Below are 56,218 nucleotides of genomic sequence, written 5' to 3'. Positions count from 1 at the left end.
TATTTCCTTTTCGTCATTACTGTTCAATGCTTGATCCCTCCATTTCATATATTCACTTACATATTATATAATTATGTCTATATATATTAGTGGTGTGTCCTTATCACTTCAAAAGCCATCTTTTCTATGGTTTTGTATCACTATAATATCTGGTTAATTATGCATCACATTCTTATAATTATGCTGCGCATGATGATAATATAATATGAAATACCTTCTCTTACTTATATCGAATATGAAGGGGCACTATACACTACTAGTACCAAGACAGTTGACATAGATGGGAACATAAATGCAACGTGGGTCAATGACACTGCAACAACTTTGACTTCCCAAACGTCATCAGGTAATTCTGGTGAGGGCACTGGTTCAGCAACAATCGTGGATCAGGATGAAATTGATTCTGAGGTTACAGAACCAGAATAACTTGTGTCTGAAATAGAATCACCTGAATCAGGGCAAACTGGGGAATCAGTTGATGAAAAACCAGCTTCTGTTGAAGGGGAAGACGCTCCTGCAGAAGAGCAAGATAAAGGTACGCCCGGATTCGGATCAATTCTTGCAATTTCGGGATTGTTAGTTGCAGTCTACTTGTCTGAAAGAAGAAATTAATTTAAAAAAGGGGAGCTTACTTCCCTTGTTTTTTCATAAAGCTTGACATCTGGTAAATAAACCTTGATAATTGGGTATAAAATAATTTCCAGAACGTTTCTGGAAATGCTCTCACAGAACCTCTGCGAAACATTTCCAGTCCGACTTTCTTCCTGTGCCATATGTTTAATAGGTCATTGATATCCTATCTCTCTATCATACAGCTGATAATTCGTACTTTTCTGAAGGTATACCCACTATGGTAGAATTAATCTCGGAGTTTACGGGAATATTTGTTTCTTCATACATATCAGGTATATTCTTCAAACCATACAGGCTTTGCCTTGCATCTTTGAAGTAAAACCTCTCTTGTAGAAAATCTTCATCTTTCAACCGACCCAATGCATATCTGATAGTACGTGGTGGAAGATAACTTTGTTCCGCAATCTCTTTCTGTGTCAGAAGACCGCCGTATTCCAGTACTTTGAAGACAAGTTTTGCTGAAGGGGGCAGCCCTTCGATCGCCTTCCTCAAATATTTATCGTTTGGCTCTTCGATGTTTCTCTTTATCTGTACGCTATCCTTGTAGTTTTCAACAAAATCGATCCCTCATTATTATTTCTCCTTTGTATAGTTACTTATATTAATATCTCAGATTTGAGATGTTGCAACGGTTCACTATCGTGAAGTCACAATTGTGAGTTCGTTTCTTTATTATATAAATATATTGGCAAAATACACCAAATCGCTTTATTTCGTTGATCCTGCATTGCTGCATGGATGGAGAATCTGGTTTATTTGCCTGTATCTTAGTTCTTATATCTTTACAGGTAGGGCTATTGTTGTTTAAATACTAATAGAAAAGGTAGGAATATGGCTGAAAATTAATATAATTTGATCTCAGGGGGGAGATTTGTTCCCTTACTTTTGTAAAAACTAAAGGTATACTATTCGGGGGTATGTCCTGGGTCTGTTTGCAGGTATTTTCCTTGATATGCAGGGTTACCAGACCAATCCTATCGGGCAATGGCTGGTCAGAACTTTGTCAGGTGAAGGTGAAAGCATACTGGAAGGTATCTATTCAATTCGCCAACGCTTTCTTGGTGGTGCGAGTACAATGGCGGAAGCATACGGGTAGGCAAGCTATTTGGGTTAGCAGTCCCCTGGATGATCGATCTCGTCAGCCGTCTTGCAGGTGTTTACGTATATGGTGTTGAGGGCTTCTATATTCCTTACTTCTATGTGCTTAGTGACCAGGTGGGTGCAAATATTTCCGGGATGTTTTTTTGAGGAAAAAGGAAGGCACCTGGGTTGGAGCTTTTAATAGATATATGCATCACCCGGTCATGGTTGCAAGTCTGGCAATAATTGTGATCGTGCCTTTTGGTCTTTTACTCTTGCGCATATATGGATTCAGCCCAACGACCCAAACTTTTACTGCCTTTGAGATCATTGTGGCAAATCTATGCTGGATCCCACTGGTAGTGGGATGGTACGTGCAGAAAAAAAGAGAGATCAGAGGATATTTCATGGCAAAAGATGATATAAATAGTGCTGTCGAGAGGTACATTTCCTCCGGCAGATCTGAAATGGATGTTGAACGGAAAGAACATTATTTCAAGATGGCTCTGCAAATACAACCTAAGAATATCCGTGCATTGAACAATATGGGCCTGTTGTTGCAACAGAAAGGTGAGTTTCGGGAAGCTATCAAATATTATGAGATTATTATAAGTCTGGGTGTGGTGGCAAAACCTTCCCCCCTATATTACAATATTGCAGTATGCCTTAAGCTACTTGGTAATCTGGAAGGCGCAAAGACATACATCAACAGGGCACTTGCAAAAAAGCCGGATGAAGAGATTTTTCTGGAATTAAAGGAGGAAATACTCGACCTTCTAAAGGGCACTCCTTCGGCAGTCCTGCCGCATGCTACTCCTAAAGCTTCGGATGTAGCTGATCCTTATGGGGAATGGGACCCGCCGGCGATAGCGACATTAGCAAGCCAATTATATTATTCCGGGTGGAACGACTACAAATATCATCGTGGGCTGGGTGAGACCGATCTTAATGAAAAGATCGTTCGTGACAAGCTTGCAAACCGTATCTATTGTTGTCAAACCTGTAAGTTCAATTCCGGGGGAACATGTCGCAAAAAAGGTAAAGTCGGCAAAAAAGTTCTTCTTGATTCGATTTGTAAACAGTTTTTCCCACGAAAGACAGATTGAGCCATTATGAGAGCGATGGATCATCTATTTTATACAATTTATACTCATTTTTCAAATAACCGGGCGATTTATAGAAACACTTATGTATTATACTGCCTATTTTTAATTTGTTGTTAGGAGAGATACTTGAGTCCTACTTTTTGAACCACAAAAAGACACATATTTTGTACCACCAACCACCCCTTTTGCTCAAATATCTCTCCTATTCTTTTATCCCAAAAACTAAATATGATATCCGAGATATCTTTTATTATATTTATATAATTGATATTTTTTCCTTTTTTGTGGTGCTTAAAAATGCATGAAATTCTAAGACCAAGATTGGGGTATTATTGCCTCTTTTTTATGCTGGTAGTGTTTGCCAGTGTGCTAGTTGCCCCGGTCTCAGCAGAGGCTGTTGTAAGTATATCTCCTCCTGATCAGTTGATTTCAATCGGTTCTAACGTAACTGTGATCATATATGTTGATCCTGATGTTCCAGTTTCCGGTGCCCAATTTGACCTTGATTTTGACGGTGATATCCTTTCTGTGATCTCTATCTCGGAAGGTGACATTTTCACAAATGGTGTTTCTACACTGTTCTCTGGGGGTACAATCGATAATTTGGAAGGGAATATTATGAACGTATATGGTGCCCTTTTTGGTAAAAATGAGGTGATTAAGTCTGGGACATTTGCTACAATAGTCTTTGAGACGAAATCATCAGGTTCTTCCTCTTTGCAATTGAGCAATGTAGTTGTCAGCAATTCTATTGGTGCTGCGGTTCCAATAGCAGTCATAAATGGTATAGTTTCAATAAATGGTGACTCTGTTACGGAAGTTGGAGAAATTGTTGATACTGCTGGTGGGGGTGGAGGTAGCAGTGGTAGTGGTGCCACAGGGGAAGAATACGAGAACATCGAACTTAAAGAGATCACTGAAAGAAACGTTATCCTGGGGCAGGTTATCTCATTTGGTTTTGATGATCCTGGAAACCCGATTGTATCTGTTAATTTTACCGGTCTGAAAAATTCGGGTGATATTTCGACAACTATTGAAGTGTTGAAAGACACTTCTGCTTTGGTGGACGTTGGTCCAAATGGGCTTGTTTACAAGAATCTAAATATTTGGGTTGGTAAGGCTGGTTTTGCAACACCTGGAAACATAGATTCTCCTACGATTTATTTTAGGGTAAATAACTCTTGGATGGATATGTATGGTGTTGATAGTTCGGCTATCAGATTGAATCATTACTCCGAAAATAGCTGGTCAGGTCTTGAAACAAAAGTGATGTATGAAGATGTGGAATATGTCTATTTCGAATCAAAAACGTCTGGTTTTTCACCGTTTACAATTACTGCGGAAGCTGTTGCACTGGGGCCAGATAGTGCCGTTCTTTCTGATGGAACGATGATTTTGTCTGAGGCTGAGATTTCTGAAATTGAGGCCGGTTCAAATAGGCCATCAACTACTCTGGACGATATATCTGATGAGAGGGAACTTGCTCAGAACACATTGGCAATAACTATTCTTTCTATATTTGTTATAGCAATAGGGCGTAGCAGGATCAATTGAAATTAGTGATCCTGTTCCATATCCTTTAAATTCTTCCCGGGAGGAGTATTCCTATCAAACAGAAAAATCCTGTTAGTGCATACATTGCATAGGTTGCCTGTTTTTCTGTAAGGTTATAATAGTATGGAAGCACCCATTTTAATGTATATGGATTTGGCACCTCAAGTATTCCATCTCCGCGGTCACAACCGAATTTTGCTACTGGGAATTTTCGAACTCTCCAATAAACGTAGAGCAGGAAGTTCACGGTATGGGGAATAAACATTATGAACCCACTTATGATGAATCCTTGTATCACTATGAATGCACCGATTGTTGCTCCTATTGTTAGTGAGCCTACATTACCCCAGAATATATGTGATGGGTACCTGTCATAAAGGAAATATCCAAGCAATGCTCCTGTAATGGCAATTATTGTATAAATATTCTCAACATCGCCCAGTAGTATGGATTTTATTATGAGGGATGAGAGAACTATTGCAGAAAGCCCGGATGCAAGTCCATTGTATCCCGAGTGCATATTCACAAGGTTCGATGCCACAAGCACATATGTTGGAACAATGAACTGCAAATAAAGTATTCCAAGCTCGATGTGTCCGAAACTTGGAAGTACAAGTGCTGTATGTGTCGCATATTGGATAAGTGGGTAGGAGCAATAATACATCAAGAACAGCTTAGATACCCTTCCGATATCTATCATATCATCGAGTATTCCAAATATTCCAAAGAGGGAAATGACAATGAGGACTACATAATTTGTAGTCGAGTACTTGAAGAACAGAGATGTGAACGAGATCGCAAGAAGGGCCATTAGCAAAATAACAATGCCGCCTCTTTCTGGAATTTTGACAATTCCCTTTTTGTAGTAATCTCTTCCAAGCAGTCCGCTTTCTGTAAATTTCTTGATGAAATATGGCATTGAGATAGTAACAAGGATTAGTGGCAACAATAAATTGCTTATAACTGCCAAATTTTGTATTGTTGAAAGAGATGTAAAATTAATCATTTTTGTACCTGTTATTTTTATTTACCCGGAATGTTAGTATTAATTATAATATTCGATCGTTTAAATATTGGTATTACTTCCCTTATATTACCTCTCTATTTATATATTTTTGTGGTATGGATGTAATCGATAACGGTAAAAATTCATTTATTGACAAGCATCTTTATATTATTTGCTTTTAAATGTATAGAAAATGGCCGATACACAGAAAGTAGTATTTCGTATTTTAGTTGCATTTTCCCTACTATATGCTGGTTTTATATTCTATCTTTCAGCACAGTCTAGTATTGAGTTACCTTCATCTTCTTCAATTCCTTTTTATGATCTACTTTTAGATAGTGTGAAAAACAGCAATATTCCTTATCTGGTGGATATTGCACATTATTCCATTGATAATTTCGATAAAGTCGCACATATGGTACTTTATTTTGGATTGGGGATCCTTCTCCATGTCACATTCCGTCATTCCGATAATCTAAAGCTCAAAAAATATGCACCTATTTTTGCGATCCTTATCGGGATAACTTATGGAATTACGGATGAGATACATCAAATGTATGTTCCGGGCAGAGCTTCAAGCTTTAATGACCTTGTAGCAGATGGGATAGGTATAGCTCTGGCTCAGATCGTTTTCTGGGTAGTTATCCTTAAAAGTGTTTTTTTCAGAAAAAAAGGAAAAAAGACACAATGAGATAATATATTTCTTCATTTGATCTTGACGAGCTTATTCGTATTATATGACTCTATGGCAGCGAGGGCAACATTCAATGCATGTTTGCCTTCAATACCCGATACAATAGGTCTTTTACCTGTTCTGGTGCATTCAATGAAATGCTCAAGTTCTTTTGCCAGGGGTTCACCTTTTTCGACCTTTGCATCCCTTACCCAGTTTGCATCATGTATTGTCACGGTCTGGTCGATATAATCCAGATATCCGACACCATCCACGCCAATTACTTCCATTTTCCTTACTTTATGCGGGGTCAGCCAGTTAGTGTTAGCAACTCCTGCTCTATTATCTTCAAAACGAAGCATTATGGATGCATGGTCTTCCTGTGAATGCACGTCTTTTCCTGCGATCGCATAGACTTCTGATACGTTGCTTGCATACATGTAGGAGATCGCATCAATGTCATGTACACCAAGATCGAGGATGATGCCCACATCCCGTATTCTCGGATTATACGGTCCTACTCTTCTTGTAGATATGGAAACGATTCTTCCGAGAAGTCCGCTTTCGATTATTTCTTTCATTTTTGAAGTAGCTGGATTGAATCTCTCTATATGACCTACCATCAGTGTAAGGCCTGCTTTCTCCGCTGCTTCTATCATTATGTCAGCATTTTCAAGCGTGTCTGCAATTGGCTTTTCCACAAGTACGTTGGTATTTGAATTTATAGCATCGAGAGTAACTTTTTTATGAAGGGTTGTAGGTACAACGATACTTACGGCATCCAGGCCTTCATCTAAGAGTTTGTTATGATCTGTAAACGCCTTGACTCCATATTGGTCTGCCAGTTCCTGAACTCTTTTTTGGTCAACATCTGAAATGCCTACAAGTTCAACTTCTTCCATTTCACTGTATATCCTGACATGATGTTGTCCCATTGCACCTACGCCAATGACACCTACGCGGATCATGATCATTCAACTCCCTTTATGACTGCATCGATTATCTGTTGAATTTCATCTTCTGAAACTCCTGGATGCACTGGCAGGGAGAGCACTTCTTTTGATGCTTTCTCACATTCTGGAAGTTTGTCTGTATAACCTGCATCTTTGTAGATCGGTTGCATGTGTATGGGTATCGGATAATATACTCCAGTGCCTATTCCTGCCTGCCCTAGCTTTGTTAGCATTTCATCCCTGTTGTTTAGACGGATGGTGTATTGGTGGAACATGTGCTCACATCCCTCTTTCACAACAGGTATGGTAATTCCGTCTGTATTTCTTAGTCCTTTTGAGAGCAAGGATGCATTTCGTTGCCTTAGGGAATTGTATGATGGCAGTTTTTTAAGTTGTGTTAATCCTATGGCAGCTCCGATGTCTGTCATTCTTAGATTATATCCGATCATTTCGTGGAGGTAACGCTGCTGTGATCCATGGGCACGTATCATTTTTGCTTTTTTGGCGACCTCTTCATCGTTGGTAGTCATCATTCCGCCTTCGCTGGTCGTCATGTTCTTGGTTGGGTAGAAGCTGAATGCTCCTGTTCCAAATGAACCGACCTTCTTCCCGCCATAGGCAGCTCCATGTGCCTGGCATGCGTCTTCGATGAGTATCAGGTCATGGTCCTTTGCAATATCGGTAATGGCCTTCATCTCTGCAGGATGTCCGTAGAGGTGGACTGGCATTATTGCCTTTGTGTTATCAGTGATCTTTTCTTCGACAAGCGTGGGATCGATATTGAACGTGTCTGGGACAATGTCCACAAATACAGGTTTTGCGCCGGTGTACATTATCGAGTTTGCGGTGGCAATAAAGCTGAATGAAGTTGTTATTACTTCATCCCCATTTCCTATTCCATGTGCAAGGAGTGCAGCGTGAAGAGCTGCTGTGCCGGAATTGACTGCAACTGCATGTTCCGTTCCGATGTAGCTTGCAAATTCTTCTTCGAATTCTGCAACACGTTTTCCTTCTGCTATCATTCCTGAGCGGAGTACTTTACAAACGGCTTCAATTTCTTCTTCACCGATATCTGGTTTTGCTATTGGGATCATTCTTAACCTCATTGATCTAATTAGATTCTGTTCAACGTTTGCAGTTCTTCGGACAGGTTTTTTATTTCAGCAGGGCAACCGATGGCTAATTTCCATGCCGGTATATTCTTTGTGACCAATGCTCCGCCTGCGACCATCGCTCCTTCTCCTATCTCTACTCCCGGAAGTATAGTGGCATTTGCACCTATGGATGCACCTTTTCTTATTACTGGTCCTTCGGGACAATAATCTTTTCTGATGGGGTATTTATCATTGGCAAGAACGGCACAGGGGCCAATGAATACATTGTCTTCGATTATCACATGTGTTGGTATGTAGACATTTCCTTGTATGCTGACGTTGTTCCCTATTTTCACATTACCATCGATTATTACATTGGTGCCGATAAGTACGTTATCTCCAATTGTGGTGTTCTCACGTATCATACAGTTGTGTCCTGTCCTGAAATTATCACCTGTTCTCACGTTGCTGAAGATCGTTGTGTTTGGTCTGATGAACGAGTTCGCGCCAATTGTACAACCTGTGTATTCTGCTTCTTCAGTTATCATTCTCTTTTCTAGTAGTGTTGTGAGCAAAGAATGTTCTGGGTATCCAAGGATCACGTTCTCAAGAACAACTGAATTGTCACCTATGAAACTTGTTCCATATATCTTTGCAGATGAATGAATATTTGTACTTTTTACCAATGTTACCACCTAATATGATATCCAGTTTTGTTAGATTTATTGTGTATGATCTATGTTAATATAGTATTTTTGTTGTAAATTATATTTATTGGCAGATTATCAATCAAAACCTTATTAAAGCTAAACTGCAATTGCACCCACTATGTTTACGATTCTGACAGGGTCACAGTTCGGTGATGAAGGAAAAGGAAAGATCGTTGATCTGTTATCAAAAGACTACGATCTTGTTGTCAGGTTTCAGGGCGGGGATAATGCAGGCCACACTGTGGTCGTTGGGGATGATGTCTATAAGCTTCATCTGATACCCTCTGGTTTCCTGCTTGATTCAAGGGTTCTGATCGGCCCGGGCACTGTCCTTAATCCAGAGGTTTTGGCAGAAGAGATCGATATGCTTGAAAAGACAGGTGTTGAAGTGTCTTCTGATAAATTGGGTATAGATGCTAAGACGAGCATTATTATGCCTTATCATGTTGAATTGGACAGCCTTCGTGAATCATTACGTAAAGAGAAGATCGGTACTACTAAAAAGGGTATTGGCTTTGCTTATGTTGATAAGATCGCAAGGGATGAGGTCAGGATGTCGGATCTTGTGGATTCTGAAATACTCATGAACAGGCTTACTGAAATGGCTGCATCCAAAGAGGCTGCTATCAGAGAACTTGGTGGCGATCCTTCAATCGTTACTGATAGTGAACTGATGGACAAGTATGTGAAGCTTGGTCAGAGGCTTGCTCCTTATGTCACTGATGTTTCCTATGAGATAAATAAAGCTATCTCTGAAGGCAAGAATGTACTGGCTGAGGGCGCACAGGGTACTTTCCTTGATGTTATTCACGGAACTCAGAAGTTCGTTACTTCTTCCAGCACTATTGCAGGATCTGCATGTGCAAATCTTGGTGTCGGCCCGACAAAGGTAGATGAGGTTCTGGGAATTGTGAAAGCTTACATTACAAGGGTGGGCGAAGGGCCGTTACCTACTGAACTTCATGATGAGGCGGGAGCGCATCTTCATGATGTGGGTCACGAGTTCGGTACCACTACAGGCAGGTCCCGCAGATGCGGATGGTTCGACCTTCCGTTGCTCAAGAAAGCGATAAACCTGAATGGATATACCAGCGTTGCATTGACCAAATTGGATGTGCTTTCAGATCTTGATGTTGTTAAGGTTTGTGTGGCATATGATCTCAATGGGGAAAGGCTGGATTATCCACCGGAAGATACTTCCCTTTTGAGCATGTGTAAACCTATCTATGATGAGCTCGAAGGTTGGTCAGACGATCTTACGGGCGTAAAACGCTACGAGGATATTGCTCGGGCTGCCCATGATTATGTGGAGAAACTGGAAGGGATGATGGGTGTCCCTATCAAATATGTGTCCGTAGGTCCGGGAAGAGAGCAAACTTTCGAAAAATGATATAAATAACGTCAAATAATGGGTTGTAATTCCCAATATTTCATCTTATGGGATGTGGATACGAGTTACTGCCGAAAAACGTATATACTAATCAATAAATTACACCCTATTTCCATCATATATTGTGATAGAGCATAACTTGTGGCAACAAGTTTGCAAATAATCAAAATTACATCAAAATTAAATCGATACATTTCATTCCAAGGAGGATACAATGACTACAGCATATGACGTTCCTGCATCAGATATTATTGCAAAGCTGGCAGAGAACCTAAAAGAGAATGATCAGATCAAGCCACCCGAATGGGCAGCTTTCGTTAAGACCGGTGTTCACAAGGAGCACTCCCCAGTTGACAAAGACTGGTGGTACATCCGCTGTGCAGCCATTATGAGGACCATTTATATGCAGGGCCCTGTTGGCGTTGAGAGACTAAGGTCTGTCTATGGTGGTAAGAAAAATAGAGGTGCAAACCCATCCAGGAAAGCAAAGGGCAGTGGTTCTGTTGTTAGGGAAGCATTCCAGCAACTCGAAACTGCAGGCTTTGTACGCAAGCTGAAAAGCGGTAGAGTTATTGCTCCTGCCGGCCAGTCTTTGCTTGACAATCTCTCCACTGAAGTCAAGAACGAGCTTGTTGAGACCATTCCGGAACTTGCAAAATACTGATATGGTTATTGGGAGTTTGCTCCCATCCATGTCACTCCTAAGTTGCCTGTCAATGACCCAGCGGTTATCTTTGATGTATAATAAATGGATGTGATCTACAGTGGATGATCTTGAAGCTATCAGACAAAAAAGGCTCGCCGAGCTCCAGCAACAGCAATCATCTCCACAGAATGATGCTCAGGCTGCATATCAGCAGGAGCAGGCACAAGCTGAAAGGGACGAGCAGGTTAAGGCAGTTCTTCGGCAGGTCATGACACCTGAGGCACGTGAGAGATTGACTCGATTAAGGCTCTCTCGCAAGGAATTGGTTGAACAGCTTGAATCCCAGCTTGTGATGCTTGCACAAAATGGTCGTCTTCAGACAAAGATAGATGATGAGAAGCTTAAAGTTCTTCTTACACAGATGCAGCCACAGAAACGCCAGACTTCCATAACTCGTATGTGAATATGAAAGCTCATGTACTTTTCAGTGGAGGTAAGGACAGTTCATTGTCGGCTATTCTGCTTGACCCCTTTTTCGATATCGAGCTTGTGACATGCACATTTTCGATACTTCCGGTTGGGAATATTGCAAAAGTAACGGCGGATGAATTGGGCTTCTCCCACAGAGTACTGGAGCTTGATCTAACTATTCTGGAAACTGCATTGAATACCATTATTGAGGACGGTTATCCGAAGAACGCGATCAACTTCATACACAAGAATGTGATCGAGGCACTCGCAAAGGAAGATACTGTGTCAGTGATCGCTGATGGTGTGAGGCGTGATGATCGTGTACCAAGGCTTACAGATCCAGAAATTCGAAGTATTGAGGATCGGTTTGGTGTGAAATATATCTGTCCTCTTCAGGGATATGGTAGAAGTGCGGTCAACATGCTTGTGGAAAAGCATCTGGTGATCGATGAAGGTCAAAGTGACAGTATTGCCAAAGCAGATTATGAAACTGAGTTACGTGAACTGATAAGGCAACAATATGGAAATGAAAAAGTTATCGATATATTTCCGCAACATTTGCAATCAAGAGTTTTAAAGCGTATTTGATATTATGTTCTTTTTTGAACATAAAGATGATATCAGATGGGGAATCTTATTGCCCATAGATTAATGATTTATAGGATAATCGATTTATAGACGCAAATCTTTATGATTGGCGTTACAATTAATCAAATCACAGGTGAGATAAGTGAGCCACAATACAAAAGGACAGAAGATAAGGCTGGCAAAAGCGCATAATCAGAATCAGCGCGTACCAACCTGGGTGATCATCAAGACTAACAGAAAGGTTGTTAGCCACCCAAAGAGAAGGCACTGGAGAAGGAACAGTTTAGACGTGAAATAAGGTGATGACAATGGCAGAAGACGCGGTAAAGGAACAGATCTACACTATTCCACTTCGTGAAGCAAAGCTTGCTCCAAGGTGGAAGCGTACCGGCAGAGCTATGTCTCTTATAAGAAAATATCTTGTAAGGCACATGAAAGCAGATCCTTCACAGATCAAGATAGATGCTACTATCAACCACAGAATCTGGGAACGAGGTTCTCAGAAACCACCATCGTCCATTCGTATTCGAGCTGCAAAGTTCGAAGATGGAGAAGTTCAGGCAGAACTTGCTTGATCTTAAGATGGATCTTATATCGTATAGCATAGGACAATAATGATCAAAACAGTGAACATTTATGATAACCCTGTATTGGGGGTATTTGCCACATGTACGGAAGATGTGGCTATCGTTCCTATCGGTACTGCCGGAAAGGCTATCGACTTGCTTGCAGAACAGCTTGATGTAAAGGTAATCTCTACATTGATAAATGGCAGTATTGTGGTAGGTTCACTTTCCAAAGGCAATTCAAATGGTTTCCTGATATCAAGGGATGCCAATGTCAGTGATCTCAAAGACGTTGAGGTCCCAGTCGAAGTGCTTCCTGATATGCTTACAGCCGTTGGGAATGTGATATTGGCAAATGATACGGCAGCACTTGTACATCCGGAAATGACCGATAGTTCGATAGAAGTAATCTCAAGGGTTCTTGGGGTGGATGTTCACAGAGGCACTATTGCAGGTCTGGGAACTGTTGGAATGGCAGGCGTTGTCACGAACAGAGGTTTACTGGTCCACCCAATGGTGACACCGGATGAACTTTCCGTTCTTGAGGATGTGTTCGCTCTTCCTATCGAATTGGGTACCACTAATTACGGTTCACAGGCAGTAGGCTCAGGTTTGCTTGCCAATTCAAAAGGATATGTTGCAGGTTCCAATACTACGGGTCACGAACTCGGAAGGGTTGAGGACGCACTATTCTTTGCTTGATCATTGGTCTTTAAATTAATTAATATAACAGGTGATTTCATATGCAGAATTATGTTGTCAAAGGCACATTCAAAGCAGGACATTCTTGGGAGAAGTTTACCAAGAACGTCGAGAGCCAAAATGAAAAGAATGCTCGTGATAAGACATTGTCCACTTTTGGTAGTAAACATAGGATCGTTAGGGCATTAATTAAGATCGAGAGTGTCACAGAGGCATGAGATCTATGTCAGAAACGAGTGAACAGGACGCACGAAATCTCGCAGCTCAACATCGTGAGTTACAGCAGAATGCTGAATCAGTTAATCAGCAGCTTGGTATGGTGCAGATGTCTATTGAGGATTGCACACGTGCCATCTTAACTCTGGAGGAGCTTAAGTCCGCTTCCGGTGCTATTAATACGATGATTCCTCTGGGAGCAGGGGCATTGATACATGCGAATATTGCAGATGTCGATAAAATCGTTGTAAGTGTCGGAGCAGGCATCAGTGTGGAGAAAACTCCGACTGAAGCCATTGAAACGCTCACTCAGCGCAAGGAAGAGCTCGGCAAGGTTGTTGAACGCTTGAATGGAACCCTTACTCAGATAGGGCAGCGTCTGGCTTCAATTGAATCAGCAGTTGGAAACAGACCTCCGCAGTGATCTTGTTCATTATGTTCTGATTCCTTTTTTATTTTTATCATTTTTAAGGATGAGTTTTAGTGTTTAATAAGCTCAAGGAAAAACTTGGTAGTTTCAAACAATCGATCGGTAAGACGATTGATGAGAAGGCTGTTGAGTTGAAAGAGCCTGTCGAAGAGATCGTTGAGATCGAACCGGCAGAAAAGCCAGTATCAACTCCAGAGGTTTCGGAAAACGTTTCTTCTTTTGAAGATCAGCTTGACAAAACAGAAGCTTCTCCCTCTTTAAAACAAAAGATCGGTTTTGCTCAAAAGGCTAAAGCCCTTGTTTTTGAAAGAGAGGTCATACTCGATGGAAGTGATATCGAAGATTCTCTTTGGGAGCTTGAAATGGCTTTGCTTGAGAGTGATATTGCTATCAATGTCGCAGAGGCGATAGTCGAGTCTGTAAAAGAAGAACTTGTGGGAAGTCGCAAGAAGCTTGGGAAGAATACTGGTGAGCTTGTGGAGAATGCATTGAGAAGTGCTATCTACAAAGTCATGTCTGCAAACGTTTTTGATCTTGACGACTACATCAGGGATGCGGAAAAGCCGGTCCATATTGTTTTCATAGGCATTAACGGAACTGGAAAGACCACAACCATCTCTAAAATGGCAAAACGCCTGAAAGACATGAAATATTCTGTTGTTATTGCAGCTGGTGACACTTTCAGGGCAGGAGCTATCGATCAAATTGCTATTCATGCAGAGAGGATCGGCGTAAAACTGATCAAGCATCAGGAAGGTGGTGACCCTGCAGCAGTTGTCTATGATGCTGTACAGCATGCAAAGGCACACAATGTGGATGTCGTACTTTCCGATACTGCCGGTAGGATGCACACTAATGTGAATCTCATGGCACAGCTTGAGAAGGTCTGCCGTGTAAGCTCTCCTGATCTCATCATCTTTGTGGATGAGGCAGTTGCAGGTAATGACGCCGTAGAACGTGCTCAGCAATTCAATACTGCTGTTCCAATTCATGGCTCAATTTTAACGAAAACAGATGCTGATTCCAAAGGCGGTGCAGCAATATCCATTGCCTACATAACAGGTAAACCAATTCTGTTCCTTGGGATGGGGCAGGGGTATGACGACCTTAAAAAGTTCGATCCTGAATGGTTCGTAGATCAGTTGTTCGAATAATTAAAGAGGGATCTAACTCCCTCTAAGTTTAATTTATGTTCTTCAGTCCCTTCTACAGACTGACTTGATCTCAGCTGTAAGGTCTTCCAGTCTTTTTTCGACATCATTTCCTGATGCGATAATATCTACAAAAGCAGAACCTACTATAACTCCGTCCGCACCTGCATCTATGATCTTTGCAGCTTGTTCTGCATTGGAAATTCCGAAACCAACAGCCTTCGGGATGTCTGTTCTGACTCTTGAAATTATGTCGGAGGTCGCAGCTGTGACGTCGGACCTTGTTCCTGTAACGCCTGATCTTGAGACAATGTACACAAAGCCGGAAGTCTTAGACAATATCATCTCTATTCTCTCATCCGTAGTGATCGGAGCTACCAAAAATATCAGGTCTACTCCTTCTTGTGAGCAGCAGTTTGCAAGGTCGGCGCTTTCCTCTGCCGGTAGATCCGGGATGATCAATCCGCTAATGCCCGAACTTATACAATCCTTTACAAATTTTTCAATTCCGCGTTTGTATATCAGATTATAATATGTCATACAAACAAGTGGTACCTGCACATCAAGGTTTGCCACAAGTTCAAAATACCTGTCCGGGTTCATTCCTGCTGTAAGTGCTCTTTCTGATGCTGCCTGTATGGTGGGTCCGTCTGCCACCGGATCGGAGAATGGCAATCCCAGCTCAATAATATCTGCACCACCCTTTATCAGCGAATCAACAATTCGTGGGGTCGAATCAATATCGGGATCTCCTGCACAAACATAAGCAAGAAGTGCTGTCTCATTCCTGTTCTTTATTTCATTGAATTTATCAGCTAATCTCATATCACTTCCTCCTTTCGAGCCCAATAACGGTTTCAAGGTCCTTGTCTCCTCTTCCGGATAGATTGATGACCACAAGCTCGCCAAGTTCTCCTGACTCTGCTGCTTCCATAACATGTGCTACTGCATGAGATGATTCAAGTGCAGGGATGATGCCTTCCACACGGCTTAGTTCGTGAAACGCTTCCAATGCCAAGTCATCATTGACAACACGGGGCAGAATTCTTCCAATATCCGCAAGATGGGCAAGTTCCGGACCTACTCCTGAATAATCCAGTCCTGCTGAAATAGAACTTGATTCGAGGATCTGGCCATACTCATCCTGAAGTATGCGGGTACGAGCACCCTGGAGAACGCCATCTTCTCCAACGGAAAGTGATGCCGAATGAAGTGCCGCATCTTTGGTATATTCCATACCTTTTCCGCCTGCTTCTACCGCTATAAGTTTCACATCCTCTTCAATGAACGGGTGGAATATCCCCATGGCATTACTGCCACCACCTGCACAGGCAACTATTGAATCCGGATAACGACCCTCCTTTTTTATTATCTGTTGCTTTACCTCATTTCCGATCACGCTCTGAAAATCTCTTACCATCATTGGATATGGATGTGGTCCAACTACTGAACCTATCAGATAATGTGTATTCTCTACATTTGAGACCCAATCGCGCAGTGCTTCGTTGATAGCATCTTTAAGTGTTCTTGAGCCGGACTCGACCGGATGTACTTCTGTACCCATGATCTCCATTCGATACACGTTCATGCGCTGTCTTTCCATATCCTTGGCGCCCATATATACATGGGTCTCGAATCCCAGATTAGTCCCTGCCATGGCAGTAGCAGTACCATGCTGGCCTGCCCCGGTCTCTGCTACAAGTCTTGACTTTCCCATATACTTTGCAAGCAACGCCTGGCCGATCGTGTTGTTTAGTTTGTGAGCGCCACCATGCACAAGATCTTCCCTTTTTAGATAAATCTTTGTACCGTATTTTTTGCTGAGGTTCCTGGCGTGATAAAGAGGTGTTTCCCGACCTGCAAAATCTTTCAGATAATAATCAAGCTCCTCCATAAATTGTGGATCGTTCCTGTACTTCTCATATCCCTGCTCAAGTTCTTCGAGAGCAGGCATCAGTATCTCGGGGACGAACTGTCCACCGTACTTTCCATATTTTGTATTGCTCATATCATACCTCCCTATTATCATTCTATAGTGTTATCAAGTGCATCGACCAGTTCTTTGGTCTTTCTATAAATATCTTCATCTTTGACAATGGAAGTTCCGATAAGTATCGCATCAGCACCGGCTCTCATCATCCTTCTTGCGTCTTCAGGTGTGTGTACGCCACTCTCACTGATCACAAGGTGCTCTTCACCTGTTCTCCTGTCGTACTTTTTTATTATCGGTATAAGTTCCTCTGTGGTAGCAATATCCACCTCAAGGGTTGTAAGGTCGCGATTATTGATACCTACTATCTTTGCTGAACTATTCTCAAGAACATATGTAAGTTCTTCCTTATTGTGTACTTCCACAAGAGGTTCGAATTCCTTTGATCGTGCATATTCGATGAGTTCTTCCAGTTTCTCGCCGAGAAGTCCTGCTATCAATAATATAAGATCACTTCTTACCTCATCGAACTGCACCTTATCAATAATGAAATCTTTTCTCAGGACGGGTAGTGAAATAGCTTCTCTGACAGCTTTAAGATTATCAATGGAACCTTCAAAGAACTCTGGTTCTGTAAGGACCGATATGGCAATAGCTCCTGCATTTTCCATATCCATGGCAATTTTTCCCGCTTCTTCCGGTGAAATGTCCATTATTTTCATAGACGGGGATGCAGGTTTGACCTCGGCAATGATCGGAACCTTTCCACTATCCTTTTTTGAATGAATAGCTTCGATTATCTTCTCTATCCCCTGTGTATCTCCCTTCAAAATTGGATGATCTTCCGCTTCGTAAAGCGCTTTAACCCGCTTTTCCGTAGAATTGATAATTTCATGTATTGCAGAGTGCATAATAACCACGTATGTACATTAAAGTATATACATGTACATAATATTTATTATATATACATCTTTCGCCATTATGGAAGACGATCAAGCATTGCCTGCATGCTCTTTGTCTTTTTGTAGAATGCAGATGTATAGTTCAAAAAATTAGCGGCTATTAATCCCCTTTCTGTTATGATATATCCGCCGCGTTGTATTTTCTTTGCAAGTCCTTCTAACTGGAATACCGTCTTCATCTTACTTCCAATGCTTCCTCTATCTGCAAATTGGTCTGTGTATTCTCTTATTTCGGCAAATTCCGTTATTTTGCCTTCATTCTTTTTGAGAACTAGTAATATCAGACGATATTGAATATCCCCTGGTCCCTGGTTTATTCCCAATGACTGGTAGAATTCGGCCACCTTTTTCTCATACTCAACATTGATTGTGTCAGACATCGATGTCTTCCTCAAGATCCATGTATTCCGCTTCATCACACGACTCAAAATTATGCTGGTAAATGCCGAGTCTTTCTTGTAATGCTGGGGGTGGGAAATATGAAATGTATGCAAGAACTGTTCCTATAAGGACAAAGATCCTTGCAACAAACTGCAGCATATCAAATGTGGTGATCATGTCCGTTAGCATGAAATCGATGACGAAAGAGATTGATACTAGTAACAGTACAGTACGGTATCGTATTTTTTTCGATATCTTCCGTAGAAGTATTAACAATAGAATTCCAAGTATCATGGCGGTAGGGATGACAAACAGGCCAATCAGATAAATGTTGATCGCAATGTTGCTGTTTATATTGATAATTGATGACCAGTAGGTTACTAATGGTTCTACTACTCTGTTAGTCAAAAGGAACATCAGATATGATGCTCCGAACATTGCGAATATGATGCTTACGTAGCTACTTGCCTGTTTATTTCCTGTTATTACATAGATAATGAAGTATGCCACTGGCACGGAGACAAAAGCAAAAGGAATTGATGCTATGTAATACATCGCTATGTCAACTTGTGCATTATCAAGATAGGCTGCTATCATTCGTAATGCTGTGGGGTAATATGTAAAAGATACAAGCAGCCAGAATGTAATCAATGCATAAAGGGTAGGCTTTGAGTTCTGTTTTTCCAGATTCTCATTTTTTGCAAGTACCCATGCAAAAGTCAAAGAGATCACTGCTATTGCAAAACAAATTGTACTATTTAGTAAGAGCAAGATACTCATTTTTGTTCATCTCGTTCGTTTGATGTCTGAAACTTTCCCTATGGGAAATATTTACATTCCTTTTTCCAATGATGTTTTTCGTTTGGATTTTCCAACCGTGGAGTATTTATATAAAAACTATCATACTAATTATGATGAGTATATGATGGAAATGATATATAATATTATTTGTTTGAAATGTTGAACAATTATCATATTATGTGTTTCATCCATCGTTTCATTGTGGTTAATATGATCTCAAAGTTGAGGTCTGGCAATTCGTGTTACTGAAAAAGGTTCTCGAACACTTTCGCAGTTCACGATTCCCACATTGATCCAAGAGAAACTACTCTATCTACCTAAGATGAATTTATTCCAATTATCTGATAAACTTTAAAAGTAGGAGATGAATGAATGAAAGCAAATAAACATCTGATGATGAATAATGATCGTGCTCAGGCAGGAATCGGCACACTTATTATCTTCATTGCAATGGTATTGGTTGCTGCAGTCGCTGCAGCAGTATTGATCCAGACTTCTGGTGTACTTCAGGAAAGAGCGCAATCAACTGGTAAGCAGGCAGCCCAAGAAGTATCATCTAACTTGTTGATCAAGGGTATTGAAGGTGTGCGTGCCAGCGGCTCAGGTACTACCTCTGAAACAGTTGACCTTCTTAAAGTAAAAGTAGCACTCAATATCGGTAGCTCCGAAATTGATCTTAATCAGGTTGTCATTACAGTTACTGATGGTGATTCTATTAATGATCTTGTCTATGCGGGCAATTCGAAGGCATATGGTGATGCAATGACTAATTTCAGCTCAACTGCAAGCTCTGCTGCAAATATGATTGTTTTAGCCACAGAGAATACTACGGATATGGGTAACAATTCAAGGTTCTTCTTCACAGTCGAACAGATCAGGGATGAGGATGAATCATTCTCACAGGCAGAGCCTATCATGAACCAGGGAGATCTTGTAAACATCTATATCTCCACCGTATCAACCACAGCAAGCGCAGGCAGCCATACAACTCTTGATGAAGTGGCACTTTCCGGTCTTAAGGATTCAGGTATCACTGTTTCCCCAAGGTCCACTGTAAACTTAATCCTTACGCCGGAAGCTGGTTCAACAACATCCGCAGGATTTACCTCACCTTCATTTGGTGTAAGAAAATCAATTGCACTCTGGCCATAAGGTGAATTTATTCACCTTATCCTTTTATTTTTTTTAAACAATTGTTTTATCTTAATCGTTTTGCATTGACATTGATTGTTATTATCATTTTAATGAAGGAGCTATTGTCATATGGTGACGTTGATTGAAAAAGGGTTGTCATGTACATGCATATTTCTTATCTTTCTGGTCTGTACTAGTGGTTGTTTGGGTACGGATTCGCAGGAAGCAATTAATGATACTGTCCTGAATTTTCTCAACTCGTTTAATGAGGGCGAATTTGATACTGCATTTTCTTATTATGTGGGTAATGATTTCAAGGTACCTGTATCTTTAGAAGGGATGTTTAAGAACAGGGATATCCCGGCAGGTTCTATCCAGCAGATAACTTTGAAAGATATAACTGTCGAAGAAGATGTTGCTTATGTGGTCGCTGATTGCACTGTTAGTATTTTTGAAAATGATCAGGTTGTAGGTTCTGTTCAAAAACAGATATATTTCAGGACTCAAAAGTCTGGTAGCCAATGGATTATAACAAAAGTGAATTTTGACACTCCTATCTCTCAATCTGATACAGCTCTTATAAATGTGACTGTATCCCCAACACATCTTGATCCTCTGGTGGAGAACGCACCACTAATCGGGTGTGTGTCTATTTGCATTCTTGTAGCGGGTCTTATCATAAATAAAAACAATAAGTCTGGTGGCAACTCAGGTCCGAGTGTGGATATCTCGAATGCAGTACCTGTTGAAAATAGAACTCTAACTCAGTTCATTAAAATAATGCCGCCTGCCCAGTGTCCATCTGGTCAGAGCGTTGGGGTCGATGTTTGGGTGAAGAACTTCTATCAGCAGCCTTATGAGAATTTTGTAATAATTGCAACTTTCCCTACTGGTGTTAATGTGAAAAAGGCCACTCTTTCGTTTGGTAATATTAATCCCGGTGAATCTGTAAAACGGACATGGAAGGTTACTCCAAATGTTCCTGGGTGGGTCGCGATCGAAGAGCCTACCGTTGTTTTTGAATTTGGTGGAACACGTTACAGTGGGCAGCTTGATCAGGCCTGGTTGAATGTTCAGTAAGGATACGCGTATTCGATTATCGGGTATTTCACCTTTATTTTTTAGTATTGTATTTATTGGATGAGTTTCCTATATAATATATCAATATTAACAAAAGGTGGTAATTGATGACAAAGGTTATACTTGTTCATGCTTCGTGGTGTCATGTCTGTCCTGCTGCAAAGAAACTCTGGCAGAGCTTAAAAGAGGGGCATGATTTTGACTATGATGAAGTTGATTTTGATACTCCTGAGGGTGAAAAACTTGCAGAGGAGTATTCTATAATGTCAGTTCCTACTACTATCATAGATGGGAAAGTGGCATTTGTTGGTGTCCCTAACAAGGAAAAAGCTGTTTCTATGCTTTCTTGATGAGGTATTTTAATGGTATATGATTTAATAATAATTGGTGGGGGGCCTGGTGGTCTTTCCGCCGGAATATATGCTGTGAGATATGGTCTCAATACACTTGTTCTTGAAAAAGGATTTGTTAGCGGGCAGATCTCAACTACGGGTGATGTGGAGAACTATCCGGGCTTCCCATCCATCGGTGGTATGGAGCTTATGGATAAATTTGCTGAACATGCAAAGGCAGCCGGAGTTGTTGTCGAGGATAGGGATGTTCTTGAGGTTCGGTCGGAGGGTGATATGAAAATCGTTCACACTTCAGAAGGTGATATTGAAGCGAGCAGCGTTATTATTGCAACCGGTGCAGAACCTAAGCATCTTGGAATTCCGGGGGAGGAGGAGTTCCGTGGAAAAGGTGTTTCCTATTGTGCTACTTGCGATGGTCCTTTTTTTTCAGGTCGCAATGTGATAGTAGTGGGCGGTGGCGAGTCTGCAATTACGGATGCTCTTATTCTTTCTGATATGGCTGCATCTGTTTGTGTTGTTCATAGGAGGGATGAACTTCGAGCTTCGAAAATACTTCAGGACCGGGCATTTGCCAGATCTAACATTGAGTTCTTATGGGGTACTACTCTTGAGGAAATTGTCGGGGATTCTGTAGTGAGAGAGGCAGTTATACGTGATATTAATGCCGCAGAGGTTTGTAGGGTTCCTATTGATGGTGTCTTTGTATATGTAGGTGTGAAGCCTAGTACCGGATTTGTTGATGTGGATAAAGACAAATATGGTTTCATTATAACGAATGAAAGGATGGAATGTTCCGAAAAAGGCGTTTTTGCAGTTGGTGATTGTCGCAATGCTATTTTGCGACAGGTTGTAACGGCTGCAAGCGATGGTGCAATTGCAGCGTTCGAAGCTTATAATTATGTTTCCAGTCTCGAGCGAAGTGGGAAATAACTCTCGTCATGTTCATTTTATAGTATTTTTTATATCTAATTATCTAAAGGTGGGATTAAATATGATCTGTTTGAAAATATGTAGTGATTCAACATCCGAAGATCTTAAACCAATAGCAGAGGCATTGCATGGTGTGCTTGGAATTCCGATTACTATCCGAAGTAAGAACCTCAGGGGGCTTCGTATGGAACGGGGAGTTGTTATGGATGATAATTATACTGGTCCTGTTCTTGAAGAGGTTATACTGACAAACAAGATCATAAGAAAAATACCGACTGAGGGTGTCTACAAAGGAAAAGCTGTGGTTGTAGCTCCTATCAGAACTTCTGGTGGGGAGGTTGTGGGGGCACTTGGAGTAGTAGACCTTGTCGCCGCACTTGATATTCTGTCTGTGTTCCGCGAATATCCTGATATTGTGGATGAAGTGGAGGAATCAAGGAAACGTCTTTCTTAATTGCGTTGTTGTTTGTACAACCAAAAACTATCTTTAAGATTCGGGGGAATAACAGTCGATGATAGATGATGTAGTTAAACTATTCAGGCAACTGGACAGTAAAGACCTTCGTATACTGATGGGTATCGAAATAGGTATGAAACACTATGAGTGGGTTCCTGTTGAGGAGGTCCGAAAATATACTAGATTTTCATATAGTCAGCTTGAATATAAGCTCCTTCAGCTTTTCAGGTCCAATATGGTCGTGGGTACGAAAACTCCCTACGAAGGCTATCAGATATATTTTGACGGTTATGATGCACTCGCTTTGAACACTTTTGTCAAGAGGGGATCTGTCAGTGCAATTGGCGATGAAGTGGGTGTGGGCAAAGAGTCTGTCGTACATGAGGCTATCAGGGAACCCGAACTTGCTATTGGGGATCCTGCTACTGTCATTATTAAGTTCCACAGGGAAGGTCGTACCAGTTTCAAGAGCGTTAAAAGGGGTCGTGAGCACCTTGCTTACCGTGAGCATTTCTCCTGGATATATGCTGCAAGGCTTTCAGCAAAGCGAGAGTTCGACATCATGGAGCAGCTGTACTCCGAGATATCAATTCCTAAGCCTCTTGATTATAACAGGCATGCTATTGTAATGGCTCCTGCAAAGGGCAGTTTACTTGTCAAAACAAAGCTCACTGAGCCGAATTGGGTACTTGAGGAGATCCTTTCTCAAATGGCCAAGGTCCATTCACTTGGCATCATCCATTCAGACCTTAGTGAGTACAACATCTTCGTAAGTGAGGAAGGTGTTGAGTTCATCGACTGGCCACAGTATGTGACCCTTGATCATCTTAATGCAGAAGATTTGCTAAGGCGTGATGCTTTCAATGTGCTTACTCATTTTAAGCGAAAGTATAATATTGAGAAGGATCTGGATGAGGTCGTTCGAGTTATCAAGGGCGAATGATGCAGAAGTGAGTGGAGCCGGGGTCTTTCCTGACCTTCTCTTTATGTGAGTTCATTTTCTGTCAAAGAATATGTTCTTTCCTTTTATGCTCAGTGGCATCCCGCATGCAATATCAGCATCAAACAATCCGGCTGCCAATGCACCTGCTCCGATGGTGTACATTATCCGGTTGTCGATGCAAAGGTCCTTTGCTTTTGCTGCTGCACTTCCCAGTGCAATTCCGAGATCAATGTACTTAAAGGCACATTTTGGTCCGCTAAAATCGGCTTTGACCAGTGTCTGTCCTATCATTTCCTTGCATGTGGGAAAGCCACATGCTCCACAATTTAACCCGGTTGGTTCTGATGTTTTGAGGCCAATAAGGATGACTGCATCCGCATCCCTTACATTTTGAGAATTTCGGTTGAAGAAACCAAAGCCTTCTCCTTTCTTTTCTGCCATTGCATCCATGGAGTTCGCAAGTATCTTTATGTCAGTTGGTTCCAGAAGTCCGGTAACAATGCTGTCCTTTCCCTTTGCTTTTGGAGCTGTCCTTGCTGCTGCCAATATCATCTTTGCGAACACTTCGATATTCTCTGATTCTGGATTAGTTATCATAAAATTAAATATGGCACTTTTCAAATTAATGCCTTTTGCTTCCAGGCTTACTTATATGTACTAATATTCTAAATTAGAACCTGATGAGCTTATCAGCACTTATTCTTGCAGGTGGGCGTGGCAGGCGTCTTGGAAATGTGGAGAAGTCGCTTCTACGGTGTAGTGACAGCAGGTCTTTACTTGAGCATACAATTGGCATGCTTGAGGATGTCGTAGATGATATCATAGTTTCTGTAAGGGATGAGGGGCAGGCACAGGAGCTTGCAGACTATGCATGTGGGAAATAGATGGTTTTCGATACCTATCAGGACGTAGGTCCACTTGCTGGTATGCTTGAAGGATTTAAAAGAGCGAAAGGCGAATACATCTTTGTAACAGCTTGTGATATGCCTTTCATTGACAAGGAGGTCGTGAAGTTCATGTTCCGTAGTGCAGGAGGGCACGATGCTGCGGTCCCTATACACAATGACGGTTCAATGGAGTCTTTGTGTAGTGTGTATCGCGTTGAACCTATGTTACCTCTAATTGAAAGTTCCATACGGTCGAACAAAAAATTTATACTGGCACCTGTCTTTGAGTTGGATGATGTTTTACAGGTTGACATTGAGTTGCTAAAGGTATTCGATCCTCAGCTTAAGAGCCTTATTAATATTAATACTCTTGAAGATCTGAACCGATTCGATCTTTGCTGATTATTTAGTTTATATTTTCTGTCCATTTTTCATTATATTGCTCATCCTTTTATTTTAGATGTTGTTCAATGGTGTCGTTTTTAAAGCACATTCGTAAAGTTTATATACAAGACTTCCCATAATTATTATTATGATGAGGATTATGGTCTGATTCTCGGATTGCAGTCTATCTGCTTAAAATAGAGGGGATATCATGAGGAATACAGAGAGCTCAAAGAAAGATAAAGATGAATCTGCTACAATGCCTATGAATGAAACTGAAGAAAATGGCTTCTTTTCAAGTTCCGGACAGGCATTTATCCGAATCCCTGTCAAATAATACGGTTTCCTTTTCTCCTTTCTTTTTTTACAAAATTCTCTTATTTTTTGGAAAATGTCATAAAACTTTAAACAAGGATTGCCACTTTCAAAAGTGGCATAATAAAATTAAATGGTGATGTCTTCGCCATTGGCAGGCGCGTAAGCCTCAACACCGATCTCATCTGTAACCCATTGTGCGAACTGCTCGGTGTTTTCACCATGCATCGCAAATACCTTTTCTCCGCCCTTATCGCAGAACTCACTTACCATGGCTTTAAGCTCTTTGTCACCGGAATGTGCAGAGAAATCATATTGCTCGATCTTCATGCGTATGTTCTGGATAATACCATCATTATCGATATTGCCGGTGTCGAGCGCCATTCTTCCATTGGTGCCTTCGACTTGATATCCGGTCAGCATTATCTTGGATTTCGGGTCCGTGTACAGTCGGTTAATATAATGAAGTACAGGCCCTCCATTGAGCATTCCGGCGGTCGTAACGATAACTGTACCGTTAAGTGGTATATTTTCTCTCTTACGCCCCTTGACAATTGTAGCATTATCAAAAGCATGCTTGAGTTTTTCCGGATCCTTCAAATATTCCGGATGATTCATAAGAAGCTTGTAGATCCTTACTCCCATGCCGTCCACATAAGCAGGAATGCCGTTATCGCTTAACATCATTAGGACTTCCTGTGTCCTGCCAATGGCAAAGGCAGGAATAATAACATTGCCGCCAAGGTCGATGGTATCCCTGAGTGAATCGATGAATTCCCTTTCCGTTTCCTTTCTCGTAGGGTGGTCCTCTCCAAAATATGTGCTTTCAGTAATGAGTGCATCTGCTTCTGGCAATTCATCTGCTGATGGGACCAGATATGTCTCTTGAGTACTGATATCGCCAGTATATACAATGCTTTTTCCATCCTTTTCAAGATAGATCGCAGATGAGCCTGGAATATGACCTGCATTGTAGAACTGTGCTGTATATCCATGTGTATGGAACTCCACGCCCGTATCGAAAGTCCTGGTGTTCAAAACCATCTGCTGGATCTCCCGTTCGTCAAATGGTATGGACGTTCCTTCCCTCTCTGCAATCTTCAGAGTGTCTTTTGCAAGCACTTGTGCAAGATCAGCTGTTGGGGGTGTCATGAATAGCTCAGGATCCATATCCATCAGATTAGGAACGGCACCGCAGTGGTCAAGATGTCCATGCGAAATAAGAACAGCTTTAGGGTGTACATAATCCACCGGGTAGAGTGGCTCCTCTCCCGGTTTGAGCCCATAATCTACAAGTATCTCATCATTAACAAGAAGTGCGGAACGTCCGACTTCCCTGCATCCACCTTTGAATCCGAGTTTCAAGTATATCCCCCTCTTTTATAGTTTTATGTAACAAGTTCCTGCCATTTCATTATCTTGCCTGCAGGCAAGCTTGTGGCCTTTGAAAGCTCAATTGCATTCGCTTGCCTTAACTCATCAATAGTATTGATCTCTGCATTCTTAAGTTTTTCTGCAGTGACCTTTCCGATACCGGGAACATCCGTGATCTTATCAGGAATAGGCACCTTTGGCTGCTTGGCCTTTTCTTCTTCCTGAGTTTTCTTCCATTCGATAAAATTGCATTGTGGACATCCTAATTCCCATGGACGTTTTCCCGGATTGATTATCTTCACATGATTAATTCCATGTTCTTCACATGTTTTTTCAGTAACGATGATCTGTCCGCTCTTTGGAAGTGGAAGTGAAAAATTACAATCCGGATATCCATTACAACCGATAAAACGGGATCCTCTTTTCGACCTTCTGACCATGAGCTTCGAACCGCATTCGGAACACTCTCCTATTACTTTATCTTCGCGGAGGCCTGCACGCAGGGATTCTGAGATATTTTCGCTGTTATTGGCAAGCTCTGTAAATACTTCATGCAGCATTGTTCTTGATTCTTTCAGAACATTGTCTTCCTTAACCTTCCCTTCAGCGATACTATCCATATCCTCTTCAAGCTGACTGGTCATGTCATGCTTGGTAATGGTCGGTGCATACTTTTCAAGGGCCTCGATAACTGCAAAAGATGTCTTGGTAGGCTGAAGCGGATTTCCGTGGACGTATGCCCTTGAATATAGCTTACTGATGATCTCATGGCGTGTGGCCTTTGTACCTAAACCAAGGTCTTCCATGAGCTTTATCAGACGTCCCTGTCCATACCTTCCAGGTGGCTGAGTTTCCTTGTCAAGCATTTCCTTGCCGGTCACATCCAGTATATCTCCTTCAGAAAGTGCCGGAAGAAGCCTGTCCTGTGGAGCATTGTATGGGTAATACCATCTCCATCCCTGGTGCACAAGTCTTGCACCATTTGCCTTGAATTCCTCACCAGAGATATCGAACCTTACCTTCATGGTCTCCCATTCGGCCTCATCTGCAAAGGTTGCGAAGAATCTTCTGACCACAAGCTCGTAAAGCTTCCAATCCTGTTCATTAAGTTCACTCTTCTTTGCAAGGGATGCAGGATAGATAGGGGGGTGGTCCGTGGTCTCTTTTTTGCCACGTGTAGGCACAAGTTCATCTTTCGCAAGCAACTTTTGGGCATATTCCCTAAAAGGACCTTTGCTGAATATCTCTATCTGTGCCCTCAGGTCGATGGATGCAGGATAAACGGTATTATCCGTCCTTGGATATGAAATAAAACCATTGGTGTAAAGGGATTCTGCTATCCTCATGGCATTGGATGCTGTAAAACCGATGGAACTTGCAGCACCGATGAATTCTGTGGTATTGAAAGGAGTTGGTACCTTATCCGTCTTCTTCGAGCTATCCACGGATGATACGGATGCCTTATCTCCTATAACTTCCATTACAGCATCAGCTTCTTCCTTTTCCCAGAACTTGGAGTTCTTGTGCTGTACATTGACCAGTGCATCATCGTTATCCTTAAGGGTCGCGTTGACTTCCCAGTATGGCTTCGAGACAAATGCTTGCCTTTCCTTTTCCTTATCTACTATCAATGCAAGTGTTGGTGACTGCACTCTTCCCACTGACAGGAAAAGCTTTCCCAGCCTGCCTGCTGAAATAGAAAGGTATCTTGTAAGGGAAGCTCCCCACACAAGATCGATGACCTGTCTGGAATGACCTGCATCCGCAAGATCGAAATCAATTGAAGCAGGGTTCGCAAAAGCTCCCTCTATCTCCGTCTTGGTTATGGCACTATAAAAAACACGATCGAACTCAACATCAGGGTTCACTTTCCTTATAATGTTCAGTGCTTCGACACCAATAAGCTCTCCTTCACGGTCGTAGTCAGTAGCAATGGTAACATGCGTAGCTTCCTTTCCTAGTTTCCTGAGGGCTGCCACTATCTTCACATGGGTAGGTGTAGTAATTACCTCAGCATCGATAAGTTCATTTGCATCGATCTTCTGCCAGTTGTTATAGGCTTTTGGAAAATCGAGCTGTACGATATGTCCGCTAAGTCCCATTACGATTATTCTGTCCTCTGCGTCAGGGTTTTTATATTCGAACGTATCCATTCCACTGACACGTACCTGTTTTGGTTCCTTCGGGGCCAGTATCTTTGCTATCCTTTTGGCTGCAATATGCTTTTCCGCTATGATAAGATGCATTGAAAACTCCAGTATGATTATTGTGAATACGTATTTGTGACTGCTGTTACAATTATGTTGCAGTATATTATAATGGTATCAAGGAAATAATAGTAGTTGAAAATCTTTATATCATAAAAAGGTTTGTGTCTCAACATTAATGTATATATGCATATATATACATATATCTTGAAGCCTCTTGGTATATTGAATTTAATATCTATTTATACCTTGTTGTCCTTTATGTTCCATTCATGGAGTCAAAAGGGTTCACATCTTTTTATTCTATCACATCATCCCTTTTATCCTTGATCCTGTCTCGTAGTTCATTTATTGCAAGGGTCGGTGCGACCTTTTTTGGACAAACAGCAACACATTTGTATTCGGTATCACACCCCCCACTCCTGATTCTGAGTCAACTATGGCAATGCATTCCTGTTTACTTTCCTCTTTCTCCCTTGGATCAAGATAGAACCTCCATGCTTTTGCGAGTGCAGCAGGACCATAATACTGTTTATCCTTAGCTGCGACCGGACATGAGCCATGGCAGAGTGCACATAGGATACAATTGGTATATTGCTCTATCTTTACCTGAGTATCCCTGTCTATAAGATTCTCTTTTTCCGGTACATTTTCCTTCATCTCAAGCCAGGGTTTTATATCTTCAACCAGTGAATAGAAAGGTTCCATATCTACCACAAGGTCTCTTATAACTCTCAGGGTAGGCAATGGTTCTATCAGGATGACACTATTGTCTAGCTCCGTTCTTTTGTTAGTGATAAGAACTTCCAGATTCTCTTCATTTGTTGGCTCCTTTCTCATCTCAGATATCTGCATTTTACAGGCAAGCCTTGGAATTCGATTGATCAGCATACCGCAGCTACCACAGACAGCACCTCTGCATGCATATCGGAATGTCAGACTTGTATCAAGCTTTTCCTGTGCGTAGATTTCCTTCTCTTACTTCGGAAGCTGCTGATATTATTGCTTTAGCTATCTCCGGTTCAAGTTTACCGGCTTCAAGATTGGCACGTGCTGAAGCCAGTTTGATGGCTGCCTGTGCTCTGATAAAAGAAGATGGTAGCCTCTGTCTGCTTATTTTGAAATTATTAATTGTCCGTACTGTCTGAGGTCCGTAATATACGTCTTCAGGAACCTCAATTTCCCCCAATGTGTCTCTTTCTGATCGGATATGGCTCCCTCCCATAACGGTCTTTAAACTCCTCTTTAGACGTGTTCTATTTCGGTATGGCCCGATATCTCCGAATTTGTCGTACAAAGGTCTTTTACACCAAGTTTATGAACATCATCATTTCCTGTCAGTCTTGCGAATGCTTCAAGTTCCTTTGTAGAGACCTTCAGGAAATTTTCCAGTTTTTTCGCAGAAATGTCGATCTTGAGCCTTGATCGAAGTTCCGGGTCCTGCGTTGTTACTCCTACCGGGCATTTCCCCGTATCACACAGCCGGTATTGCTGGCATGCACATGCCATAAGTGCGGCTGTGCCAATTGCTATGGCATCTGCTCCCAATGCAAGGGCCTTTGCATAATCAGGTGAGATCCTGAAACCGCCGGTTATGATCAATGAGATATCCTTGATCCCTTTCTCATCCAGGTATCTCCTTGCACGCCAGAGTGCGAAAATAGTTGGGATGGATGTAGAGTTCTTGACAAACTTCAATGCCGCTGCAGTCGCTCCTGGCCTGCCATCAATGGTGATGAAATCGGGTTTTGCATAAATAGCAACTTCAAGGTCAGCTTCAATGTTCCCGGCTGCGATCTTAATTCCGATAGGTTTGCCGCCGGAAGTTTCCCTTAGCCATTCCACTTTCTTCTTCAGATCATCCTTGTTCCTGATGTCGTCAAAGTTAGCGGGGCTTACAATGTCAGTACTTTCGGGAAATCCTCTGATCTCCGCCAGTTCGGAAGTTACTTTTTCGGCAGGTAGATGTCCTCCCATTCCGGGTTTGGCAGATTGGCCTATTTTTATTTCGATAGCATCTACTTTCTTAAGGTTCTCTTCCGTCACACTGTATTTGTTCGGAACATACTCGAAAATATACTTGTATGCAGTTTCCATATTCTCTTTCAGGATCCCGCCTTCCCCTGAGCACATTGCTGTTCTTACAGCTGCGCTTCCCTTTGAAAGTGCCTGTTTCACTTCTTTTGAGAGAGCACCGAAGGACATGTGTGTGATGAATACAGGTGTTTCAATGACAAGGGGATATTTCGCATGTGGTCCGATAGTGGTAGTGGTGTTCACTGTCACATCTTCGTTCAGAGGCATTTTGGCAAGTTGTGCACTTTTTATGAGTATATCATTCCAGGATATCACATCCTGCTTTGTTCTCATGGGTTCAATTATCGATTCCCCTGTGATCGATATCTTGTGGATATCCTCCATGAATGTCTCGAACTCATCCTTTGTTCGCTTCCATTCTCCAAGATAGCTTTTAACATCCGCATCCTCAAGGGCAGAAACAGTTATTTTACTCTTGGTGCCACATTTAACACATGTAACGATCTCTTTTGATGTCACATGTTCAACTTCTTTCTTCTCGGCTGGCATCTGGTGGTTCTTGTCAGCACCACAAATCGGACATCTCCAGTCATCAGGAAAATCTTCCGGTTTAGTTCCCGGTTTCATTTCTGTGTTCGAGTCCCCCCTTGTATCATCGTACTCAAAGACATTACAGACATTGCAGCGGTATTCCGTCATTTTCACGGCACATTCCTTTAATTATTTTCAATCTATCATACTGGCATTTGGTGGGTCTTGTCTGCACCACAGATAGGACATTTCCAGTCATCAGGGAAATCTTCCGGTTTTGTTCCCGGGACAATTCCCAGTTCAGTATTTCCTTCCGCATCATCGTATTCAAAAACATTACATACGTTACATCGATATTCTGTCATTTGATCTCCCATTCCTTAAATTTATTTAAATGAAAAGTGTTATCTGTGCATCTCTTGCTTCGTTTATGTAAGTGCCAACTGCGCCATATTCATCTATCCATTCGCTGCGAAGCTCATCTGCCTTTACTCCCATGATCTCCATTGTCATCTCACAGGCCAGGATCTTTCCTCCAAGTTCCTTGTAGTCGTTCATCAGCCTTTCAAGGGATGCAACATTGGCTTGTTTCATCCGTTTCTTGATCATCCATTTTCCAAGTCCCAGCATATGCATCTTGGACAATGGACCTTTTTCAAGCCCGCCCTTCTTCAATCTTTGAAGTCCCCAGAAAGTAAAGTACATGGAAACATCCATTCCCATCGCCAGTGCTCCATTTCCCACAATAAGGGCACTGTAAAGTTTATCCATATCCCCACTATGGACTATTATGACAGCTTTATCGGTCGAGTATACTCCTCCTTCATTTTCGTATTTTTATCTTCCACTCTTTACCGTCTTCTTCTATATCGATGACTTCCAGTCCAAGTGCCTTGCAAGCCATAGGAATTTCTTTCTTTGAAGCCGGATGTGTTCCAAGAATAGTTACTTCATCACCCTCTGATGCCTTTCTCAATGCCTTTCGACATTCTACAAGAGGTACGGGGCAGGTTTCCCCTCGGGTGTCTATCTCCATATCTGCCATTATATCCCTCCACAGTCTATGTCGGTCAAAAAATGATGCTAAGTAACACACCATCCTATAGAAAATATCTTCACTATACTATTAAAGGATTATTATCTCGGTAAAAAAAGGCTAATTGCTAATGAAAGCAATCATTTTCTGTGTTTTCACATGTATTCGCTTTGTATCTTTATGATCTCATTACTGTCCTTAGCTTTTGAATAATCTTCAAGTGGCTCTTTGTTCATATCAAGGAACACATGTCCCCAGTTGAACTTTGACAGTATCTTTTCAGCCTGCTTTTTGTTACCCAGGATGTAAAGTGCTGCTGCAAATGCTTCCACTGATGTGAGCTTGAAAGGTCTTCCGAAATTGACTGGATTAGTAGCTACGAGGTAGGGAAGGGCACGATGTTGCAGATGTAATCTCATAAGATGTGGGAATACTTCTTCTACTGTCTCCCAGGAGCAATCCAGTACGGTGATGTTCTGTTCGTGCTTGTCTGCAGGGGACAATGCCTGCTTTGCCATAGGGTCTAGTAAAATAGAGCCGCGAGGGATTTTCTGTACTTTGTCGAAGATGCGGGCAAGTTCAAAACGCGCCATCTTTTTCCCGGTACATTTTTTCGGATCACACTGTTTAGCATGGAAAATGTGAAGGTGATAATCTTTATCTATCTGCTTCTTCATGGACAATAGATTAGTTTTTTAAGCTTATATTCTTTGGGCAGCTCAGGTCGTTTAGAAGGTGTGATGTGAATTTAATTAACGTATATGTATCTGTTGTATATACAACAAATAATTCGATTAATTCTTTCAATTTCATAAAGCAGTAGTGTTTGATATGTATTTCATCTCTTATTAATTGATTCTATATTTTTATGAAATGTATTCGTGTAAGTCAATAGTACATTTCAGTAAAAACACATCACATTTGTCCTTTCATGACAATTATATCTCTAAACAATGGGGGACCCCGACACTGAGCTGAGCCCAGCATCGGGTTCAAAGTGGTGGTGGTGGTACATTCGTTTTTCCTAAAAAGTGTATCCAAATAGAGTTTGGCTAAAAGCATAGTACTTCTTAGTGATTTCAGGCTACGATTTCATTATATGGCATTGTTAATTAAACATCGCTAATTCTTTATTTCTGTACTTCATCAAAAGAAGAACAGAGTACTTCAACATTTCAAGACTCTTAGTATAACACTTTGACTTTCTTCTCAATCTTGCCAGAAAGTGCCTGAATATGCTGTTATATCCTTCAACAGTATATGTTTCAGCTTTGGATTGAGTGTGAATTTTCTCTGGAACAAACTCTGCATATGCCCTCCAGTGATCAGTCATCACTTCTCCAATCTCCTTCCCCTTTAATTTTTTCCAGAGTTTTAGTCCTGTTTCCGTTCCCCTGCTACCAAAAGAGCAGTCGATGAACCTTTTTCCATCTCTATCAACAGCAATCCAGATCCAACAATATTTTTTTTGTTCCCAATATAAGTGTGCATTTCATCTAATTCAACAATCGATATTTCATTTTCGCTCTTTAGATCCTCTAATTCACGACCAAACTTCTTTATCCATTTTTGGACAGAAACGTGGCTAACTCCTAAAAAACGTCCAATTGAACGAAATCCTAATCCTTCGAGATAGAGTTGTAAAGCCTGCCGTTTAACAGACATGGGACTAGCAGTTGATTTAATCTCTACTGAATAGCTATACCCACAATCATGGCATTTGTAGCGTTGGCGTCCATCGATTTTACCGTTCTTTTTATGATTTGAGCTCTTGCACCTGGGACAGTTCATGCACAAACATAGGCCCTGATACTATATAAACTCTACTTAAATACCAATGCCCATTATATATATACGTTAACGCTGTAAACTTTATATATTATACAAAACGGCTATGTACACAGTTCAATCTTGTTGTATTTTCCTTTTTTTAGAATAGGGCTACAATGTAAATATGATGTCAATATAGGTAGCTACAATTCCATTAATCTTAATAATAGAACAAGGTGTCTGAATGAACATTATTAAAGGAGCTCTTATAAGATCTATCTGTACTTTAGTTCTTTACATGGTACCGGTCTTAAATGCACTCTCGCCGTTTTTTGGAGGATATGTGGCAAAAGAAGGTAGTATTGGCGGTGTCAAGGTTGGATTGCTTATGACCTTGTTATTTGCTGTACCTGGAGTTCTGCTCTCAGGTGTTTTTGTTGCCTTAATGTCTGAAATACCAGTAATTGGTACAATTTTAGCAGGTTCGGGTATTATTATTACAATTGGCATCATAATCTATACTGCGATCTTTGGTATCATTGGTGGTGTTGTTGGTGGTGTCGTGGCTGATGATCGATAACTTTTTTCTTATCATTTAAGGTGTCCTTTGATGGTTCGCAATGATCTGGTAATGGAGATCCCATGGGATATTGAAGCTACACTTCTGTCAAGACCTAACAGGTTTCTTGGCATCGTGGAAATGGATGAATCTACATCTTCTGGACCCTTTCAGGAGAAAGTTCATATTCATGATCCTGGCAGACTTGAGGATCTACTTTATCCCGGGAACAGGCTTCTTTTGAGAAAAGCTACCAACCCCAAACGTAAAACAGGGTGGGATGTAATTGCTGCAAAGGCTGATGATGGGTGGATATTGATAAATTCCATATTTCATCGCAGAATCGCCGAATGGGCAATAGCAAATAAGGTGTGTTCTTGTTTTGAGAATGTACTTGAGGTCATACCTGAACAGAAGTTTGGAGATAGTCGTCTGGATTTTTTGTTGAAGAAAAGTGATACTGAACTATGGGTGGAAGTAAAAGGGTGTACACTTATCTATGGTAATACTGCCACTTTTCCTGATGCTCCCACTACAAGAGGGAAAAGGCATGTGGGGGAGTTGAAGAAGGCATTGGAAAGTGGATCTGAGGCACTTATACTGATCATCATTCTCCGAAAAGATGCTTTATGTTTTAAAGCGAATGCGAGTATTGATCCTGATTTTGCAGAAGTGTTCAAGGATGCTGTAAATGCAGGGGTGCAAGTATGTCCTTTAGTATTTGGTTATGAGGGAAGGGAACTATTCTATAAGGGAATGGTTCCTTTATGCACTGAAGAATACAATTCCATTTAATAATTGATGTGTTTACAAATATAATTCCGGTTAATAATGTTACTTTAGGAGTGTTAAAAATGAATGTTAAGGAAACGGTCAGGATACATTCCAGGCCAACAGGGGAAGAAGGCAAGGAGATTGGTCTGAAAATGAACGAACATCATTTTAAGCTATGGGGATGGGGACTCAATCATGTTAGTGTTGAACCTGACTCCAGCATACTTGATGTTGGATGTGGCGGCGGTCGTGCTGTCAGCATCCTTGCAGAACTTGCAGAAAAGGGCAAGATCTATGGTGTCGATCATTCACAGGATATGGTGGATCTTGCTACTGAATACAACAGTAAGGAAATAGGCATTGGACGTGTGACCATCATGGAGTCCTCGGTCTCAGAACTACCGTTCCCGTATGATAAATTTGATCTTGTGACCGCATTTGAAACCTGCTATTTCTGGCCGGACCTTGAGGAAGGTCTAAGGGAGATCAAGCGTGTTCTCAAAAAAGGTGGTACGCTTCTGATCGTCAATGAAATGTACGACCATGAACTTTTTGCTGAGCGTAATACTCCTTATAATACTGCAAAAGGAATGAACATCTATTCTGCTGAAGAATATAGGAAAGCCCTCAATAGTGCAGGGTTTTTAGCTGTTGAGATTGATGAGGTTCCTGAGGACAATTGGATTACCGTTGTAGCAAAGAAATAATATCTCCCTGATGTTCACAGGGTATGGGACAGTTGTAAAGATGCCCTTCAATTGATGATATTTCAAGGGTGTCTGGTTAAAGTCGATGATATTCTCGAAGATCTTGATATCATCGAACTTGATATTGTTCTCTTTTATGTAAAGTTGCAGATAAATTTCAAAGTCAATTTGAAAACGAATATCGACTTGTTATGACTTCGTTTTTTCCATTTTCCTCAAAGCCATCCAGACGATTATTCCTGAGAGTACTATAGGCATGTCTTGAAGGATAAAATGATCTATGTTCGCAACATACAGTGGAATGATGAAGACCATCATTCCGGTTGCAAGGTCCTTAAACACTTTTGATAATTGTAGTATGTACGGCTAATGGTCAACAAGTTGTCTTGTTTCAGGTATATGCTCATTTATTTGCAATGAATACAATACAAATTATCATTACTGTTCATTATTCCGTCCTTCTATCCCATTTATTGGAATGGTGAATGTGAATGCACTTCCTTTGCCCATTTCACTATCTACCCATATATTTCCTCCGTGCATTTCAACAAAGTTCTTGACAAGAGCAAGTCCCAGTCCGGTGCCCTGGTATTTTCTTGAAGCCGCGGAATCTATCTGCTGGAATGGTTGAAAAAGTTTTTCGATGTTTTCCTTTTCGATTCCAATTCCATTATCCTTTATGCATATTTGCATAAGTTTGTCATCAAAGATCGCTTCTATGGAAATGGTACCATTCTCATTAGTGAATTTAATAGCGTTACTTAATAAGTTGTATAGTATCTGCTTTATTTTGATTTTGTCTGCATTGATCAATGAAAGCCTTTTATCGATATCTGTGATTATTTCAATCCTATTAGTTATTGCAAGTGGGTTCAATAGTATCACTATATCTGATATCATGCTACTTATCGCAAACTCGTCATAATGTAGTTCCATCTTTCCGGACTCTACTTTTGAGATGTCGAGAATCTCATTGATAAGGCTTAACAGGTGCTGACCACCAGTCAGGATATTACTGATGTATCTTTCTTGTTTATTATTAATGTCTCCGATGGTCTTTTCTAGAAGAAGTTCCGAAAAACCGATGATAGAGTTCAAGGGTGTCCTTAGCTCGTGGCTCATGTTAGCAAGGAATTCACTTTTTGTTCTGTTTGTGGCTTCAGCATCCAGTTTAGCCTGAATTACCATGTCTTCTGCTTTTTTCCTTTTAGTTATGTTAACGATTATTCCGTGCAGGTATTTTGTATCACCGTTTTGATCGGCATGGGAAAGAGTCTGTTCCTCGACCCAGAATATCTCTCCTGATTTAGATATTATCCTGTATTGGCTGATGAAATTTGGAACATGCCTTTTCAGACTTTCTCCAAGTCTGTCTTCTACACGGCCTACATCATCAGGATGGATTATGTCTGCATAATCCATTTGTTTTGAGAGAAAATCATCAGCATTGTAGCCGAATTGAGTTATATTCTCAGAAACAAGCTCCACAGGCCAGCCTTTTTCATTTTTCCACTTGAACACAGTTACCGGGCTATGTTCTATGATGTTGTTCATCTCTTCATTAAGTTCGTGTGACTTTTCAAGATTGCGAAGGAGTTCGTTCAGGCCAATTGGGATCCTTTTGAGATCGATCCCTATCTTTGTATTTGCTCTGACTTTTAGGTTCCCATTCAATGCAGAATCTGATATTTGTTCGAAGTCATCTACAATATCTTCGATCCTTCTGTTTATCGTATTGGCGGTTAGGAACGCGACAATTCCCATAAACATAATTGCGAGCGCTGAGAATAATGCAAGTTCATTCCTTAAAGAAACAACTCCCGCAAGCATTTCATTTTTAGGGACTACAAGTACGAATGAATAGTTTCCTTCTGTCAATGGTTCATAATAAATGACCACTTCTTTTCCAGTAGTAGAATCAATTGTCTCGATGTGTCCACTTTTACCGTCTTCGATATCTTTTGACATTTCATAGACATTGCCATCGAATTCGCACAGGGAGTTGTTACCTATCCAAACCTTCTCGGTAGGGTGTGTCAATATCACCCCTTTGTTGCTGCTAAGAAAAGCATAACCCGAATCAAATATGGTGATGTCGCTAACGATATTGTCAAGATAGTTCAGTGATACATCAACTCCACTTATCCCTATGAACTCGTCATCAGAGAATATGGGTGTTGAGTAGCTAATGATTATTTGATCATCGTACCAGTAAGGTTCAGTGATCACATCGGTCTTTAATGATTTTGGTAATGCGTAATAATCAAATTCTTCGTAGTCCTGCAAAGGATCTAATGTTAAGGAACCATTTAATTTGTTCCAGTATGGGATAAATCTGCCTGTGGAATCATGAGCAGAAGTGTTGGCATATTCTATATCTTTCCCATCGAATGCATTGGGTTCAAAACAGGCATATGTTCCAATAAGTTCCGGGTTCTGAACAAGAATTTCCCGAAGGACCATATTTGCTTTATCTCTGTCTCGCTCCGTATCAACTGTCATTGAATAAGCGATTGTTTTCCCAATGCTATGGCTTCTTATCATATCACTGTTGAACTGATTGGCATATTTTTTTGCTGTCTCTACAGAATTTAAATATGCATACTCTTCGTGTTGAGCTGTTGAAGCTGATATAATAAGTGAACTTGATGCTATGAGCACAAGAAATGTTCCAATAACGATGTAAATGATCAGTCGTTTTCGGATGGGCATATTTTCGAAATAGTTCAATTTTGTTCCCAGTTTTAATTTTATTTGTTTATTTGTTTATTTATTTATTTATTTATTCTATTATTTGGAATCTATATATAATTATACTCATCATCATAATTGCAATTATTTAATACTTGTGCAATCATTAAAGAGTGCCGCGCAATCTTTCAGCTTCCAGTATCCTTTTAATGGCAAGTTGTAGTGCTGTTCTTCTCATACTGCCTTTTTCTTCGCAATATATTGGATATACTTTTTCAAAAGCTGTCATCATCTTGTGTCTCAACTTTTCGATTATTTTCTCTTCTTCCCAGTAATCCTGATTGAGGTTCTGTATCCATTCAAAATAACTAACAACAACATACCAGTATGGAACGCCCGAGCAGGATCTGGCTTGCTTCGATCGAGGTGGGTGCATTTGCAAGTTCAAGGATTATTTTTGCTTTAATGCTGTTTCGTTTTCAAGATCGATCTGACCTGAAAGTGCTGCTGGAATAAGTACGGTACAATCCGAAGTGATCAATTATTTGTTGGTTATTTCGATTGCATCAGGATAATCCACCAAGCGACTTGTCTTGGCTTTGTGTTCGACAACAGCTGGGATCTCAAGTCATTTTCCACAGAATATTCCACTGTTTGAATCACTGATCGCACAAACTTTGTATCCCTTTTCATAAAGAAGACGGGCTGCATTCTTGCCTACATTTCCAAATCCCCGTACTGCGATCTTGATGTCTGATCTATAGTTTAGTAAGAACTGCTTCGAGGATATAGACACCCCAAAGAGCTGTTGAATACTTCTTCACTTTGGTGGGGCCACGGGCATCGTTGTATTGAACTCTGTGTCCAATGAATATCTTTGTTTTTCCTGAGTTCATACGTACTGGGAAATGAACTGAGAATGAGTGTCTGGGTGTGTCCAGAATGCCTACTTATTCTATTTTCATTCTAAACGTTCATGGATACTTTCCATTTCTACCTGGCATAGTTTACAAGTCGATGAACTATCCGAATGAATACGTTCTAACTTATTATTTGACAAGTTCATCCCTCCATTCTGTATTGATAATTTGTATATGATAGTTAATATTCTTTTTCAAAAATTGCGTAGTGTGAAATTTGCAGAAAAGTAAGGGTCCTTAAAGAAAGAATATGGCACTAATTTTTAGCAACATGTGACCTTTTGCTAAAACATCAATTTATTTGGTGGGGCGATGCTTGCACTTTTCTTCGGAACCTTTGGTGCAGTAGCTTATTTTTTCATTGGCAGGAAATAAGTTCCCTGCCTTTTGTTTATTTATAATAGAGGTCCGTTGGACTAAAGGATAACAAAGGACCGTTCACTGTTTTTTTAATCTGGGTGCAAGCTCCCTTGGGATCCTTTTGTATCCCATAAGGTAGATACCAAGTATCATCAGGATGAACGACTGGAAAGATGTTATGTTGCTGTTCGAAATGTAGGGTATGCCAATTCCAAATAGATTGTTCAAAGCAGAAAGTAAGAATACGAATCCAATTATTTCGCTTATGATGTTTTGATTCTTGTCGATTATCCCCATAGTTGATCTCCATTACTGTTGACGGAATTTGCTGTTAAATGTTGGTCTTTTGGGTTAATAAAGGTTCGGCTTTGTAGATGTCATTAAAATGACTACTCCGGGGGTAATTTTCACGATATATGCTAACTCTTAAATATGCATAGACTCAATATTTCTATTAAGTTATTGGTGTGTGTAATCCCTGTTTATATTTTAGTTATGTTATATTAATCGTAGAAAACATTGAGCTATTTATGGTCCTTTAGAGGTGACTGTTTGAAAACTATAGAGAACCCGGAAAATGATGATCCTGCTGTTGTAAGAGCGAATGACGTTTGTCGTTCTTATCAGGTAGGTGATATGATGGTCCCGGTTCTTAAAAATGTGAACCTGGTTGTTAAAAAAGGAGAATTTGTAGCCATAATGGGTCCTTCGGGTTCAGGTAAAAGTACACTTATGAACCTGATAGGTTGTCTGGACCGGCCTACATGTGGTAGCGTTTCATTAATGGGAACTGATGTGAGCACAATTTCTGATGACGAACTGGCAAGACTCCGGGGGCTGGAAATTGGTTTTGTGTTCCAGAGCTTCAATCTTGTTCCGAGGCTGACAGCACTTGAGAATGTAGAACTTCCGACCTATGCCAATAGCAGGCCAGGTGTTGATACTCGAAAACGTGCAAAAGAGCTTCTGGAATTGGTGGGGTTGGAAGACCGAATTAATTACCGTCCAACTGAACTTTCAGGTGGTCAATCTCAGAGAGTGGCTGTTGCACGTTCGCTGATAAATGATCCCTCTCTGATACTGGCGGATGAGCCTACCGGAAACCTTGATTCAAAAACCGGTAAAGAAATCATGGACCTGTTCACCGAACTCAACAAAAAAGGGCGTACTGTTATAATGATCACACATGATCCTAATCTTGCAAAAGTATATGCTGACAGGGTGATAAACCTGAAAGACGGATATATCGAAGACCGTATTGATGTTACTAATTGATAGAAAGGTGGAGTATATTGTGAAAAACTATAAAAGACCAATCGGAATTCTGGTATTGTTAATGGTATTTTTTGTTGCTTTAGCTCCCATACTTGCCGGTGCAGCCTCTTCCAGCAGTACATTAAGGGCAGACCTCTTGAGGTACGATCCTTATCCTGCAGAAATAGGTGCTTACGTGGATGTATGGATAAAAGTTGAAAATTTTGCATCCGGGACTGCTGAAGATGTTACAATAAAGATCGAACCTGATTATCCTTTATCACTGGATTCAGAAAGCAATGCCATGGAAAATTTCGGCATATTACCTCCTGACAGGGCTGCTATCCATGCATATCGTCTTTATGTGGACGATGGCGCAAAGGCAGGTACAGGAAGTTTTGACATATTGTATCGTTCAAGTGATGAATCCTCCTGGCAAGAAAGCACTTTTAATATCAAAGTAGGCTCCACCACTTTTGATAGCAAAGGTACTGTTGCACTCTCGAATATAATCGCTTCACCTGAGGTATTTATGCCCGGTGATGAGGGTAGTGTTAGCTTTACCCTGACAAATACTGCTCAACAGAGTACGATCCTTATTGATGATGTGAACTACGATACTTTTGCAAGGGTACAATCCGCAACACTAACAGGTACTGATATGATCACTGTTACAAGTCAACCTTATGAAGGCAAGGGTGTGCTTGGACCGGGAGATTTCGTGCAGGTTACTTATAATATCAAGGTAAGTGATTCCATAGAAGATGGTACTTATTTCCTTGATCTTGTCATGATAGGTAACTCTCACTCTTTTAATAACAACTGGATGGTACCTGTTGTTGTGGAATCCGCGTCTGTGAAGGTAATTCCCTCCATGCCCCTTGTTCTGGAGAATGGAAAGGCGAACCTGGAGTTCGATGTTGCGAACATCCATCCAAATGCACTATCTTCTGTGCTTGTAGAACTTGAAGCAGATGGTGTGGACTTCCTTCCGCAGGAATATTTTGTTGGCTCAATGGACTCGGATGAACTTTTTACCATTGAGATCGAAGCACAGGCAGAAGACCCTGATAAGACCGGTCCGGTGAACCTTACTATCAATACGAATTACAGGAATGGTCTGAATGAACACGATGAAGTTGTCGTGACACGTGTCCTTACATTGAAACATGTGGATGAGGACAATGATCACACTACACTTATTGTCCTGTTGGCTGGAGTTCTCATTGTAGTTGCTGCTTATTACTTGTACCGCAAGAAAGGTCTAAGGATATCAATGGAAAGCTGAGATCATGGTAAAGTTCTCACACGCTGTGAAGATCGCACTTGGAAGCATACGTAGTGCTAAGATACGCTCTGCCTTGACCACACTTGGTATTATCATAGGTGTGGCTGCTGTCATTGTGAACATTTCATTGGGTGTGGGTTTTAGCCAGAACTTTGAAGATGACATTGGAGCTGTAGGCTCTAATTTCATTGTTGTTTTCACGCAAAAGAACAATGTATTCACTGATAACCAGCTTGAAGTTGTAAGGAATACTCAGGGCGTTGAGGCGGTGTCTCCTGTCAATGGACAAATAGGTACTCTCACGTACCAATCTTCGAGTCGGAGTGCTACAATAAATGGTGTCAGTTCCGAATATGAGGAAGTCGGAAACATTGTCATGGAGAAGGGTCAGTTCCTGACCGATCAGGACCAGTTCGTTGCTGTGATAGGTTCGGATATAGCATATGATAAATTTGAAAGGAACCTTTCTGTAAAGAACTCCATCAATATTTCCATTAATAATATCGAGGGTGGCGTAAGCACCCGTAAGTTCACTGTGAAGGGGATCGTTCAGGACCCTGATGCTACTTTTATTTCTCCCGAGGTAGACCCAAGGGTCAGGGTGTTCATTCCTCTTGGTGTGATGCAGGAGATGCAGGGTGTGAGCGATATTGGTGGTTTCTTCATAAAGGCTGAAAGTCTTGAAGTACTGGAATCTGTTACCGATGAGGTCGATGAGAACCTTGCAAGATCTGTTGGTGTGCCCAGTCGTGATATCGATAATGAGGACACTAAACCCTATGTGATCTTTAGCCAGCAGGACATTCTTGAACAGCTCAATCAGATATCCACTGCACTAACCTCGATATTGACAGTTATTGCACTGATAGCCCTTCTTGTTGGTTCCATTGGTATCACTAATATCATGCTCGTCACGGTCACTGAAAGGACAAAAGAGATTGGTATCCTTAAGTCTCTGGGATTCACTTACAGGGATATTCTAACGCTTTTTGTTGTAGAGGCAGCCATTATTGGTTTTTTAGGTGGTATCTTTGGTGTTATCCTGGGATTTATAGCTTCTTACTTCGTAAATCAGTACATAGATGTGCCGTTCGTCTTCCCGATATCTCTTGTCTTCCTGGGATTTGGGATCGCACTTTTTGTTGGGGTCGCAGCAGGTGTGTATCCTGCCAATAAAGCGGCTAAAATGGATCCGGGGGAATCATTGACCTATGAATGAAAAAGGTGGTCCGGTATGCTGAAGTTTTCACAGGCTCTGCATCTATCAATCGGTAGTATCAGTAGCTACAAGCTGCGATCGGCATTAACAACTCTTGGTATAATCATAGGGATAGCTGCTGTTGTTGCAAATGTATCTCTTGGTGCAAGTTTTAATCAGTTCTTTGTTGATGAGCTTGGGTCTCAGGGCTCGAACTTCATTGTCATCTATAATGAGGACATCAATCTATTCTATGACAATCAGCTTGAAGCTATAAGGAACACTCCAAAGGTCGAAGGTGTTTCACCTATCCGGCAGCAGTTGGCGGGTGTTACTTATATCAGTACTATCAGACAGATCGATATACAAGGGAGCTCGGCCGATTATGAAAAGATCGGCAATATACAGTTGGAGGCTGGGAATTTCTTTTCGGATCAGGATAAGTATGCTGCTGTATTGGGTTCAGATGTTGCATACGAAAAATTCGACCAGAAGATATCATATCGCAATTCTATCGATATTGAGTTCATACGCAGGGATGGTACACCTGTAGAACACAGTTTCAAAGTAATTGGTATCATTGATAGCCCCGATACTACTTTTATACAGACCGGTGCTGAATCCGATGTAAGGATATTCATTCCCATAAATACGATGAACGAGATGCTGGGAATTGAGGATTATGGAGGATTTTCAATAACAGTTGAAGATGCTGAGTCGGTACGTCCTGTTTCTGATGAGATCGATAAGAAGATCGCCAGAAGCCTGGGAGTTTCTGAAAGGGAGCTTGATAATGAGGATGTAAAACCTTATACTATATTCAATCAGGCTGACATTCTTGATCAGCTTGATGAGCTCTCAACTGGTCTTACCTCTCTTTTTATCTCAGTTGCACTTATCTCATTGATAGTCGGTTCCATTGGGATCATGAACATTATGCTTGTGACAGTTACCGAAAGGACGAAAGAGATCGGTCTGTTAAGGTCATTGGGTTTTACGAGGTCAAATATACTTTCCCTTTTTATCACAGAATCAATAATACTCGGGCTTATAGGGGGGATCTTGGGAACTTTTCTGGGCTTGGTCGGCTCTTATGCTGCAGTGACCATCCTTGGTCTGCCTTATATTTTCCCCATGTACCTTTTTGTTCTGGGCGTTGGAATAGCAGTTGGTGTAGGGCTGATCGCAGGTGTCTATCCTGCAAATAAAGCTTCAAAGCTTGACCCTGTGGATTCTTTAAGAAAGGGCTGATGTGAATCATATCTTATAGATGGATCATTTTATTCGTAGATGGTTTTTTGTAGCGGGATGTCTAAAATAAATGTGAGGTGCAAAAATGGCTAAAACATCACTTTCTGCAGGGGAAAAAGCCCCTAATCTTTGTCTACCGGATTCTGAAGGCAATGATGTAACTTTAAATGATCTTAAAGGAAAATGGGTAGTTCTTTATTTTTACCCACGTGATAACACATCAGGATGCAGCATAGAGGCCATGGAATTTACTAAGCTCAAAGATGATTTCGAGAAAGAAGGTGCATTTATACTTGGTGTCAGTAAGGACAGCCAGGCATCACACAAGAAGTTCATTGAGAAGAAAGAACTTGGAATTACCCTTCTTTCAGATGAGGGTACTGAGTTACAGCAAAGCTATGATGTGTGGCACCAGAAGAAGATGGCAGGTAAGGAATATATGGGTACTGTCAGGACAACCTTCCTAATCGATCCTGAAGGGAATCTCGCGAAGGTATGGGATAAGGTCAAGGCTAAAGGGCATGCAATGGAAGTACTAGATGAGCTGAAGATGATTAAAGCGGAATGATTCATTCGTTCCTTCTTTATCATTTTAACTTTCCTTGTTTATCTTTCTGTCTCGTCCTGTATTTTCTTTTCAAAGGAAAGCATTCTGAAGGACAGCAGGAACAACGGTGTAAATGATCACTGCAGCTACTATGAAAGCCCTTCCACCAAATATTTCGTAGAAGAATCCTCCTAAGATCAGTCCTAATATACTGGCAAGGCTTGAAAAACTGCTGGCAAATCCCTGTACTGCACCCTGATTATTTTCTCCGGCAATTTTTGAGATTATGGACAGGATCGAAGGCCACATGATGCCGTTACCAAGTGCAAAGAATGCAGCTGCAAGATATGTAAGGGCAACGTTCCCTGATGCAAGTAGGACAAATTTGTACCAAGTACAACACTTCCGGCTATGGCAAGGTGAACATCTGAATACTTCTTCACCGCTCGGCTAAGTATGGGTCCCTGTACTATTATCATCAGTATCCCAAGTACTGAGAAATATATCCCCATTTCAGCAACGGTCCATTGAAGGGATCTTATGGCATGAAGCGGAAATGCTGTATAGAATATATTAAATCCAAAAAATATCAGGAAATATAAGAGCAACATGTATGGTATGTTCTTTATTCCTATCACTTCTCTGAAACTGATCTTCTTTGTCGTTCGTATTTTACATTGCCTTGATTCCGGTAGATATAGCAGTATTACAATAGTTCCTACCAGGGATATGAGGGCAGCAGCAAGTACTGGAATCAGTTCCTTATAGATTGTTATGCTAAGCAGCCCTGCAAGGCCCGGGCCGATTATGAATCCAAGATTTGTGGAAATAGACATTTTCCCAAAGTTCTTGTTTCGGTCCTTTTCTTCAGTTATGTCGGCAAGGTAGGCATTTGCTACGGCTATATTTCCTCCTGTAAGCCCGTCAAAGCTCCTTGCTATGAAAAGGATGAGAAGTGGAATTGTGATGATAAATGTCCCAAGGACTGCGGAATCCACCTCAATAAGGGTTTTCAAAGGAGTGAAAACTGCGAACAGAAATATTATCCAGGACAATAGTGTTCCTGCTTGTGTTATGAACAAGATCTTCTTTCTTCCGTGAATGTCAGACCAGCGTCCCAGTATGGGAGCCCCTATTAGCTGGAAAGCCGGATACATGGCACCGATGAATCCGTAAACAATGGCATTTCCCCCAAATTGATCCACTAGAAAGACAAGAAATGGAATGACTATACCAAAGCCAAGGGCATCGATGAAGCTGATAAGAAGTAAAGGAAAAAGTCTCAGCTTTTTTTGTTCACAGTCATTTTGATCCATCTATATTTAGTATCTATTTTCATTTATTTATAGATTCTATGTTTCAGCTCTGTACTTGTAGACAACTCCACATTGACGATAAATTTATATAGTGGATCTTCCCTTACAAAATTCTGGCTCTGTAAAAATCCTCAATATTTGGACAATAATCAAATTTAAAAATATTATTGTATTTCGTTTCCAATATTTACATTTCATTCTTCACTAACAAAAGATCAATTCTAAATAAAAATTCGTAATTTCAAGTTAAATTTATGGCCAAAAGCAGGGTTTCGTATCTATTTTTGGATTATTGAACGTTTTAATCAATATAATGACATATTCTATTATTCGGTATACTATTATACTTTTTTAAATTATAGTAGAAAATAAATACGATTCCAATTATACTTAAGTTATAATGTAGAGTCACTAACTTAAGTAGCATAGAAATAAAATAGTTATGACTGAAGTAGAATAATGGGTAGGTGATATAATGAGTGAAGGAAAGGGTAAACTAAAGTATTTAGTTGCAGTGGTTTTTATCTTGATAATAGGTAGCGCATTTTCAGTATATGCAAGTTTTTCATTGATCAGTCCTAAAGATCTGGGGGTTGAATATACCCACGAGGATTATCTGAGTGCTTTGGAAAAAACTGGTATGGAAATAGAATATAATGGGTTAACTGGTGAAGCATTAGAAGAACATAAAAAAAATGCGCCAAAAGAATCAATTAATGATTATAATTTTGAATTCTCAGAATATGAAAGAAAAGAATTTACTTTAACTGCAGAGGAATCAACAGCTCTGCTAAATGAGATCGCACCTGCATTTTGGTGGTTTGATGATCTGCAAGTAAAAGTTTCACCTGATGGGACTATGGAAGGATCGAGTACGGCTGATATAAAAAGGCTTAAAGCTGATCTATATTCAGATGTTGTAGATGATGTCCCTATTCCGTTACCAAATACCTTAAATATCTATAGCAAAGGACAGATTAGCATTACAAATAACCAATTGAGTGCACAACCGGAATCATTCAAGCTTGGACCTGCTTCGCTTCCAACTAAATACATGTCTGACGAAAGCGTAAGTGTAATGGAAGATTACTTCCCTAGAATTTATACGGTTGTTCCGGGTCTTGAGATCAATAGTTTAACATCGAATTCAAATGGTGAATTTGTTTTTGATGGAGTTATTCCTCAGAAAGTCTCTGTAACTGAAAAGTAAGGATTGGAGGAGTGCAACTGAAACATTTAATGGTAAATGGAAAAAAGGAAGAAATTCCTCCATTTCCGCATCACAAAGCTTACATCTATAGGTGTAAGCAATTCTTTTTAGCGAAAAGGCTAACGACTCATTTGACCATGGGCAATTTCGTTACCTTAAAAGAGCTATATAATGGATTTAAAAATAAAAGTTCTATTCCAAGAGTTCTTCTTGTTGATCCAACCAGTGACTGCAATTTGAAGTGTAAGGGTTGCTGGTCCCAAGATTACGAAAGTGGCCATAATATTTCATATAAAAAGTTTGATGATATATTAGATCAAGCTGAAAATTTAGGGATAATGGATTGCTTAATGACAGGTGGCGAACCTCTACTAAGGAAAGAAGATATCCTTAAATTATGCAAAAAACATGACAAAATGACATTCGGAGCATTTACGAATGCCACTTTGATCGATGAAGAATTTGCCGATGAAATGGCTAAATTAGGGAATTTAAATGTTTTTATAAGTATTGAAGGGACGAAAGAAGAGAATGATTTTAGAAGAGGGGCGGGTGTTTATGATAAAGCGATCAGATCTATGGATATTTTGAAGTCCAGAGAGATTGCATTTGCTTTTTCAGCTTGCTATCATTCTAAAAACTACAAAACCATAGCTAGTGATGAATTTCTTGATTATATGCGCGAAAAAGGTGCCTGGTTTGGGTGGTTATTTCAATATATTCCAGTGGGAAGTACTGCGGATACTTCTTTGGTATGTACTGCCGAACAAAGAGCATATGTCCAGGAAAAGATCAGGGATTACTGCGTAAAACACGACTATGTAATTATTGATTTTTGGAATAATGGTCACTTAGCGTTTGGTTGCCTTGCTGCAGGCATTGGTTTTGTTCACATTAATGCTAAAGGGGACGTTGAACCCTGTGCATTTTGTCACTATTCAGATTCAAACATACACGAAGTATCACTTGCTGAAGCTCTCAGGTCTAAATTTTTCACTGCATTCAGGGCTGCACAACCATTTTCACAAAACCCATTAAGACCCTGTCCGTTAATAGATAATCCTCAGGCAATTATTGATGTGGTTAATGAAGGGGATGCGAGATCGACCCATTTGTCCAATCCGGAATCACCTGAGGATCTTGCAAAGAAAAGTTTTGAAAGGGCTGAAGAATGGGGGGAAAAGGCCGATGAACTATTCAAAAAAATGCCAGAGCATAACCAAAAAAACTTCCCTAAATTTTTGAAGTACCTTGCATTTAAGAAAGGAATAACCGATGGCAGAAGAAAAAAGGTTTGATGCCGAAGTTTACTATACGGGTGATTCTGTTGAGTGGATTACTTTTATTCATGGTTTTGGAGGCAGTGCAAGAACCTGGAAGAAACAAATAGAATTCTTTTCAAAACATTATAATCTGCTTGTGCTGGAAATGCACAAAAATAAAATAAATGAAGAACTTAACCTTGATAATGTATGCATCTTTATAAATAATACATTAGATCACTACAAAATTAAAACATCTCATTTTGTAGGCTTTTCTTTTAGTTCACTGATATGCCTGCGATTTGCTGTACTCTATCCTGAAAAAATAAATTCATTGATAATGGGTGGGGGTATCATCAAATTCAACATAAGAACAAGATTTTTACTTTTTTTAGCAATAAAATTTAAAAAAATTATCAATTATATGATTCTTTACAAATTTTTTGCTTACATAATTATGCCCAAACAAAATCATAAACGTTCAAGAGCTATCTTTGTAAATGAGGCAAAAAAATTAGGCTATGACGAATTTTGTAAATGGGTGGATCTTGTTCCCCAAACGAAAAAAAGTTTAACATGGTTAGATGAATTAAACAAAGATATCCAAGTCCTATATGTTTCAGGAAATGAAGATCATCTTTTTTTGAAAGACACTTTGAGGCATAGTAAGAAAATAAGCAATTCTCAAGTCGAAATAATTGAGCATTGTGGACACGTATGCTCAATTGAACAATATGATAAATTTAACAACATCGTATTTAGATACCTAAATTCAGTAGTTCTTTAATTTGATTTCTTTCACCTGGTTTCTATATTTCCTTGCTCTAAGACATTTACCATATTCTCTTTTCAATACTGAGAACATCGTTTCAACCAAATTACGTCTATGATATATTTTATCATTAAAATCGTATCGCATACCTGACCAGAAACAAACCTCAAGATATCCCTAAGTTAATCTTTTTCAATAGTATAATCAATAGCAAAGTCATGCTTTTTCTTTTGTTTGAGAGTTTCGAGTGATGATTGTAAGAGTATTTTTGTATTGTGTTCAATGAGTTGATCCAACTCGATTTTTTGTAAATGGTATCTCATTGATGTTTCATAAGGAATCTTATGATACTGTTTATGAATTGAATGAATTGAATGAATTGAATGAATTGAACGATTCCATGTTGCTGTGCCAAGAACACTGGCAAATAGATCTTTGCAATTGAGAGAACCATTGATTGGAATATGGATATTGTCGAGAAGAGGCTGTAAAACAGTTTTGATGCACTGGGTTGGAGTTAGTTCTAGTCGAGGTAACATGGAGGGGAATTTTCAACCATATCTAAATATGCCGTTTGATGTGGATTTATGGGGTTAAGTAAAAATTAGAGAACTATTGAAATTTTAGTTTTATTGATTTCGTTATCGAAAATAAAAAAATATGTTTATTAACGGAATAAAAAAACGATTCATGTGTGTTTTTATCAAAAACGTATGGTCACTTCGCAAAATTTATATAGTATATTAGTAATAATTTGTAATGTGGAGCTAGAATATGCGTTGAACAAACTGAACTCCACAAAAGCCAAAAGGCAATGTTATGTTTGCTTTGATTATGTGAAAAGTTTGCGTATTTTGCCTTTCTGGAAATAAATCAAAGAGGTAATCTATGAAATTAAAAATACTTTTAGGACTCTTTCTATTGATTAGTATAATAGGGATGGGAGCAGCAGTTGAAGAAGATTCAACTGATGTACAATTCGAAAATATTGAGTACACAACATATTATTATACTTCTGATATGGCATTATCATATTGCCACGGCGATAATTGTCATTTTTACAGCTATTAATTTTATAGGTGCAAAAGCTGTTGGCAGGTCGGAAATCTTAATGGTTTCAATAAAAGTAGGCATTCTCATGCTTTTTGCTCTTGCTGGCCTGTTTTTTATAAAGCCTGAGAATCTGGCAGTTATGAATTTCCCAAAAACTCCAAATATATTATATGGTGCAGGAATTGTATTTCTTGCTTACCAGGGCTTTGGATTAATAACCAATGCTGCAGAGGATATGGATGATCCCAGGAAAACCCTTCCCAAAGCTCTATACTTGAGCGTATTAATTGTCATATGCATTTATGTTCTCGTAAGTCTGGCAGTAATCGGAAATTTGTCCATATCCGAAATCTCCACTGCCAAGGACTATGCCCTGGCAGCAGCGGCAAAACCTTTTTTGGGCCCAATAGGGTTCAAAATAATGGCAATAGCTGCTCTTTTATCAACTTCTTCAGCTATAAACGCATCTCTTTATGGTGGTGCAAATGTCAGTTACTTGATTGCTAAAGAGGGTGAATTGCCCGGATTTTTTGAGAGGAAAGTATGGAAAAGAAGTACAGAAAGCCTCTTTATTACTTCAGGTCTGGTCATTCTGTGCACAAATCTCCTGAATTTAGAAAGGATTGGTATGCTGGCAAGCGCTTCTTTATTAGTGATATATATAGCCGTTAATACTGCTCACCTGCGTTTGTCCGGGGAAACTGGTGCAAAGCCCTATTTGATATGGGCATCCCTTTTCAGTAGCCTCATCTTCTTCGGGATTCTTGTATATTATGAACTTATACACTCAATAATAACGTTAATTGTATTTGCAGTCGTCCTAACTTTATGTTTTATTGTAGAATGGGCTTATAGAAAATACTCTAGAAGAATATTAAAGACTCGAACGCTTATATGATGAGGTTAGCTTATGAATGATGTATCTTCTGAGAAATCTATAGGATATTTGTCTGCAGTTTCTATAGGCATTGGGGGTATGGTTGGCGGGGGTATCTTTGCAGTTCTTGGCCTTGCTGTTGAGATTGGAAAAGGTGGAACACCTATTGCATTTGGACTTGCCGGCATAGTCGCATTGATCACATCATATTCATATGCAAAACTATCTGTTAGATATCCTTCAGAAGGAGGAACTGTCGAATTTTTGAATCAGGCATTTGGTTCAGGGTTGGTTACAGGAGGGCTAAATATTCTTCTATGGTTAAGTTATGTTGTGATGCTCTCGCTTTATGCCTATGCTTTTGGAAGCTATGGTTCCACGTTTTTTCCCGATTCGATGCAAGCGGTCTTAAGACATGTACTCACCAGCATTATTATTGTATCATTAACTGTGGTGAATATTGTTGGTGCAAAAGTAGTTGGAAAATTGGAAACGTGGATTGTTGGCTTTAAAGTTGCTATTTTGTTAATATTCATTGGTGTAGGTATATGGAGTGTTAAATCCCAGCCGTTTCAACCAACAATTAGTTCTAATCCACTTCAGCTTGTAGCTGGAGGTATGATTATTTTTTTGGCTTATGAAGGGTTTGAACTGATAGCAAACACCGCAAAGGATGTGAAAAATCCTGGAAAAACACTTCCTTGCGCCTATTATTCAGCAGTTGTCTTTGTTATTGTACTTTATGTATTAATTGCTTTTATTACCGTTGAAACTGTATCAATCGATTCCATAATACAAGCTAAAGATTATGCTCTTGCTGTAGCTGCAAAACCTTTTTTGGGAAATTTTGGTTTCAACCTTATTGCAGTTGCAGCCCTCTTGTCTACAGCTTCAGCTATTAACGCAACTTTGTATGGTGCTTCACGTGTGAGCTTTACTATTGCCAAAGATGGGGAATTGCCTGAAATATTGGAAGAAAAAATATGGAATCGACCAATTGAAGGCCTATTGATCACCTCTGCTCTCACATTGATTGTAGCAAATACATTTAATTTAGCCAGTATCTCAATAATGGGAAGCGCTGGATTTTTGTTAATCTTTGGAGCTGTAAACGCTTCTAACGCTTGCCTGTATCAGAAGACAGCAAGTTACAGATGGATTTCAATAACAGGGATCATTGTCTGTTCTATTGCACTGTTTACATTGATCTGGTACACTTTGAACAATTCCCCAAAAGATATTTTCATATTGGCCTTTATGCTTTGCTCAGCATTTGCCATCGAAGCAATTTATAGAAGGTTTACAGGCAGGTACATAAAGAAAATCCATGAATGACATAATCTCTTTACTCCAAAAGAACATTAAAGATGATAAGGGTACGAAATAAAACTAATAATATGTAAAGTAGCTTTTCCATCAACTCTATATATCAATACAAGTTTAAATTAAAATAATACAGGTAGTGTGAGTAACCAGTTGTTCAAGATCATTAGAATTTGCTGGAAAACTCGATTTTATTCACACAAGTGTACTCTTTGATAAAATAGGTACAAGAGAACAGAATTATCATGGTTCAAACCTTCATAAGCATGGAAGAAGCAAAGAACGCAACCATAAATGAATTGTTAGAGAAACTCTCATCGAGTGAAATAGGAATTTCTGCTTCAGAAGCAGAAGAGCGATTTCAGCAATATGGGCCTAATGAGATCACTGAAAAGAAAACCAGCTCAATTGTCAAATTCTTAAGCTATTTTTGGGGACCCATTCCCTGGATGATCGAGATTGCAGCAATCCTATCTGCAATCCTCCATCGGTGGGAGGACTTTTTGATTATCTTTTCGCTGCTGATGTTAAATGCCATAGTCGGATTCTGGCAGGAACACAAAGCAGACAATGCTATTGAATTGTTAAAACAGAAATTGGCCGTGGAAGCACGGGTGCTCCGCGATAACAAATGGCTTGAAGTAACTGCTCGCGAAATAGTGCCGGGGGATGTAATTCGCCTCCGCCTAGGTGATATTTTACCCGCGGATGTTAAACTCATAGGTGGAGATTATCTGCTGGTAGATGAATCCACGTTGACCGGTGAATCCCTCCCTGTGGAAAAGCATGTTCTTGATGTTGCATACTCCGGTTCCGTTATCCGCCAGGGTGAAATGGATGCATTGGTAGTTGCCACTGGAATGAGCACATATTTCGGTAAGACCGCTAAGCTGGTGGAAGAAGCCAAGACCCAAAGCCACTTCCAGAAAGCTGTCATCAAGATCGGCGATTACCTGATTGCTTTTGCTCTTGTACTTGTAGTCCTGATCTTTTTTGTGGTGCTCTATCGTCATGAAAGTATGCTGAATTTTTTCCAATTTGCGCTGGTACTAATTGTGGCAGCGATACCAGCGGCCCTGCCAGCAGTTCTTTCAGTCACAATGGCAGTAGGCGCGATATCTCTGGCTAAAGAGGGAGCTATCGTTACCAAACTTGCTGCTGTCGAGGAGATGGCTGGAATGGATATTTTGTGTTCAGATAAGACGGGCACCATTACTAAAAATGAGGTAGTTCTAGCCGAAGTAAAGCTCTTCAACGATTTTATAGAAAAGGATGTGCTTCTTTTTGCCAGCCTGGCATCAAGAGAAGAGGACCAAGATCCCATTGATAATGCAATTGTTACGAAAACCAAAACCATGCAGGAGGTTGCCGAGATAATTGGTAGCTACAAGGTAGTTGCGTTCAAAGCTTTTGACCCCGTTTCAAAACGGACAGAAGCTACAATAGAACATACCAATAGCAATAGTTTCAAGGTAACTAAGGGGGCACCTCAGGTAATTCTGTCTCTTGTAGACAGCAAAGATATATCCAGTGCACAGGTTGATGAAGATGTTAACAATTTTGCTGCCAAAGGATATCGGGCATTAGGTGTTGCCAGAACCGATGATGAAGGAAACTGGCATTTTGCCGGTCTTATTGCCCTTTACGATCCACCCCGCGAAGATTCCAAAGAAACCATCAAAAAAGCACAATCCATGGGTGTGAATGTCAAAATGGTTACAGGTGATCACCTCGCTATTGCTAAGGAGATTTCCAAACAAGTAAACCTAAACCCAGAAATCGTGCTTGCTACCTCCTTTCTGGATATGCCTGACAGGAAAGCACAGGAGGTTGTTGAAACCGCAAATGGTTTTGCCCAAGTTTTCCCAGAGCATAAGTATCATATTGTTGAACTACTACAGCGCAAGGGCCATATTGTAGGTATGACGGGAGACGGGGTCAATGATGCACCAGCCCTAAAAAAGGCCGATGCCGGTATTGCTGTTGCCGGTGCTACGGACGCAGCCAAATCCGCTGCTGATATCGTGCTAACAAAGCCCGGACTTTCCGTCATTATCGATGCGATCAAGGAGAGTCGTAAAATATTCCAGCGGATGAACAATTATTCCATCTATCGTATTGCTGAAACAATTCGCATACTGCTTTTCATAACTCTTTCCATCATCGTATTTCAGTTCTATCCCGTTACTGCATTAATGATAGTTTTGTTAGCACTTCTAAATGACGCACCAATAATGACCATTGCTTATGATAATGTCAAATATTCCGATATGCCGGAAAAATGGGATATGCGAAATTTATTAAGTATGGCTACTATACTTGGAATAATTGGGGTTACTACATCATTTGGAATCCTTTACATCGGCTTACATATT

66 protein-coding genes and 5 pseudogenes (2 of these 71 only partly in view) are annotated in these 56,218 nt (G+C 40.4%); 38 read left to right on the top strand and 33 right to left on the bottom strand.

The features are described 5' to 3' along the window. On the bottom strand, positions 1-27 hold the beginning of the coding sequence (locus MBUR_RS00655; RefSeq protein WP_157196601.1) for a hypothetical protein. The gene continues 468 nt to the left of window position 1, outside the view; 27 of the gene's 495 nt are visible here — the first part of the coding sequence; the start codon lies at positions 25-27; the stop codon falls past the left edge of the window. A 402-nt stretch (positions 28-429) separates the two neighbouring features. On the opposite strand from MBUR_RS00655, the gene MBUR_RS00650 reads away from it, so the two are divergent. Then, positions 430-612, top strand: coding sequence for a PGF-CTERM sorting domain-containing protein (locus MBUR_RS00650; protein ID WP_048063113.1), 183 nt, complete (start codon positions 430-432; stop codon positions 610-612). On the opposite strand, the gene MBUR_RS13650 is transcribed toward MBUR_RS00650, so the two are convergent. Together MBUR_RS13650 and MBUR_RS00645 are read right to left on the bottom strand one after the other, a co-directional pair. Beyond that, the gene (locus MBUR_RS13650) at positions 609-773 is read right to left on the bottom strand and encodes a hypothetical protein (protein ID WP_157196600.1); all 165 of its coding nucleotides are present in this window, start codon (positions 771-773) and stop codon (positions 609-611) included. The two genes, MBUR_RS00650 and MBUR_RS13650, sit on opposite strands and share 4 nt — an antisense overlap. Before the next feature lie 34 nt (positions 774-807). Then, positions 808-1,125, bottom strand: coding sequence for a MarR family transcriptional regulator (locus MBUR_RS00645; RefSeq protein WP_011498309.1), 318 nt, complete (start codon positions 1,123-1,125; stop codon positions 808-810). 460 nt (positions 1,126-1,585) lie between these two features. On the opposite strand from MBUR_RS00645, the gene MBUR_RS14025 reads away from it, so the two are divergent. The 3 genes from MBUR_RS14025 to MBUR_RS12745 all read left to right on the top strand — a co-directional run bounded on the left by MBUR_RS14025 (position 1,586) and on the right by MBUR_RS12745 (position 4,373). Next, the gene (locus tag MBUR_RS14025) at positions 1,586-1,729 is read left to right on the top strand and encodes a hypothetical protein (protein WP_198003762.1); all 144 of its coding nucleotides are present in this window, start codon (positions 1,586-1,588) and stop codon (positions 1,727-1,729) included. Positions 1,730-1,877: 148 nt separating this feature from the next. Further along, positions 1,878-2,819 (top strand): tetratricopeptide repeat protein, encoded by a 942-nt coding sequence (locus MBUR_RS14020; RefSeq protein ID WP_011498308.1) that lies wholly within the window; start codon positions 1,878-1,880, stop codon positions 2,817-2,819. Between the two features lie 297 nt (positions 2,820-3,116). Then, positions 3,117-4,373 carry a PGF-pre-PGF domain-containing protein gene (locus MBUR_RS12745; RefSeq protein WP_011498307.1) on the top strand — a complete coding sequence of 419 codons (1,257 nt, stop codon included), beginning with the start codon at positions 3,117-3,119 and terminating at the stop codon, positions 4,371-4,373. Positions 4,374-4,398: 25 nt separating this feature from the next. Here MBUR_RS12745 and MBUR_RS00630 read toward each other — a convergent pair whose 3' ends face one another. Beyond that, the gene (locus tag MBUR_RS00630) at positions 4,399-5,343 is read right to left on the bottom strand and encodes an MraY family glycosyltransferase (protein WP_232221921.1); all 945 of its coding nucleotides are present in this window, start codon (positions 5,341-5,343) and stop codon (positions 4,399-4,401) included. A 229-nt stretch (positions 5,344-5,572) separates the two neighbouring features. On the opposite strand from MBUR_RS00630, the gene MBUR_RS12740 reads away from it, so the two are divergent. Then, positions 5,573-6,070 carry a VanZ family protein gene (locus MBUR_RS12740; RefSeq protein WP_011498305.1) on the top strand — a complete coding sequence of 166 codons (498 nt, stop codon included), beginning with the start codon at positions 5,573-5,575 and terminating at the stop codon, positions 6,068-6,070. 14 nt (positions 6,071-6,084) lie between these two features. Here MBUR_RS12740 and MBUR_RS00620 read toward each other — a convergent pair whose 3' ends face one another. From MBUR_RS00620 to MBUR_RS00610, 3 genes are read right to left on the bottom strand one after another with little or no spacing between them, the layout of a single operon-like run. Continuing rightward, entirely contained in the window at positions 6,085-7,020 is a 936-nt protein-coding gene (locus MBUR_RS00620; protein ID WP_048063446.1) for a UDP-N-acetylglucosamine 3-dehydrogenase, read from the bottom strand. 2 nt (positions 7,021-7,022) lie between these two features. Continuing rightward, a complete protein-coding gene (locus MBUR_RS00615) occupies positions 7,023-8,099 on the bottom strand; it encodes a DegT/DnrJ/EryC1/StrS family aminotransferase (protein WP_011498303.1) in 1,077 nt (358 codons plus the stop codon). A gap of 20 nt (positions 8,100-8,119) precedes the next feature. Continuing rightward, positions 8,120-8,794 (bottom strand): acyltransferase, encoded by a 675-nt coding sequence (locus tag MBUR_RS00610; protein ID WP_232221920.1) that lies wholly within the window; start codon positions 8,792-8,794, stop codon positions 8,120-8,122. 133 nt (positions 8,795-8,927) lie between these two features. Between MBUR_RS00610 and MBUR_RS00605 the strand changes: the two genes are divergently transcribed. The 10 genes from MBUR_RS00605 (at position 8,928) to ftsY (ending at position 14,972) form a co-directional block, all read left to right on the top strand. After that, the gene (locus tag MBUR_RS00605; RefSeq protein ID WP_011498301.1) at positions 8,928-10,199 is read left to right on the top strand and encodes an adenylosuccinate synthase; all 1,272 of its coding nucleotides are present in this window, start codon (positions 8,928-8,930) and stop codon (positions 10,197-10,199) included. Positions 10,200-10,413: 214 nt separating this feature from the next. After that, on the top strand, positions 10,414-10,863 hold the full coding sequence (locus MBUR_RS00600) for a 30S ribosomal protein S19e (RefSeq protein ID WP_011498300.1): 450 nt from the start codon (positions 10,414-10,416) through the stop codon (positions 10,861-10,863). A 100-nt stretch (positions 10,864-10,963) separates the two neighbouring features. Beyond that, positions 10,964-11,308 (top strand): DNA-binding protein, encoded by a 345-nt coding sequence (locus tag MBUR_RS00595; RefSeq protein WP_011498299.1) that lies wholly within the window; start codon positions 10,964-10,966, stop codon positions 11,306-11,308. Positions 11,309-11,310: 2 nt separating this feature from the next. Next, on the top strand, positions 11,311-11,904 hold the full coding sequence (locus tag MBUR_RS00590) for an alpha hydrolase (RefSeq protein ID WP_011498298.1): 594 nt from the start codon (positions 11,311-11,313) through the stop codon (positions 11,902-11,904). A 142-nt stretch (positions 11,905-12,046) separates the two neighbouring features. Further along, on the top strand, positions 12,047-12,202 hold the full coding sequence (locus MBUR_RS13235; RefSeq protein ID WP_011498297.1) for a 50S ribosomal protein L39e: 156 nt from the start codon (positions 12,047-12,049) through the stop codon (positions 12,200-12,202). 10 nt (positions 12,203-12,212) lie between these two features. Beyond that, positions 12,213-12,479, top strand: coding sequence for a 50S ribosomal protein L31e (locus MBUR_RS00585; protein ID WP_011498296.1), 267 nt, complete (start codon positions 12,213-12,215; stop codon positions 12,477-12,479). Positions 12,480-12,518: 39 nt separating this feature from the next. Further along, entirely contained in the window at positions 12,519-13,172 is a 654-nt protein-coding gene (locus tag MBUR_RS00580; protein WP_011498295.1) for a translation initiation factor IF-6, read from the top strand. Positions 13,173-13,213: 41 nt separating this feature from the next. After that, positions 13,214-13,390 (top strand): 50S ribosomal protein L18Ae, encoded by a 177-nt coding sequence (gene rpl18a, locus MBUR_RS00575; protein ID WP_011498294.1) that lies wholly within the window; start codon positions 13,214-13,216, stop codon positions 13,388-13,390. A gap of 5 nt (positions 13,391-13,395) precedes the next feature. Further along, positions 13,396-13,812, top strand: a complete 417-nt coding sequence (gene pfdA / locus MBUR_RS00570) for a prefoldin subunit alpha (RefSeq protein WP_011498293.1) — start codon at positions 13,396-13,398, stop codon at positions 13,810-13,812. A 59-nt stretch (positions 13,813-13,871) separates the two neighbouring features. Further along, on the top strand, positions 13,872-14,972 hold the full coding sequence (gene ftsY / locus MBUR_RS00565) for a signal recognition particle-docking protein FtsY (protein WP_011498292.1): 1,101 nt from the start codon (positions 13,872-13,874) through the stop codon (positions 14,970-14,972). Between the two features lie 42 nt (positions 14,973-15,014). On the opposite strand, the gene trpA is transcribed toward ftsY, so the two are convergent. The 5 genes from trpA to MBUR_RS00540 all read right to left on the bottom strand — a co-directional run bounded on the left by trpA (position 15,015) and on the right by MBUR_RS00540 (position 19,022). Then, positions 15,015-15,794 carry a tryptophan synthase subunit alpha gene (gene trpA / locus MBUR_RS00560; RefSeq protein ID WP_011498291.1) on the bottom strand — a complete coding sequence of 260 codons (780 nt, stop codon included), beginning with the start codon at positions 15,792-15,794 and terminating at the stop codon, positions 15,015-15,017. 1 nt (position 15,795) lies between these two features. After that, positions 15,796-16,977 (bottom strand): tryptophan synthase subunit beta, encoded by a 1,182-nt coding sequence (gene trpB, locus MBUR_RS00555; RefSeq protein WP_011498290.1) that lies wholly within the window; start codon positions 16,975-16,977, stop codon positions 15,796-15,798. 17 nt (positions 16,978-16,994) lie between these two features. Then, entirely contained in the window at positions 16,995-17,810 is an 816-nt protein-coding gene (locus MBUR_RS00550; RefSeq protein WP_011498289.1) for an indole-3-glycerol-phosphate synthase, read from the bottom strand. 68 nt (positions 17,811-17,878) lie between these two features. After that, entirely contained in the window at positions 17,879-18,241 is a 363-nt protein-coding gene (locus tag MBUR_RS00545; protein ID WP_011498288.1) for a hypothetical protein, read from the bottom strand. Further along, on the bottom strand, positions 18,234-19,022 hold the full coding sequence (locus MBUR_RS00540; RefSeq protein ID WP_011498287.1) for a hypothetical protein: 789 nt from the start codon (positions 19,020-19,022) through the stop codon (positions 18,234-18,236). Before MBUR_RS00540 ends, MBUR_RS00545 begins: the two co-directional genes overlap by 8 nt. Before the next feature lie 393 nt (positions 19,023-19,415). Between MBUR_RS00540 and MBUR_RS00535 the strand changes: the two genes are divergently transcribed. The 6 genes from MBUR_RS00535 to MBUR_RS00510 all read left to right on the top strand — a co-directional run bounded on the left by MBUR_RS00535 (position 19,416) and on the right by MBUR_RS00510 (position 23,940). Next, positions 19,416-20,195: an archaellin/type IV pilin N-terminal domain-containing protein gene (locus tag MBUR_RS00535; protein WP_011498286.1), complete on the top strand. Its 780-nt coding sequence runs from the start codon at positions 19,416-19,418 to the stop codon at positions 20,193-20,195. 111 nt (positions 20,196-20,306) lie between these two features. Next, positions 20,307-21,257 (top strand): hypothetical protein, encoded by a 951-nt coding sequence (locus MBUR_RS00530; protein WP_011498285.1) that lies wholly within the window; start codon positions 20,307-20,309, stop codon positions 21,255-21,257. A gap of 107 nt (positions 21,258-21,364) precedes the next feature. Next, on the top strand, positions 21,365-21,607 hold the full coding sequence (locus tag MBUR_RS00525) for a glutaredoxin family protein (protein WP_011498284.1): 243 nt from the start codon (positions 21,365-21,367) through the stop codon (positions 21,605-21,607). A 12-nt stretch (positions 21,608-21,619) separates the two neighbouring features. Continuing rightward, positions 21,620-22,540 carry a thioredoxin-disulfide reductase gene (gene trxB, locus MBUR_RS00520; protein WP_011498283.1) on the top strand — a complete coding sequence of 307 codons (921 nt, stop codon included), beginning with the start codon at positions 21,620-21,622 and terminating at the stop codon, positions 22,538-22,540. 61 nt (positions 22,541-22,601) lie between these two features. Beyond that, positions 22,602-22,994 carry a DUF2111 domain-containing protein gene (locus MBUR_RS00515; protein WP_011498282.1) on the top strand — a complete coding sequence of 131 codons (393 nt, stop codon included), beginning with the start codon at positions 22,602-22,604 and terminating at the stop codon, positions 22,992-22,994. 58 nt (positions 22,995-23,052) lie between these two features. Further along, positions 23,053-23,940, top strand: coding sequence for an RIO1 family regulatory kinase/ATPase (locus MBUR_RS00510; protein ID WP_011498281.1), 888 nt, complete (start codon positions 23,053-23,055; stop codon positions 23,938-23,940). 51 nt (positions 23,941-23,991) lie between these two features. Here MBUR_RS00510 and MBUR_RS00505 read toward each other — a convergent pair whose 3' ends face one another. Further along, the gene (locus tag MBUR_RS00505) at positions 23,992-24,537 is read right to left on the bottom strand and encodes a ferredoxin domain-containing protein (protein ID WP_011498280.1); all 546 of its coding nucleotides are present in this window, start codon (positions 24,535-24,537) and stop codon (positions 23,992-23,994) included. Positions 24,538-24,620: 83 nt separating this feature from the next. On the opposite strand from MBUR_RS00505, the pseudogene MBUR_RS00500 reads away from it, so the two are divergent. Both MBUR_RS00500 and MBUR_RS14500 read left to right on the top strand, forming a co-directional pair. After that, a pseudogene (locus MBUR_RS00500) lies at positions 24,621-25,229 on the top strand (molybdenum cofactor guanylyltransferase). Between the two features lie 193 nt (positions 25,230-25,422). Next, the gene (locus MBUR_RS14500) at positions 25,423-25,548 is read left to right on the top strand and encodes a hypothetical protein (protein ID WP_269479026.1); all 126 of its coding nucleotides are present in this window, start codon (positions 25,423-25,425) and stop codon (positions 25,546-25,548) included. A 107-nt stretch (positions 25,549-25,655) separates the two neighbouring features. Here the strand turns inward: MBUR_RS14500 and MBUR_RS00495 are convergent, their stop codons facing one another. The 10 genes and pseudogenes from MBUR_RS00495 to MBUR_RS13230 all read right to left on the bottom strand — a co-directional run bounded on the left by MBUR_RS00495 (position 25,656) and on the right by MBUR_RS13230 (position 34,502). Further along, on the bottom strand, positions 25,656-26,891 hold the full coding sequence (locus MBUR_RS00495; protein ID WP_011498279.1) for an MBL fold metallo-hydrolase: 1,236 nt from the start codon (positions 26,889-26,891) through the stop codon (positions 25,656-25,658). A 23-nt stretch (positions 26,892-26,914) separates the two neighbouring features. Continuing rightward, complete coding sequence (locus tag MBUR_RS00490) at positions 26,915-29,146, bottom strand: DNA topoisomerase I (protein ID WP_011498278.1); 2,232 nt, start codon at positions 29,144-29,146, stop codon at positions 26,915-26,917. A 309-nt stretch (positions 29,147-29,455) separates the two neighbouring features. Continuing rightward, the gene (locus MBUR_RS00485) at positions 29,456-30,046 is read right to left on the bottom strand and encodes a succinate dehydrogenase/fumarate reductase iron-sulfur subunit (protein ID WP_232222171.1); all 591 of its coding nucleotides are present in this window, start codon (positions 30,044-30,046) and stop codon (positions 29,456-29,458) included. 7 nt (positions 30,047-30,053) lie between these two features. Then, positions 30,054-30,296 (bottom strand): lyase family protein, encoded by a 243-nt coding sequence (locus MBUR_RS00480; protein ID WP_232221919.1) that lies wholly within the window; start codon positions 30,294-30,296, stop codon positions 30,054-30,056. A gap of 56 nt (positions 30,297-30,352) precedes the next feature. Further along, positions 30,353-31,843 carry a glutamate synthase-related protein gene (locus tag MBUR_RS00475; protein WP_011498275.1) on the bottom strand — a complete coding sequence of 497 codons (1,491 nt, stop codon included), beginning with the start codon at positions 31,841-31,843 and terminating at the stop codon, positions 30,353-30,355. Between the two features lie 35 nt (positions 31,844-31,878). Beyond that, positions 31,879-32,040: a rubredoxin gene (locus MBUR_RS00470; RefSeq protein WP_011498274.1), complete on the bottom strand. Its 162-nt coding sequence runs from the start codon at positions 32,038-32,040 to the stop codon at positions 31,879-31,881. A gap of 25 nt (positions 32,041-32,065) precedes the next feature. Then, positions 32,066-32,479, bottom strand: a pseudogene (locus tag MBUR_RS00465) (DsrE/DsrF/DrsH-like family protein); the annotation flags it as partial. Positions 32,480-32,498: 19 nt separating this feature from the next. Next, the gene (locus MBUR_RS00460) at positions 32,499-32,720 is read right to left on the bottom strand and encodes a sulfurtransferase TusA family protein (RefSeq protein ID WP_011498272.1); all 222 of its coding nucleotides are present in this window, start codon (positions 32,718-32,720) and stop codon (positions 32,499-32,501) included. A gap of 146 nt (positions 32,721-32,866) precedes the next feature. Continuing rightward, positions 32,867-33,388 carry a DUF367 family protein gene (locus MBUR_RS00455; RefSeq protein ID WP_011498271.1) on the bottom strand — a complete coding sequence of 174 codons (522 nt, stop codon included), beginning with the start codon at positions 33,386-33,388 and terminating at the stop codon, positions 32,867-32,869. A 431-nt stretch (positions 33,389-33,819) separates the two neighbouring features. Continuing rightward, positions 33,820-34,502 (bottom strand): IS1-like element ISMbu3 family transposase gene (locus tag MBUR_RS13230; protein ID WP_076611659.1). Its coding sequence is split into 2 segments (ribosomal slippage): positions 33,820-34,179 and positions 34,182-34,502, totalling 681 coding nucleotides; the frame shifts between segments, so codons are not numbered across the junction. A 223-nt stretch (positions 34,503-34,725) separates the two neighbouring features. Here MBUR_RS13230 and MBUR_RS00440 point away from each other — a divergent pair. The 3 genes from MBUR_RS00440 to MBUR_RS00430 are packed head-to-tail and all read left to right on the top strand — an operon-like array spanning position 34,726 to position 36,521. Next, positions 34,726-35,061, top strand: a complete 336-nt coding sequence (locus MBUR_RS00440; RefSeq protein ID WP_011498270.1) for a DUF5518 domain-containing protein — start codon at positions 34,726-34,728, stop codon at positions 35,059-35,061. Positions 35,062-35,091: 30 nt separating this feature from the next. Next, positions 35,092-35,835: a DNA/RNA nuclease SfsA gene (gene sfsA, locus MBUR_RS00435; protein WP_011498269.1), complete on the top strand. Its 744-nt coding sequence runs from the start codon at positions 35,092-35,094 to the stop codon at positions 35,833-35,835. Positions 35,836-35,894: 59 nt separating this feature from the next. After that, the gene (locus tag MBUR_RS00430) at positions 35,895-36,521 is read left to right on the top strand and encodes a class I SAM-dependent methyltransferase (RefSeq protein ID WP_011498268.1); all 627 of its coding nucleotides are present in this window, start codon (positions 35,895-35,897) and stop codon (positions 36,519-36,521) included. Positions 36,522-36,710: 189 nt separating this feature from the next. Here MBUR_RS00430 and MBUR_RS14015 read toward each other — a convergent pair whose 3' ends face one another. From MBUR_RS14015 to MBUR_RS00415, 6 genes are all read right to left on the bottom strand, one after another. Beyond that, a complete protein-coding gene (locus tag MBUR_RS14015; protein WP_198003761.1) occupies positions 36,711-36,863 on the bottom strand; it encodes a hypothetical protein in 153 nt (50 codons plus the stop codon). Positions 36,864-36,959: 96 nt separating this feature from the next. Further along, positions 36,960-39,251 carry an ATP-binding protein gene (locus MBUR_RS00425; protein ID WP_011498267.1) on the bottom strand — a complete coding sequence of 764 codons (2,292 nt, stop codon included), beginning with the start codon at positions 39,249-39,251 and terminating at the stop codon, positions 36,960-36,962. A 127-nt stretch (positions 39,252-39,378) separates the two neighbouring features. Then, entirely contained in the window at positions 39,379-39,648 is a 270-nt protein-coding gene (locus tag MBUR_RS12730; protein ID WP_052286161.1) for a hypothetical protein, read from the bottom strand. A 192-nt stretch (positions 39,649-39,840) separates the two neighbouring features. After that, complete coding sequence (locus tag MBUR_RS14665) at positions 39,841-40,008, bottom strand: hypothetical protein (protein WP_198003759.1); 168 nt, start codon at positions 40,006-40,008, stop codon at positions 39,841-39,843. Next, positions 39,971-40,153 carry a Glu/Leu/Phe/Val dehydrogenase dimerization domain-containing protein gene (locus tag MBUR_RS13220; protein WP_269479048.1) on the bottom strand — a complete coding sequence of 61 codons (183 nt, stop codon included), beginning with the start codon at positions 40,151-40,153 and terminating at the stop codon, positions 39,971-39,973. The genes MBUR_RS14665 and MBUR_RS13220 overlap by 38 nt, the downstream gene beginning before the upstream one ends. Before the next feature lie 417 nt (positions 40,154-40,570). Then, entirely contained in the window at positions 40,571-40,789 is a 219-nt protein-coding gene (locus MBUR_RS00415) for a hypothetical protein (protein ID WP_048063108.1), read from the bottom strand. 255 nt (positions 40,790-41,044) lie between these two features. Between MBUR_RS00415 and MBUR_RS00410 the strand changes: the two genes are divergently transcribed. From MBUR_RS00410 to bcp, 5 genes are all read left to right on the top strand, one after another. Then, positions 41,045-41,767 (top strand): ABC transporter ATP-binding protein, encoded by a 723-nt coding sequence (locus MBUR_RS00410; protein WP_011498266.1) that lies wholly within the window; start codon positions 41,045-41,047, stop codon positions 41,765-41,767. A gap of 19 nt (positions 41,768-41,786) precedes the next feature. Continuing rightward, on the top strand, positions 41,787-43,034 hold the full coding sequence (locus MBUR_RS00405; protein ID WP_011498265.1) for a COG1361 S-layer family protein: 1,248 nt from the start codon (positions 41,787-41,789) through the stop codon (positions 43,032-43,034). A gap of 4 nt (positions 43,035-43,038) precedes the next feature. Further along, entirely contained in the window at positions 43,039-44,253 is a 1,215-nt protein-coding gene (locus tag MBUR_RS00400) for an ABC transporter permease (RefSeq protein ID WP_011498264.1), read from the top strand. Positions 44,254-44,268: 15 nt separating this feature from the next. Further along, positions 44,269-45,483 carry an ABC transporter permease gene (locus MBUR_RS00395; protein ID WP_011498263.1) on the top strand — a complete coding sequence of 405 codons (1,215 nt, stop codon included), beginning with the start codon at positions 44,269-44,271 and terminating at the stop codon, positions 45,481-45,483. An 85-nt stretch (positions 45,484-45,568) separates the two neighbouring features. Continuing rightward, entirely contained in the window at positions 45,569-46,051 is a 483-nt protein-coding gene (bcp, locus tag MBUR_RS00390; protein ID WP_011498262.1) for a thioredoxin-dependent thiol peroxidase, read from the top strand. A gap of 69 nt (positions 46,052-46,120) precedes the next feature. Here the strand turns inward: bcp and MBUR_RS14590 are convergent. Together MBUR_RS14590 and MBUR_RS00385 are read right to left on the bottom strand one after the other, a co-directional pair. Continuing rightward, positions 46,121-46,366: pseudogene (locus MBUR_RS14590) on the bottom strand (MFS transporter); the annotation flags it as partial. Next, positions 46,315-47,346, bottom strand: a complete 1,032-nt coding sequence (locus MBUR_RS00385; RefSeq protein WP_011498260.1) for an MFS transporter — start codon at positions 47,344-47,346, stop codon at positions 46,315-46,317. The gene MBUR_RS00385 and the pseudogene MBUR_RS14590, both read right to left, overlap by 52 nt. A gap of 475 nt (positions 47,347-47,821) precedes the next feature. On the opposite strand from MBUR_RS00385, the gene MBUR_RS00380 reads away from it, so the two are divergent. Genes MBUR_RS00380 through MBUR_RS00370 form a run of 3 tightly spaced genes read left to right on the top strand, consistent with a single transcriptional unit; the run spans position 47,822 to position 50,605 of the window. Next, the gene (locus MBUR_RS00380) at positions 47,822-48,556 is read left to right on the top strand and encodes a hypothetical protein (protein ID WP_011498259.1); all 735 of its coding nucleotides are present in this window, start codon (positions 47,822-47,824) and stop codon (positions 48,554-48,556) included. Between the two features lie 29 nt (positions 48,557-48,585). Further along, the gene (locus MBUR_RS00375) at positions 48,586-49,854 is read left to right on the top strand and encodes a radical SAM protein (RefSeq protein WP_011498258.1); all 1,269 of its coding nucleotides are present in this window, start codon (positions 48,586-48,588) and stop codon (positions 49,852-49,854) included. Beyond that, positions 49,832-50,605, top strand: a complete 774-nt coding sequence (locus tag MBUR_RS00370) for an alpha/beta fold hydrolase (RefSeq protein ID WP_011498257.1) — start codon at positions 49,832-49,834, stop codon at positions 50,603-50,605. The genes MBUR_RS00375 and MBUR_RS00370 overlap by 23 nt, the downstream gene beginning before the upstream one ends. Here the strand turns inward: MBUR_RS00370 and MBUR_RS13645 are convergent. Both MBUR_RS13645 and MBUR_RS14235 read right to left on the bottom strand, forming a co-directional pair. Next, a pseudogene (locus MBUR_RS13645) lies at positions 50,600-50,737 on the bottom strand (IS4/IS5 family transposase); the annotation flags it as partial. The gene MBUR_RS00370 and the pseudogene MBUR_RS13645 overlap by 6 nt on opposite strands. Positions 50,738-50,787: 50 nt before the next feature. Beyond that, positions 50,788-51,129 (bottom strand): annotated as a pseudogene (locus MBUR_RS14235) (ISH3 family transposase); the annotation flags it as partial. 349 nt (positions 51,130-51,478) lie between these two features. On the opposite strand from MBUR_RS14235, the gene MBUR_RS14230 reads away from it, so the two are divergent. From MBUR_RS14230 to MBUR_RS00350, 4 genes are all read left to right on the top strand, one after another. Then, positions 51,479-51,661: a hypothetical protein gene (locus MBUR_RS14230; RefSeq protein ID WP_232222177.1), complete on the top strand. Its 183-nt coding sequence runs from the start codon at positions 51,479-51,481 to the stop codon at positions 51,659-51,661. Further along, positions 51,579-52,541, top strand: coding sequence for an APC family permease (locus MBUR_RS00360; RefSeq protein WP_232222170.1), 963 nt, complete (start codon positions 51,579-51,581; stop codon positions 52,539-52,541). The genes MBUR_RS14230 and MBUR_RS00360 overlap by 83 nt, the downstream gene beginning before the upstream one ends. A gap of 12 nt (positions 52,542-52,553) precedes the next feature. Next, positions 52,554-53,855: an APC family permease gene (locus MBUR_RS00355; RefSeq protein ID WP_011498254.1), complete on the top strand. Its 1,302-nt coding sequence runs from the start codon at positions 52,554-52,556 to the stop codon at positions 53,853-53,855. Positions 53,856-54,109: 254 nt separating this feature from the next. Then, a protein-coding gene (locus MBUR_RS00350; protein WP_232221918.1) for a plasma-membrane proton-efflux P-type ATPase crosses the window boundary here: on the top strand, positions 54,110-56,218 show its 5' portion. 318 nt of this gene lie beyond the right edge of the window; 2,109 of the gene's 2,427 nt are visible here — the first part of the coding sequence; it begins with the start codon at positions 54,110-54,112; the stop codon falls past the right edge of the window.

This window comes from Methanococcoides burtonii DSM 6242 (assembly GCF_000013725.1).
In the GTDB taxonomy this organism is placed as follows: domain Archaea; phylum Halobacteriota; class Methanosarcinia; order Methanosarcinales; family Methanosarcinaceae; genus Methanococcoides; species Methanococcoides burtonii.
This window is presented reverse-complemented; position numbering and strand designations above follow the sequence as displayed.

What these genes read in the sequence shown, in the direction of transcription:
- MBUR_RS13650 (WP_157196600.1), bottom strand. Translation starts at nt 773, where the DNA reads ATGGCACAGGAAGAAAGTCGGACTGGAAATGTTTCGCAGAGGTTCTGT.
- MBUR_RS14025 (WP_198003762.1), top strand. Translation starts at nt 1,586, where the DNA reads ATGCAGGGTTACCAGACCAATCCTATCGGGCAATGGCTGGTCAGAACT.
- MBUR_RS12745 (WP_011498307.1), top strand. Translation starts at nt 3,117, where the DNA reads ATGCATGAAATTCTAAGACCAAGATTGGGGTATTATTGCCTCTTTTTT.
- MBUR_RS12740 (WP_011498305.1), top strand. Translation starts at nt 5,573, where the DNA reads ATGGCCGATACACAGAAAGTAGTATTTCGTATTTTAGTTGCATTTTCC.
- MBUR_RS00620 (WP_048063446.1), bottom strand. Translation starts at nt 7,020, where the DNA reads ATGATCCGCGTAGGTGTCATTGGCGTAGGTGCAATGGGACAACATCAT.
- MBUR_RS00615 (WP_011498303.1), bottom strand. Translation starts at nt 8,099, where the DNA reads ATGATCCCAATAGCAAAACCAGATATCGGTGAAGAAGAAATTGAAGCC.
- MBUR_RS00605 (WP_011498301.1), top strand. Translation starts at nt 8,928, where the DNA reads ATGTTTACGATTCTGACAGGGTCACAGTTCGGTGATGAAGGAAAAGGA.
- MBUR_RS00600 (WP_011498300.1), top strand. Translation starts at nt 10,414, where the DNA reads ATGACTACAGCATATGACGTTCCTGCATCAGATATTATTGCAAAGCTG.
- MBUR_RS00590 (WP_011498298.1), top strand. Translation starts at nt 11,311, where the DNA reads ATGAAAGCTCATGTACTTTTCAGTGGAGGTAAGGACAGTTCATTGTCG.
- MBUR_RS00585 (WP_011498296.1), top strand. Translation starts at nt 12,213, where the DNA reads ATGGCAGAAGACGCGGTAAAGGAACAGATCTACACTATTCCACTTCGT.
- MBUR_RS00580 (WP_011498295.1), top strand. Translation starts at nt 12,519, where the DNA reads ATGATCAAAACAGTGAACATTTATGATAACCCTGTATTGGGGGTATTT.
- rpl18a (WP_011498294.1), top strand. Translation starts at nt 13,214, where the DNA reads ATGCAGAATTATGTTGTCAAAGGCACATTCAAAGCAGGACATTCTTGG.
- pfdA (WP_011498293.1), top strand. Translation starts at nt 13,396, where the DNA reads ATGTCAGAAACGAGTGAACAGGACGCACGAAATCTCGCAGCTCAACAT.
- trpA (WP_011498291.1), bottom strand. Translation starts at nt 15,794, where the DNA reads ATGAGATTAGCTGATAAATTCAATGAAATAAAGAACAGGAATGAGACA.
- trpB (WP_011498290.1), bottom strand. Translation starts at nt 16,977, where the DNA reads ATGAGCAATACAAAATATGGAAAGTACGGTGGACAGTTCGTCCCCGAG.
- MBUR_RS00550 (WP_011498289.1), bottom strand. Translation starts at nt 17,810, where the DNA reads ATGCACTCTGCAATACATGAAATTATCAATTCTACGGAAAAGCGGGTT.
- MBUR_RS00545 (WP_011498288.1), bottom strand. Translation starts at nt 18,241, where the DNA reads ATGTCTGACACAATCAATGTTGAGTATGAGAAAAAGGTGGCCGAATTC.
- MBUR_RS00540 (WP_011498287.1), bottom strand. Translation starts at nt 19,022, where the DNA reads ATGAGTATCTTGCTCTTACTAAATAGTACAATTTGTTTTGCAATAGCA.
- MBUR_RS00535 (WP_011498286.1), top strand. Translation starts at nt 19,416, where the DNA reads ATGAAAGCAAATAAACATCTGATGATGAATAATGATCGTGCTCAGGCA.
- MBUR_RS00530 (WP_011498285.1), top strand. Translation starts at nt 20,307, where the DNA reads ATGGTGACGTTGATTGAAAAAGGGTTGTCATGTACATGCATATTTCTT.
- MBUR_RS00525 (WP_011498284.1), top strand. Translation starts at nt 21,365, where the DNA reads ATGACAAAGGTTATACTTGTTCATGCTTCGTGGTGTCATGTCTGTCCT.
- trxB (WP_011498283.1), top strand. Translation starts at nt 21,620, where the DNA reads ATGGTATATGATTTAATAATAATTGGTGGGGGGCCTGGTGGTCTTTCC.
- MBUR_RS00515 (WP_011498282.1), top strand. Translation starts at nt 22,602, where the DNA reads ATGATCTGTTTGAAAATATGTAGTGATTCAACATCCGAAGATCTTAAA.
- MBUR_RS00510 (WP_011498281.1), top strand. Translation starts at nt 23,053, where the DNA reads ATGATAGATGATGTAGTTAAACTATTCAGGCAACTGGACAGTAAAGAC.
- MBUR_RS00505 (WP_011498280.1), bottom strand. Translation starts at nt 24,537, where the DNA reads ATGATAACTAATCCAGAATCAGAGAATATCGAAGTGTTCGCAAAGATG.
- MBUR_RS14500 (WP_269479026.1), top strand. Translation starts at nt 25,423, where the DNA reads ATGAGGAATACAGAGAGCTCAAAGAAAGATAAAGATGAATCTGCTACA.
- MBUR_RS00490 (WP_011498278.1), bottom strand. Translation starts at nt 29,146, where the DNA reads ATGCATCTTATCATAGCGGAAAAGCATATTGCAGCCAAAAGGATAGCA.
- MBUR_RS00475 (WP_011498275.1), bottom strand. Translation starts at nt 31,843, where the DNA reads ATGACGGAATACCGCTGCAATGTCTGTAATGTCTTTGAGTACGATGAT.
- MBUR_RS00470 (WP_011498274.1), bottom strand. Translation starts at nt 32,040, where the DNA reads ATGACAGAATATCGATGTAACGTATGTAATGTTTTTGAATACGATGAT.
- MBUR_RS00460 (WP_011498272.1), bottom strand. Translation starts at nt 32,720, where the DNA reads ATGGCAGATATGGAGATAGACACCCGAGGGGAAACCTGCCCCGTACCT.
- MBUR_RS00455 (WP_011498271.1), bottom strand. Translation starts at nt 33,388, where the DNA reads ATGAAGAAGCAGATAGATAAAGATTATCACCTTCACATTTTCCATGCT.
- MBUR_RS00440 (WP_011498270.1), top strand. Translation starts at nt 34,726, where the DNA reads ATGAACATTATTAAAGGAGCTCTTATAAGATCTATCTGTACTTTAGTT.
- sfsA (WP_011498269.1), top strand. Translation starts at nt 35,092, where the DNA reads ATGGTTCGCAATGATCTGGTAATGGAGATCCCATGGGATATTGAAGCT.
- MBUR_RS00430 (WP_011498268.1), top strand. Translation starts at nt 35,895, where the DNA reads ATGAATGTTAAGGAAACGGTCAGGATACATTCCAGGCCAACAGGGGAA.
- MBUR_RS12730 (WP_052286161.1), bottom strand. Translation starts at nt 39,648, where the DNA reads ATGCACCCACCTCGATCGAAGCAAGCCAGATCCTGCTCGGGCGTTCCA.
- MBUR_RS00415 (WP_048063108.1), bottom strand. Translation starts at nt 40,789, where the DNA reads ATGGGGATAATCGACAAGAATCAAAACATCATAAGCGAAATAATTGGA.
- MBUR_RS00400 (WP_011498264.1), top strand. Translation starts at nt 43,039, where the DNA reads ATGGTAAAGTTCTCACACGCTGTGAAGATCGCACTTGGAAGCATACGT.
- MBUR_RS00395 (WP_011498263.1), top strand. Translation starts at nt 44,269, where the DNA reads ATGCTGAAGTTTTCACAGGCTCTGCATCTATCAATCGGTAGTATCAGT.
- bcp (WP_011498262.1), top strand. Translation starts at nt 45,569, where the DNA reads ATGGCTAAAACATCACTTTCTGCAGGGGAAAAAGCCCCTAATCTTTGT.
- MBUR_RS00385 (WP_011498260.1), bottom strand. Translation starts at nt 47,346, where the DNA reads ATGGATCAAAATGACTGTGAACAAAAAAAGCTGAGACTTTTTCCTTTA.
- MBUR_RS00380 (WP_011498259.1), top strand. Translation starts at nt 47,822, where the DNA reads ATGAGTGAAGGAAAGGGTAAACTAAAGTATTTAGTTGCAGTGGTTTTT.
- MBUR_RS00375 (WP_011498258.1), top strand. Translation starts at nt 48,586, where the DNA reads ATGGTAAATGGAAAAAAGGAAGAAATTCCTCCATTTCCGCATCACAAA.
- MBUR_RS00370 (WP_011498257.1), top strand. Translation starts at nt 49,832, where the DNA reads ATGGCAGAAGAAAAAAGGTTTGATGCCGAAGTTTACTATACGGGTGAT.
- MBUR_RS14230 (WP_232222177.1), top strand. Translation starts at nt 51,479, where the DNA reads ATGAAATTAAAAATACTTTTAGGACTCTTTCTATTGATTAGTATAATA.
- MBUR_RS00355 (WP_011498254.1), top strand. Translation starts at nt 52,554, where the DNA reads ATGAATGATGTATCTTCTGAGAAATCTATAGGATATTTGTCTGCAGTT.